Genomic DNA, 57671 nt, shown 5'->3' with positions numbered 1-57671 from the left:
ACGGGTAGACGTGCGCCCGCACCCAGCGGGCGTCGGCGCGGACGCGCTCGAGGCGGGGCGCGGGCGGCAGGGGCGCCAGCGGGTCGTCCCAGTCGGCGCGGTCCGGGTCCAGGCCGAGGCCGACGAGCGCCGCCTGCGCGACGCGGACGTGCCCGTCGGTCGTGAGGTGGATGCGGTCGTCGGCCCACATGCGCCAGTCCGCCAGGGACCGCATGCCCCACAGGTCGACGACGTGCGCGCCGTGCCGCCGGGCGATCGACCAGATCGTCGTGCTGTAGATCGCCACCCGGCCGCGGGTGGCCCGCACGAGCGGGCTCTCGCGGGTGTCCACGCCCGTGCCGAGCAGGACGTCGGCACCGGCAGCCCGCAGCCGGACGACCGCGTCCTCGAGGCCCCGGGCCAGCGCGCCGACGTCCGCGCCCGGGCGCAGGATGTCGTTGCCGCCGCCGACGAGGCTGACGAGGTCGGCGCCGAGCTCGAGGGCGGCCGGCACCTGCTCGTCGAGGATGCGGCCCAGCAGGCGCCCGCGGACGGCGAGGTTGGCGTAGAGCAGCGGCTCGAGCCCCGCGGCGGTCCGGCGCTGCGACAGGGCGCCGGCCAGGAGGTCCGCCCAGCCGCGGCAGCTGCCGGTGCCCGGCAGCGGCTCGCCCGCGGCGGGTGGGCGCGGGGCCGGGTCCTCGGCCGTCGGGGCCAGGTCCCACAGCCCCTCGGAGAACGAGTCGCCGAGGGCGACGTAGCGCTGCCAGCGGGGGACGGGTCCGGTCGGGCTCACGCCCCCATCATGGCCCGCGGCTCGGTCGGTCGGACCGGCCGCTGGTGGCGGCCCGGTGCGGAGCGCTTCGGTCCGGGCCGTCGGGGACGGCGTGTCGCCCTCGGCACGCCGGTGTCCCGTCGACCCTCCGCACCGGCCCGCCACAGGGGCTCGAGCGAGCGCGGCGGGGTGGGCGCGGCGATGAGTGCGGCGGGGTGCGTGCGACGGGGCGGGTGCCGCGGGACCCGGCAGGAGGCGGGCCCGGTCAGGACGGCAGGGTCCAGTCGACCGGCGGGGCGCCCTGCTCGGCGAGGAGGCGGTTGACCGTCGAGAACGGCCGGGAGCCGAAGAACCCGCGGGAGGCCGAGAGGGGGCTGGGGTGGACGCTGCGCACCTGCGGCACCCCGGCCAGCGCCGGGCCGAGCGCCTGGGCGTCGCGCCCCCACAGCACCGCCACGAGCGGCCCGCCGCGCTCGACGAGCGCGGCGATCGCGCGGTCCGTGACGGCCTCCCACCCGCGGCCGCGGTGCGAGGCGGGCGCGCCCGGTCGGACGGTGAGCACCCTGTTGAGCAGCATGACGCCCTGGTCCGCCCAGGGCGTGAGGTCGCCGGTGGCGGGCGCCGGCACGCCGAGGTCGTCGACGAGCTCACGGAACACGTTGGCGAGCGACCGCGGCAGGGGTCGCACGTCGGGCCGCACGGAGAAGGACAGCCCGACGGCGTGGCCCGGCGTCGGGTACGGGTCCTGGCCGACGACGAGCACCCGCACGTCGGCGAGGGGCCGGTGGAACGCCCGCAGCACGTCCGGGCCCGCGGGCAGGTACGTGCGCCCCGCGGCGAGCTCGGTGCGCAGGAAGCGGCCGGCCGCGTGCACGTGCTCCTCGACGGGGGCGAGGGCGGCGGCCCAGTCGGGTGCGACGAGCGCGTCCAGCTCCACGCCCGGCACGGTAGCCGTCGCGCCCGGGCCGGGCCTGTCGAATGACACCCGTGTGGTTCACTCCTACAGTCGAGCGGGACGACAAGACCGCTGCCACGCGTGGGAGGATCTCCGGCCCGTAGCACGGGAAGAGCGATCCCCCGGCCGGGTCCGCGACCACGACCGCGGCACGCAGGGCACGGCGGACGTGAGGGAGGGCGAGGGATGGACGCGACGCAGGGCACGGACGCCGGCACGGCAGGGGACGCCCCGACGACCGCGGGCGCGACGGCACTGGCCGACGAGCTCGACGGCGGACGGCTGCCGGGGGCGGAGGCGTCGGGCCTGTCGGAGCGCGACCAGCAGGTCCTCGCGTTCGAGCGGCAGTGGTGGAAGTACGCCGGTGCCAAGGAGCAGGCCGTCCGCGAGCTGTTCGACATGTCCTCGACGCGGTACTACCAGGTGCTCAACACCCTGCTCGACGACCCCGCGGCGCTCGCGTACGACCCCATGCTCGTCAAGCGCCTGCGACGGATGCGCTCGTCGCGGCAGCGCGCGCGCACCGCGCGGCGGCTCGGCACCGAGGGCTGACGGGCGCCGCCCCGGGCATCGGACCAGGCGGCGATCTCGGCAGCGACTCGGCAGCGACGGGGGTCGGCCGTACCGGCGGCGCCTGCGCGGGCGGCGGGGGGCGAGCGGTTAGGTTGTCCGCCGTGAGCACGGCCGGCTACCCGTACCCCGAGGACGAGTTCGACGCCGCGCCGGACCCCGACGGCCCCCGCGGCGCCCACCGCGCCCCTCGCCCGGCGCTCGTCCGATGGGCGCCCTTCCTCGTGACGGCCCTCGTGCTCGCGGCGCTGGCGGTCGCGCTCGTGTCCTGGCAGTTCAGCTCCGGCACGCCGACGGCGCTGCCCGGCCTCGTCCCGGGCGTCACTTCGACGGCCGACGAGGGTGCGACCGACGAGGGCGCCACGGGAGGGAGCGCCGACGAGGGCACCGACGGTGCTACCGACGGCGCCGCCGACCCCGCCGCGTCCGAGCCGGCAGCGGACCCCGCGGCCACGCCGACGGAGGCGGTGCCGACGGAGCCGGCGCCCTCGCCGACACCGACGGAGCCGCCCGCGCCGCAGCCCGACCTGTCGACGACCGTGCAGGTCTTCAACGCCACCGGCATCACCGGGCTGGCCGGCCGGCAGGCGGACCGCCTGGAGGACGCGGGCTTCACGGACGTCACCTCGGGCAACCGCTCGCGCGGCGGGCTGTCCGCGAGCACGGTCCTCTACTCCACGGACGACCAGGCGGCGACGGCGGCCCTCGTCGCCTCGACGCTCGGCGTCGACGCGGTGGCGCTCGACGCGGCCACGGCCGGCGGCGACGTCGTCGTGGTGCTGCTGTCCGACCCGTCCTGACGGACGTGACGCAGCCCTCGCCGGGACCCGCTCACGGGGTCCGTCCGGGGTCTGTCGCGCGGGCGATATGTCCCACTACTGTCTGGGCACCGGCGCGGCGGGAGCGTCGGAGGGACGACGCGAGCACGACGCGAGGAGCACGGGCATGGCGCAAGGCACGGTGAAGTGGTTCAACGCCGAGAAGGGGTACGGCTTCATCACCCCGGCCGGCGGGGGGCAGGACCTGTTCGTCCACTACAGCGCCATCCAGGTGGACGGCTACCGGTCGCTCGAGGAGGGCCAGGAGGTCGACTTCGAGGTCGGGCAGGGCACGAAGGGCCCGCAGGCGGAGCAGGTGCGCCCCGTCTGACCCCGGCCGACCTCCGGTCTTCCGGCCGGGACGACGGGCACCCTACGCGTGAGACACGGGCCGCGACCCCACGGGTCGCGGCCCGTGGCGCGTCCGGTGGTGGGTCGGTCGCTTGCACTCGCAGGGGTCGAGTGCTAACCATTGACCTAGCACTCTCCGGTGGAGAGTGACAGAACCACCGGCCGCCAGGTGAGGGCGCCCGGCCGCGGGACGTGACCGCGGGCGGGGGTCCGTCCGTCGCGGGCACCGACCGGCCGACCCAGGAACCCAGCGAAGGATCGATAGCCCCATGGCCAAGATCATTGCCTTCAACGAGGAGGCCCGTCGCGGCATCGAGCGGGGTCTGAACACCCTGGCCGACACCGTGAAGGTCACCCTCGGCCCGAAGGGCCGCAACGTCGTGCTCGACAAGAAGTGGGGCGCGCCGACGATCACCAACGACGGCGTCTCCATCGCCAAGGAGATCGACCTCGAGGACCCGTACGAGAAGATCGGTGCGGAGCTCGTCAAGGAGGTCGCCAAGAAGACGGACGACGTCGCGGGTGACGGCACCACCACCGCCACCGTGCTCGCCCAGGCGCTCGTGCGCGAGGGGCTGCGTAACGTCGCGGCCGGCGCCAACCCCATCGCCCTGAAGAAGGGCATCGAGAAGGCCGTCGAGGCCGTCACGACGCAGCTCCTGGCGCAGGCCAAGGAGGTCGAGACGAAGGAGGAGATCGCCGCCACGGCCGCCATCTCCGCCGGCGACCAGGCGATCGGCGACCTCATCGCCGAGGCCCTCGACAAGGTGGGCAAGGAGGGCGTCATCACGGTCGAGGAGTCCAACGCCCTCGGCCTGGAGCTCGAGCTCACGGAGGGCATGCGCTTCGACAAGGGCTTCCTGTCGGCGTACTTCGTGACCGACCCGGAGCGCCAGGAGGCGGTCCTCGAGGACGCGTACGTCCTGCTCGTCGAGTCCAAGATCTCGAACGTCAAGGACCTGCTGCCGCTGCTGGAGAAGGTCATCCAGGCCGGCAAGCCGCTGTTCATCGTCGCCGAGGACGTCGAGGGCGAGGCCCTGGCCACGCTCGTCGTCAACAAGATCCGCGGCACCTTCAAGTCCGTGTCCGTCAAGGCCCCGGGCTTCGGCGACCGCCGCAAGGCGATGCTGCAGGACATGGCCATCCTCACGGGCGGCCAGGTCGTCTCCGAGACCGTCGGCCTCAAGCTCGACACGGTGGGCCTCGAGGTCCTCGGCACGGCGCGCAAGATCGTCGTGACGAAGGACGAGACGACGATCGTCGAGGGTGCGGGCGACGCGGCGCAGATCGCCGGCCGCGTCAACCAGATCCGTGCCGAGATCGAGAACTCCGACTCGGACTACGACCGCGAGAAGCTGCAGGAGCGCCTCGCCAAGCTCGCCGGCGGCGTGGCCGTCATCAAGGCGGGTGCGGCCACCGAGGTGGAGCTCAAGGAGCGCAAGCACCGCATCGAGGACGCCGTCCGCAACGCGAAGGCCGCCGTCGAGGAGGGCATCGTCGCCGGTGGTGGCGTGGCCCTCATCCAGGCCGGCAAGCTCGCGTTCGAGAAGCTCGAGCTCGAGGGTGACGAGGCCACCGGTGCCGCGATCGTCAAGCTCGGCATCGAGGCGCCGCTCAAGCAGATCGCGATCAACGCCGGGCTCGAGGGCGGCGTCGTGGCGGAGAAGGTCCGCAACCTGCCGACCGGCCACGGCCTCAACGCCGCGACCAACGAGTACGAGGACCTGCTGGCCGCGGGCGTCAACGACCCGGTCAAGGTCACGCGCTCCGCGCTGCAGAACGCGGCCTCGATCGCCGCGCTCTTCCTCACCACCGAGGCCGTCGTGGCCGACAAGCCGGAGAAGGCCGCCCCGGCCGCGCCCGGCGGTGGCGAGGACTTCGGCGGCGGCTTCTGAGCCGACCGGTCCCCGCGGTGACGGGCGCCGGTGGCGGCGCCTGACACCAGCACGACCAGCACGACGGGCCGTCCACCTCCGGGTGGGCGGCCCGTCGTCGTCGGTGGTGGGATGAGGAGGCGGCACCGGTCGGGGGGCGTGGGTCGACGAGCGCGGGACGACGGGCGGGGAGGCCATGGGCGACGGCAGCCGAGCTCCCAGCGGCGGCCCTGTCGGGCGGGCGCTGCGGAGCACCGTGGGACGCGAAAGCACCACCTTCGGCTTCTCGATCCTGGTGACCGTGACGTTCGGCCTGCTGCAGGCCGAGGAGGGCTCGCCGGACACCATCCGGATCGTGCTGTACGCCGTGGGGGCGTCCCTGTCCTTCACGGTGCTCGAGGCCGTGCTCTCCCGCGGCTTCCGGACCGCCATGCCGCAGCACCGCACGCGCGTCCTGGCGCTCGGGACGAGCATGAACGTCCTGTCGGTGCTCGGCGGTCTCGGTGCGGCCTGGCTGCTCGCCCGCGCGACGTCGCACGTCACGGTGTGGCTGGTTGCGCCGTTCGTGGCGGGCATCGTCTACCTGGTGCTCGAGAGCCTGGAGACGGCCTGGGGCGAGCGGGTGGCGCGGGCGCGGGGCGACGACGACGCGACGGAGGTGGAGGGCTAGCGCCCCGACCCGGGACGCTCGAGCGGCCGGCGGTCACGCGCCGGCACGCGCAGGCCGGAGGCCCGCAGGCGCCGCACGAGCTCGCGCGTCCCGACCGGCAGGGCTCCCAACCCGACGAGCTCGTCCCAGCGCTCGGCGGGGACGTCGTAGTGGTCGCGGTCGAAGGCCCGCCGCGGCAGCCCGGCGCGCTCCGCGAAGGCGTGCAGCTCCGCCAGCGACGCGTCGCTGACGACGTGCGACCAGAGCGTGCCGTGCCGCGGCCACAGCGGCGGGTCGACGAGCACGCTCATCCCGGCAGCGTAGGCAGGTCGCCCGCCCGCCGGCGCGCCGATCAGCGGGTGTGCCGGCGCCGCGGTCGGCGGGCGGGTCGACCCGGCCGGCGGACTCGTCAGCCCGCGAAGAGGCGCGCGGCGTAGGCGTCCGCGTCGCCGTAGGTGCGGGCGGCGCTGCCCAGCGCCGCCTCGATCCGTGCCAGGCTGTCCTGCAGCGCCGCGTGCGCCCCGGCCCAGGTGGTGACGGCCTCGGCGCAGGCGGCGGCCGCGGCCCCGCGCCACGACCCCTCCAGCGTCGCCAGCTCCCGCCGCAGCGCCTCGGCCTGCGCGCGCAACCCCTCCGTGATCCCCGCGACCCGCGCCGCCGACGCCGCCAGCGCCTCGCTGTCCACCTCGTACCGGCTCATGCCGTGCTCCGTCCCCTCGTCCGTCGCACGGCCGGGCGGCCGCGCACCGCCGGACGCTAGGCGGGCAGGGCTGCCGTCGGTCGGGACGCCGGGGAACGGGTGTGCGCCGGGCGCCCGGCGCGGGCTGGGGACGGCTCAGGCCTGCGCGGGCTGCGCGAGGAGCGCGTCGAGCTCCTTGCGCAGGCGCTGCTCCTCGGCGGCGAGGTTCTGCCGCGCGGGCTCCTCCCACCCGGCGCCGAGCGGGCTCGCGAACAGGCGCGGCCGCTCGAGCAGCTTGTGCACGATGCGCAGGCGGGCGCGCAGGAAGTCCTCCGTGGGCACGTGGGCGTACTCCGCCCGCAGGGCCTGCACGTACGTCTTGTACCGCTGCGGCTCGGCGGCCAGCATCGCCAGGTCTGCGTCGCACAGCACCGAGCAGTCGACGTCGGCGGGGTCGGGCGCGTGCCGCCACAGCGTCGCCACGAGGTCGTGGACGCGCTGCGCCCGCTTCTCGGGCACGCCGAGCGCGAGCAGCTCCTGCTGCGCCAGCAGCGCGCTGGCGTGCTCGTCCTCGCCGCCGCGGCGCTGCGCGTCGCGCTTCCAGCCCGCGTCGAAGACGGCGCCGTGGTACCAGGCGGCCAGGCGCACGAGGTCGGGCTCGTGCGTCTCCTCCGCCAGCTCGTCGACCCGCATGAGCACGTCGGCCAGGTGGCGCAGGTTGTGGAAGGTGCGCTCCGGGTCGGACCAGCGGGCCAGGAGCTCCTCGCCCCGGCGGCGGACCTCCTCGACCGGGGCGGTGGCTCCGGCCTCCTGGGTGCTGCGGACGAAGGCGGTCAGCAGCCAGGCGGGTGCGTCGTGGACGCCCATGGTGGAGCAACCTCTGCAGGACGGCGGTCGATCTTCGGACGTGCCATCGTAGCCTCAGCCGGCCGCCTCGCCGGGGGGAGGCGTGGGCAGGACCACCCGGACGGTCGTGCCGCCGCCGGGCGTCGGCTGCAGGCCGACCGTGCCACCGTGCGCCTCGACGATCGCGGCGACGATGGCCATCCCGAGCCCCGCCCCGCCCGACGCCCGGCCGCGGGAGGCGTCGACGCGGTAGAACCGCTCGAAGACGCGGGCCGCGTGCTCGGGCGGGATGCCCGGCCCGTGGTCGCGCACCTCGAGCACCCCGGCCCCGGGGAGCGCCGGGTCGGTGCCCACGGCGAGCTCGACCGGGACGCCGGCCGGCGTGTGCTGCACGACGTTCCCGACGAGGTTGGCCAGCACCTGGCGCAGCCGCACCTCGTCGCCCAGCACCACGCAGGGGCCCGACGGGGCGCCCTCCGGCAGCGCGAGGATGCGCACCGGCCGGGCGGGGTCGAGGGCGTGCAGGTCCGCGAGCGCGTCCGCGGCCAGCACCGTGAGGTCCACGGGCGCGCGCGCCAGCTCACGCTGCTCGTCGAGCCGGGCGAGCGACAGCAGGTCCTCCACCAGCGTGCCCATCCGCGTGGCCGACCCCTCGATGCGGCGCATCGTGTCCTCGAGCTGCTCGGGCCGCGTGATGGCGCCCATCCGGTACAGCTCGCCGTAGCCGCGGATCGCGGCCAGCGGGGTGCGCAGCTCGTGGGAGGCGTCGGCGACGAACCGCCGCATCCGGGCCTCGGAGGCCGTCCGGGCGTCGAAGGCGCGCTCGATCTGGCCGAGCATGCCGTTCAGCGCGCCGCCGAGCCGCCCCACCTCGGTGCCCGGGGGCGCGGTCGGCACGCGGCGGGACAGGTCACCCGCGGCGATGGCGGCGGCGGTCGCCTCGATGTCGCGCAGGGGCCGCAGCGACCGTTGGACGGCCCAGCCCCCGACGAGCGCGCCCAGCACGACGATCGACACGCCGCTGAGCAGCACCGCCAGCAGCATCGTGTCGGCCGTCGCCTTGGCCTCCCCGAGCGGCAGGGCGACGACGACCGTGCCGACGTCCGCCCCGCCGGAGACGACGGGGTAGGCCACCGCGCGCCACGTCGACCCGGCGTGGTCCGAGCGGATGGTGAAGGGCTCGCCCGCGCGGGCGGTCGCCTGCTCGGCCGTCAGCGTCGGCAGGTCCGGCGTGCCGTACTCCTCCGCCGACGAGGAGCGGAAGTAGACCGGCAGGTACCCGGGCACCGACACCCACACGCAGTAGTCCGTCGGCAGGCCCGTGCTGCCCCCGATACCCGACGAGCTCGCCACGGCGTTGCGCCAGGCCGTCTCGGCCAGCCGGCCGCCCTCGGACTGCAGCTTGTCGTCGACCTGCCCCGCCAGCGTGCGCGCCAGCAGGAAGGAGCTCACGGCACCGGCCAACGACAGGCCGACCAGCAGCAGGACGACGACGAGCGCCACGAGCCGCACGCGCAGCGGGACCTCGTCCCAGCGCGCGCGCAGCCGGGGGAGGACCTGCGTCACGGCTGCTCGCGCAGCAGGTACCCGACCCCGCGCCGGGTGTGGATGAGCGGCGGGAGCCGGTGGCCGGCGGGGTCGGTCACCTGGTCGATCTTGCGGCGCAGGTAGGAGATGTAGGACTCGACGATGTTGGCGTCCCCGCCCCAGTCGTACTGCCAGACGTGGTCGAGGATCTGCGCCTTGGAGAGCACGCGGCCCGGGTTGAGCATGAGGTACCGCAGCAGCTTGAACTCCGTCGGCGACAGCTCGACGGGCACGCCCGCGCGGCGCACCTCGTGCGAGTCGTCGTCGAGCTCGAGGTCCGCGTAGCGCAGGACGTCCTGGCCCTCGTCGCCCCCGGGGCGCGTGCGGCGCAGGATGGCGCGGATGCGGGCCACGACCTCCTCGAGGCTGAACGGCTTGGTGACGTAGTCGTCGCCGCCCACCGTCAGGCCCTGCACCTTGTCCGCCGTGTCGTCGCGGGCCGTGAGGAACAGGACGGGGACGTGCTGGCCCTTCTCCCGCATGCGCCGGGTGACGGTGAAGCCGTCCATGTCGGGCAGCATGACGTCGAGGACGACGAGGTCCGGCTCGGTCTCGCGCGCCAGGCGCAGCGCGGCGCCGCCGTCGGCCGCCGCGTGCACCTCGAAGCCGGCGAACCGCAGCGACGTCGCCAGCAGCTCGCGGATGTTGGGCTCGTCGTCCACGACGAGGAGACGGGCCTCGGACGGGGCGGCGCTGGTGCTCATGCCCCCAGTGTGCGAGGGGTGTCTGGAAGCCGCCTGGGAGCAGCCTGCGGACGCGCCGCCCGTGCGGGCGGCGCGTCCGCGTCCCTCAGTACTGGGCGCTCAGTACTGCTCGATCTGCGCCGGCTGGGCCGACGGGCCCGCGCCGAGCTGGCCCTGCTTGAGCGCGGCGAGCCGGGCCTCGATCTCGATCTGCTCCGAGGACGTCTCGAGCTCGGCGAACTGCGCGTCCAGCGACGACGCGGCGACCTCGGACTGGCCGAGCGCGAGGGCCTCCTCGCGGCGGACCTTGTCCTCGAAGCGCGCCAGCTCGCTCGTCGGGTCCAGGACGTTGATGGAGGAGATGGCCGTCTGGACGGTCTGCTGGGCCTGGGCGGAGCGCTGCCGGGCGACGAGGGTGTCGCGACGGGTCTTGAGCTGGCCCAGCTTGTCCTTCATCGTGGCCAGGCCGGTCTTGAGCTTGTCCACCGTCTCGCGCTGCGCGGCGATGACGGGCTCGGCCTCGCGGGCCTCGCTCTCGGCGGTGATCTGCTTGCCGAGGGCCACCTTGGCGAGGTTGTCGAACTTGTCGGCGTTGCCGGCGTCGCCCTGAGCGCGGTACTGGTCGGCACGCTGTGAGGCGGCGAGGGCCTTCTGGCCCCACTCGCGCGAGGCCCGCACGTCCTCGGCGTGGTCCTGCTCCGCCAGGCGCAGGTTGCCGATCGTCTGTGCGACCGCCTTCTCGGCCTCCGCGATGGAGTTCGTGAAGTCCCGCACGAGCTGGTCGAGCATCTTCTGCGGGTCCTCGGCCTGGTCGATCAGCGCGTTGATGTTGGCGCGCCCGAGCTGGGCGATGCGCCCGAAGATGCTCTGCTTCTCGGTCATCCCTGCGTCTCCTCCTCGTGCCGTGCGCCCGCGGTCGCGGGTCGCCCGTCGTCGCCGGTCGGTGCCGGCCCGTGCCAGGTGGTGCGTGGTCGTGCCTCGTGGTGCCCGTGCCGGCCGGCGCCGCCGGGTGCTGCCTCATGCTGCGGGCCGCGGGGTCAGAAGCCTCCGCCGACGCCCCCGTCGCCGAAGCCGCCCCCGCCGTCGAATCCGCCGCCGTCGCCGCCGCCCCAGCCGCCCCCGCCTCCGAACCCGCCGCCCCCGCGCAGGATCGAGTCGAGCAGGATGCCGCCGAGGACCATGCCGCCGACGCCGCCGAAGCCCCCGCCACCGCCGTAGCCGCGCCCGCGGCCGCGGGGCCGGCCGTAGCCGCCGTAGCCGCCGCCGTACCCACCACCCATCGCCATCTCGTCCTCGCGCTCCTCCGCGCGGCGCACGTCCTCCTGGGCGAGCGTGGCCGCCTGGTGCACCCGCTCCTCCGCGGCGCGCGCGGCCGACAGGGCGGCGGCGGGGTCCGTGTCCAGGCCGTCCGCGGCGCGCCGGCGCAGGCGCTGGGCCTCCGCGAGGCGGGTGCGCGCCTCGGGCCCGACGACCCCACGGCGGGTCTGCACGTAGTCGCCGACGCCCTGCAGCGCGGCGTCGAGCCGGGTGAGCGTCTCGACGGCCTGCGCCCGGGCGCGGGCGGACGTCTCGCGCGCCTCCCGCCGGGGCGCCAGCGCCTCGTCGAGCGCGGCCTCCGCGTCGGTCAGGCCCTGGAGGGCGGCGATGGGGTCGCCCGACCCGCGCCGCGCGGCCTCCGCGACCTCCACCGCGGCGCGCGCGTCGGCGGCGCGGGCGCCGACCGCGGTGTCGCGCGGACCGGCGAGGCGCTCGGCGTCGGCCAGGTCCGCGCGGATGCTCGCGATGCCCGCCTCGAGGCGCGAGCCGGCCGCGGCGAGGTCGGCGCCCGCCCGGTCGACGGCGTCGAGCAGCGTGGTGACCTGGTCGAGGGCCTCCTCGGCGGCCTGCGCGTACGCCACCGCGGCGGCCCGGTCCTCGCGGGCGACGGCCTCCCGCCCGGAGGCGATCGTCGTCGCCGTCTCGTCGAGCAGCAGGCGCGCCTGGTCCGGGTTGTGCGCCACGGACGCCAGCGCGGTGGCGGGGTGGCGGGCGGACAGGGCCGCCAGGGTCGCGCGGGCCGGGTCGACCCGGCCGTGCAGGGCCCGCACCGTCCGCTCGTGCGCGTCCAGCGCGTCGCCGACGCGGGACTGCACGTCCCGGAGCCGGTCGAAGCCCTCCTTCTGCGCGTCGAGGTCCGCCGCGACGCCGCGGCAGGTCCGCAGGATGGCCAGCGCCCGGCTGCGGACCTCCTCGGGGGTGTCCGGGATGTCGTCGTCCAGCGTCTGCCGCAGGCGGAACGCCTCGGTCACCCGCTCCTTGGCGCGCGCCAGAGTCGTCTCGAACTCCCGCGTCGCGTCGGGGCCGAACTGCGCCTGCGCGAACCCGAGCTCCTGCTCGGAGGTCCGCAGCGCGTCGTCGATCCGGACCAGCGCCGACGACGAGCGCGCGTCGAGGTCCTCCGTCGGCAGGGCGTCCAGCCCGTCGCCGCCCGGGGCGGCCGCAGGGGCCGGCGGCGCACCCGTGCCCGCGCCGGCACCTGCGCCGGCACCCGCGCCGGCACCCGCGCCGGCCCTGCGGCGCGAGCCCAGCCGGGTCACCGCGTAGATCCCGCCGATGACGACGAGGCCGCCGACCAGCAGCCCGCCGAAGCCGAGCCCACCGCCCCCGGCGATGTCCCCCTGCGCCGCCTCGTCGAGCCGCGTGGCGGCGGTGATGACCGCGGCGTCCCAGTCCTCGACCGACAGCTGGTCCTCGACCTGGGCCTGCACGACGTCGATCTCGGCCCGCTCGATCTCGCCCGCCGGCTCCTGCGGGGCCAGCGCGTACCGCCGGGCCTCCGTCGCGACGACGAGCAGGAGGTCGTCCTCGCCCAGGGTCGACAGCGCGGCCGTCTCCTGCGCCCACGCGACGGGGTCGGCCCCGCCGAAGTCGTCGACGAACACGGCGTAGAGCTGGTACGGCGTGTCCGCCTTGAGCTGGTCCAGGGCGTCCTGCACGGCGGCGGGGTCGGCGATCACGCCCGCCTCGTCGGTGAGGTCCGCCGAGACGGCGATCGGGTCCGCGGCCGGGACCGCCGCCGTCGCGGCTGCCGCCGGTCCGAGCAGCGCGAGCGCGCTCGTCGCCAGGAGGAGGAACGGGCGGGACCTGCGACGACGGACGGGCAGCACGGGTCGATCCTTTCTCAGACCGGGCACCCGCACAACGGAAGGGGACGGCCCCCGGTTCCGCCCGCAGCGGACGCGAGCGTGACCGGGCGCCCGCGCTCGACCACCTGAAGGGGTGACGCAGGTCACACCGGAGCGCTACGGTCCGCCCAGGGTCGAGCGGGCGGGGGCGGGCGACATGGGTGTCGGCACGGGTTTCGAGGTCTCCGGGGTCGCGGGCGGGCGCACGCGGAGGGGCGGGGTGACGGACGGGCGGCGCCGCGACGGGGGACCCCGGCGACGCCCGGCGCTCGCCCGGCCTGCTCCGGTCCTCGTCGGCGGGGTCGTCGCCGCCCTCGTCGCGACGCTCGCGCTGACGACCGGCGCCCCGGGCGCGGTCGCGGCCGACCCCCCGGCCGGCCTCCGCTTCGACGCGACGACCCCGCTGCCCGGGACGGGCCGCGTCGGCGAGCCCTACCGCGTGGACCTGGACGCCGCCGGCGCCGCCGACGAGCGCTTCGCGGTGACGGCGGGCTCCCTGCCCGCGGGCCTCGTCCTCGACGCGGCGACCGGCGTGGTCTCGGGCGCGCCGAGGGCCGCGGGGGCCCGGACGGTCACGGTCACGGCCACGTCGGCGGCGGCGGCCGCCCCGGCCGACCTGCGCGTCACGCTGCGCGTGGTGGACGCGGGCCGCGCCCCGGGCGGCGTGGAGCCGGCGGCGGGCCGGATCGGCGGCGGGGCGTCCGTCCTCGTCGACGTCCCCGGCGCCCGCTTCACGCAGGTGTCCCTCGGCGTCGGCACCGGGTACGGCCTCACGGAGGACGGCACGCTGTGGTCCTGGGGGGACGGCAGCCGCGGCGAGCGGGGCGCCGGCGGCACCTGGCGGTTCGGCGACGAGTACCCCTACAACGACATCGTCTCCTCCGAGGGGGTCACGACGACGCCCGGCGTGGTGCCGCTCGCGCTGCCCCCGGGCGTCACGCCGGTCGAGGTGCAGGGCAGCACGGGAGCCGCCCGCGCCGTGGCCACGGACGGCTCCGTCTGGGTCTGGGGCTGGAACGACAGCGGTGCCCTCGTGCCCGACGGCGACCTCATCCTCTTCCGGCCCGTGCGGGTCGACCTGCCGGGCCTGGCGGCCGGCGTGCGGGCGGTGGAGGTCGACGGCGGTCGCACCTCGTCCGTCGTCCGCACGTCCGACGGCGGCCTGTGGACGTGGGGCTACGGCTACGCCGGGGAGACGGGTGTCCCCGGCGACGGCAGGCGACCCGTCCCGGCACCGCTGCCGCTGCCGGGCGGGGTGCGGGTCACGCAGGTCGCGACGACGGAGGACCGCACGGCCGTCCGTGCCGCGGACGGGTCGGTCTGGGCGTGGGGCGGCAGCACGCCGCTCCTGGCCCCGGACGGGACCGTGCTGGACCTGTCCCGCGGGCCCGTGCGCGTGCCGCTGCCCGTGGCCGCGGCCGAGGTCGACCTCCCCCTCGGGTACCGCGACGCCCCGCTGCTCGTCGTGCGCGGCACGGACGGCGCGGTGTGGTCGCTCGGCAGCGCACCGGCGGTCCGGACCGTGCCGGCCCTGCCGCCCGGGGTCGCGCTGACCGCCACCGAGGTGCTCGGCACCGGGGAGGTGCTCGCGCTCTCCTCGGACGGCGCCGTGCGTCGGTGGCGGCCGGGTGGCGACGTGGCGGCCGCGACGCCGGCCCCGGTCCCGCTGCCGGCCGGTGTGGCCGCGGGCGCCGTCGCGGCCGGGTTCGACACCGTGCTCGTCCGCACGCCGGCGGGGGAGGCGTGGGGCTGGGGCGGCAACCGGTCGGGCGCGCTCGGGGACGGGACGACGACGGACCGCGCGACGCCCGTGCGCACCCGGGTACCCGTGGTGCCGGCGGCGGTGGAGCTCGGCGGTGTGCCGGCGACCGGCGTGCGCCCGGTGGACGTCGCGCGCGCCGTCGCCGTGACGCCGGAGCACGCCGCCGGGACGGTCGACGTGGTGCTGCGGACGACCCTGGCCGGCGGCTCCCCGGGCCCGGTGACCCGGCACGCGGGCGCGTACACCTACCGCGGGACGAACCCCGTCTGGACCTCGGGGCAGCCGTCGCTGGTCACGGTCGGGACGCCCTACGCCTGGGTGCCGGCCGTGACCGCGACCGGTGCGCCCGCCTTCGCCGTCGTGGCGGGCGCGCTGCCGCCGGGCCTGGTCCTCGACGCGCGGACCGGCGCGGTCACGGGCACCGCCACCGCCGCGGGCACCAGCACCGCGACGGTGCGCGTCGTCGACGACTGGGGCTCGGCCACCACGACCTGGACGTTCACGGCCGGCGACGTCCCGCGGATCACCTCCGTGCCCGCGTCGGGCACGGTGGGCACGGCCTACCGGCACGCGCTGATGACGAGCGGCCAGGGCGCGACGACGTTCGCGCTGGTCGCCGGGGCCCTGCCGCCCGGCCTGCGGCTGGACACGGCCGCGCGGACGGTGGCGGGGACGCCGACGGGCGCCGGCACGTGGGCGTACACGCTGCGGGTCACCTCGCCGTTCGGCTCCTCGGAGGCCTCCTTCTCGGTCGTCGTCGTGGCCGCCGGGGCCGCTGCCCCGGGGGTGTCGCCCCGCAGCGGCCCGCCGACGGGCGGCACCCGGGTCACGGTCGACGTCCCGGGCGGCGCCTGGCGCACGGTCGTCGCCGGCCCGGACCACACCCTCGCGCTCGCGGGCGACGGCACCGTCTACGCCTGGGGCGACAACCAGTACTGCCAGCTCGGCGACGGCGGCGTCTGGGTGCCGGGCGACGAGCGCTTCGAGATCGGCGCGTGCTCCACGCCCTCGCGGGACGTGCCGCGTCCCGTGCGGCTGGCCCTGCCCGCCGGTGTCCGCGTGACCGCCCTCGAGGCCGGTCCCTACGGGTCGGTGGCGCTCGCGTCGGACGGGACGGTGTGGCGGTGGGGCCTGACCGGCGCGGAACCCGGCTTCGGCACGTCCGTGCTGGACGTCGACGCCGTGCCGACGGCCGTGCCGCTGCCGGGAGGCCGGCGGGCGACGGGGATCAGCGCGGGCTACACCTGGGTGGCGGTGGCCTCGGGCGACGGCAGCCTCTGGGCGTGGGGCACCCAGACGCGATCGCGGCTGGGGTCGGTCGTCGAGTCCGCCACCGTGCGGACGCCCGTCCGGCTGGCGCTCGCCCTGCCCACCGGTGTGCGCATCCGCGACGTGACGGCCGGCACGGACGCCGGCGCGGTCGTCGCCACGGACGGGTCCGTGTGGACCTGGGGCGCCGACGACGTCGGGCAGCTCGGCGACGGCGGCGACGCCGGGGACCAGCCGGTCCCCGTGCGGGTGCGGCCAGCGCTGCCGGCGGGTGTGCGGGCGCTCGCGGTGGAGGCGGGCGACGGCTACACCCTCCTCGTCGCGTCGGACGGGTCCGTGTGGGGCTGGGGGCGCGACGACGGCCGGCTCGGCCGGGACGAGGTGCTGGGGGACAGCACCGTGCCGGACCGGTCCGCCCTGGACCTGCCCGACGGCGTCGGCGTCCGGGTGATCGCGCTGACGACCCCCGTCCCCGGCGGGCGGACGTCCGTGCGGGCCCTCGGCACCGACGGGGTGCTGTGGGCCTGGGGCACGGCCCGACCCGCGCCGATCCGCGAGGTCGTGCCGCCCCGGCTGACGTGGGTCACCGTGGGCGGGCGCGGTGACGGCACGGCGGCCACGGGCGTGACGGCCGACGGGGTCCGCTGGGACTGGCCGCCGGAAGGGCCGCCGGAGGGGGCGATCGGCGGCCCCGTCGAGTTCTCCACCCCGGTCCGGGCCGCGCAGCCCGTCACGGCGACCGGCGTCGTCCTGGGGACGGCGGCGGCCACCGGGCTGACCGCGGCGGGCCCCGCACGGGTGTCCGTGCTGACGCCCGCGCTGCCGGCCGGCACGGTGGACGTCCGGGTGACCACCGACTACGCCGACGGCACCCCGGGCCCGACGAGCCGGTCGCTGCGGGCCTTCACCGTCACCGCCCCCTGACGCAGTCCTCGGCTCGCGTCCTCTGCTCGCGTCCTGCGCTCGCCCTCCGGCTCCCGCGGCGTCGGGCGTGCGGGCCCGGCGCTGAGACGTGCGCCGCGGTTTCACCCGTCCGGGTGTGCTTCTCACCCGCTCGGTCCCTCCCGCTCACCCGTGGGGGCTGCGAGCCTCTCCCCGGTGCCGCAGCGGGGGCCGCGGCCGGGCCGAGGGAGGCGCCGTGCGCGAGGACGGGACGACCACAGCGACGGGCGCGCGGGGCGCGCCGCGCACGGCACGGACCGGTGCGGCGTCGCACCGGCGACGGCGTGCCCTCGTCGGCCCGCTGACCGCGACGGCGCTCGCCGCGGGCCTCCTCGTGACGGGCGCGGGCGCCGCGGGTGCCGCCGCCCCGGCCGCTGCCACGACCGCGGCTGCCGCCACCGCGGCCTCAGCCGCCAGCACCGCCGCCGCCACCGCCGCCGCCACCGCACCCGTCACCGTCACGTCGCAGGCGCCGACGACGGGCACGGTCGGCGTGCCGTACCGCTACGTCCTGGCCGCGAGCGGCACGGGCCCCACGCGCTGGGCCGTCGTCTCGGGCTCCCTGCCGGCCGGCCTCGTGCTCGACGCGTCGGGCGTGCTGTCCGGCACCCCGACGACGGCCGGCACCGCGACGGTCGTCCTGCGGGCCACGAACGCCTCCGGCAGCGCGACCACCGGTTACTCGGTGCCGGTCCGGGCCGCCGCGGGGGCACCCGCGGCGGTGACGCCCTCGTCGGGCCCGGCGGCCGGCGGGACGACCCTGCGGGTGCCGGTGCCGGGTGCCGCGTGGACGCAGGTGCAGGTGGGCGGCGACGCCGTCCTCGGGCTGGCCGACGACGGCTCCGTGTGGACGTGGGGGGCGCGCTGGTCGGGCCTCGGCACGGGGACGAGCGCGTCGACCGTGCCCGTGCGGGTCCCCCTGCCGCTGCCCGCCGGGGTGCGGGTGACGGCCGTGGCCGCCGGCGCCAACCTCAGCCTCGCCGCCGCCTCCGACGGGTCCGTGTGGGTGTGGGGGTACGGCTCGGCCGGCGACGGCCAGGCCCCGCGCGAGCTCGCCGCGCCGACGCGGGCCGGGCTGACGCTGCCGGCCGGGGTGCGGGTCGCCGGGCTCGACGCCGGGCCGTACCACGTGGTCGTCGTCACCACGGACGGCGCGGTGTGGACCTGGGGCGAGAACGCGCTCGGCCAGCTCGGCGACGGCACGGCCACCGCGCGGACGCGTCCCGTGCGCGTCGCCCTGCCCGCGGGCGTCCGGGCGGCGGCGGTGGACGTCGGCACGAACACGACGTTCGTGCTCGGCGCGGACGGCGCCGTCGTCGGCTGGGGCGTGAACGTCGCGGGGGCCCTGGGCGACGGGACCGGCGTCGACCGCCGCTCACCGGTGCGCGTCCCGGTGCCCGTGGCGGCCGGCGCGCGCGTCGTCGCGGTCGCGGCCGGGGCGGGGTACGGCCACGCCCTGTCCTCCGACGGGTCCGCCTACGGCTGGGGCTACAACGTGGCCGGCCAGGTGGGCGACGGCTCGCGGACCGACCGGCTCGCGCCCGTGCGGGTCGCGCTGCCGTCCGGCGTGCGGCTGACCCGGCTCGGCGCCGGGTTCGACCACGCGCTGGGCGTGGACGCCGGTGGGGGCGCGTGGTGGTGGGGACGGATCGACTGCCGGTACGACGGCGCGGACTTCTGCGGCTCCGACGACGAGGGCGGCACGAGCAACCTCGTGCCCGTCCGGCAGCCCGTCGCGCTGACCCCCGGTGCGGCCGCCGTCGCGGTGGACGGCGGGCTGCACCTGTCCCTCGTCGTCGGGGCGGACGGGTCGCTGTCGGGCTGGGGCGCCAACGGTGCCGGCCAGCTCGCGGACGGCACGACGACCTGGCGCGACGAGGCCGTCGCCGCCCGCAGCCCGCTGACGGTCGTCGGGGTGAAGGTCGGGTACACCTACGGCACCGCGCTGACGCGCCTCGCGCCGGCGCTGGTCTCCGTCGTGTCCCCGCCGCGCGCCCCCGGCGTCGTCGACGTCACCGTGCGCACGGTCCAGCCGGACGGCACGCCGGGCCCGTGGACGCGCCTGTCGGGGGCCTGGACCTACACGCGCTGACCGGTCGACCCCTGCTCGAGGTCCTCCGCGTCGACGATCGTGTAGGCGTACCCCTGCTCGGCCAGGAACCGCTGCCGGTGCGCCGCGAAGTCCTGGTCCACCGTGTCGCGCGCGACGACCGTGTAGAAGTGGGCGGTCCGCCCGTCGGCCTTCGGCCGCATGATCCGACCGAGGCGCTGGGCCTCCTCCTGCCGGGACCCGAAGGACCCCGACACCTGGATCGCGACGGCCGCCTCCGGCAGGTCGATGGAGAAGTTCGCCACCTTGGAGACCACCAGCGTCGAGATCTCGCCCGTGCGGAAGGCGTCGAAGAGCCGCTGGCGCTCGCGGACGGGCGTCTCCCCGGTGATGAGGTCCGCCCCCAGGTGCTCCGCCAGCTCGTGCAGCTGGTCGAGGTACTGGCCGATGACGAGCGTCGGCTCGCCCCGGTGGCGCGCCACGAGACTCTCGACGACGCGGTTCTTGCCCGGCGCGGTCGCCGCGAGGCGGTAGCGCTCCTCCGGCTCGGCCGTCGCGTAGGTCATGCGGGCGGTGTCCGGCAGCGTGAGCCGCACCTCGACGCACTCGGCGGGCGCGACGTACCCCTGCGCCTCGATGTCCTTCCACGGCGCGTCGAACCGCTTGGGCCCGATGAGGCTGAAGACCTCGTCCTCGCGGCCGTCCTCGCGCACGAGCGTGGCCGTCAGACCGAGGCGTCGTCGGGCCTGCAGGTCCGCCGTCATGCGGAACACGGGCGCGGGCAGCAGGTGCACCTCGTCGTAGACGACGAGACCCCAGTCGCGCGCGTCCAGCAGCTCCAGGTGCGGGTACATGCCCTTCCGCTTGAGCGTGAGGACCTGGTACGTCGCGATGGTGACCGGCCGGATCTCCTTGCGGGCGCCGGAGTACTCCCCGATCTCGTCCTCGGTCAGCGAGGTCCGCCTGATCAGCTCGTCGCGCCACTGCCGGGCGCTGACGGTGTTGGTCACGAGGATGAGCGTCGTCGTCGAGGACCGCGCCATCGCCCCTGCGCCGACGATCGTCTTGCCGGCGCCGCAGGGCAGCACCACGACGCCCGACCCGCCGTGGAAGAAGCTGTCGACCGCCTGCTCCTGGTACGGCCGCATCGTCCAGCCGTCCTGCGCGAGGGAGATGGCGTGCGCCTCCCCGTCGACGTACCCGGCGAGGTCCTCCGCCGGCCAGCCGAGCTTCACGAGCACCTGCTTGAGGTGCCCGCGCTGGGAGGGGTGCACGACGACGTCCGTGGCGTCGATCCGCTCGCCCAGCAGGCCGGAGGTCCGCTTCGAGCGCAGCACCTCGGCCAGGACGGCGGGGTCCAGCGCGTGCAGCACGAGCCCGTGCACGGGGTGCGCGACGAGCTGCAGCCGGCCGTAGCGCGACATCGTCTCCGCCACGTCGACGAGCAGCGCGTGCGGCACGGGGTAGCGCGAGTACTCCAGCAGCGTGTCGACCACCTGCTCGGCGTCGTGCCCGGCGGCGCGCGCGTTCCACAGACCGAGCGGGGTCAGCCGGTACGTGTGCACGTGCTCCGGCGCGCGCTCGAGCTCGGCGAACGGCGCGATGGCGCGGCGGCACGCCGCCGCCTGCTCGTGGTCGACCTCGAGCAGGAGGGTCTTGTCGCTCTGGACGATGAGGGGGCCGTCAGGCACGCGGGGCTCCAGCGGTGGGAGGGAGTAGCGGTGGGAGGGAGTGGGGGACGGGCGGGCGGGAAGGCAGACCGGGGCGGGCGGGTCACGGGGCGTCGGGCGGGTCGACCGGGCGGACGCCGGCGATGCGGTGCACCGCGATGGTCAGCTCCGCCGCACGGGCCGGGTCGACGGCGCGCAGCCGGCCCGCGTCCACCCGCAGGGGCCGCAGCACCCGCTCCTGCAGCCGCCCGTCGGGCCCGACGAGCTCGACGCGCACGGCGGTCCGGTCGGCCGCCGCCTGCCGCAGGACCAGCAACGCCGACGCCGGGTCGGCTGTTCCCCCCGCGCCGGCGGCACCTGAGGCCCCGCCGCTGACGTCGCCTTTCCCGTCGCGCCCGGCCCGCGGCGACGTGCCCCGGACGGCCCCCGCCGCGCGCTCGACGACGCGCGCGACCGCGTCGCCCGGGCGGTCGGGGCCGCCGTCGCCCGTGGGGACCCCCGCCTGCGGGCCGGTCCCGGCCGTGGCCCCCGCGGCCTCCAGCGCACGCTCGTGCTCGTCCGCGGCGCGCAGGCGGGCGACGAGCGCCTCCACGCGCGCGGGCGGGGCGGGCGGCGGCGGCACGGATGCCCGGGGGCCGCGGCCACGGGCGCGCCGCGTCGCCGGGCCGGCGTGCACGACCTGCCCGTCGGGCCCCTCGGCGACCGGCGCCCGGCCCGCCGCCCGCAGCGCCGCCAGGAGCTCGCCGGCCGTGGCCCGGGCGCCGAGCACGGTCGGGGCCAGCCGGAACAGCCCCAGGGACGCCAGGCGCGGGTCCTCGACGAGCCCGGCCAGCACCGCGGGGTCGTCGGAGCGCAGGTAGCCGTCCGCCGTGCCGGCCCGCAGGCGCCCGTGCTGGCGGGCCACGTCGCGCACGAGGTACTCCAGCGGCTGCGGCACGCGCCCGCCGGGGACGTGCCGGGCCAGCGCGGCCAGCACGTCGTCGGCGGTGCGGCCGGCGTCGAGCCCCTCGCGCACGCTCCCGGCGGTGAACCGGACGGTGAGGGCACCGCCGCGCGACTCGACGACGGACACCGCCTCCAGCAGGTCGGCCAGCTCGTCGGCCGGCCGGCCGGGCACGACGCCGGTGAGGTCGGCCTGGAGCAGCAGCACGTCGACGGGCTCGGGCAGGGCGGCCGCCAGCGCGGCGGCGACCGGGTCCTCGTCGCCGGACGTCACGGGGCCCGTCCGGACCACCTCCGCGAGCAGCGCGCGCCCCGGCGCCCCGAGCGCGCCCGCGCCGAGGACGCCCAGCAGCGCCGCCTCGGCCAGCACCGCGCGGACGGCCGGCTCGGGCGGCACCGACCGGGGGGCGCGGTGCCGCAGCGCGGCCAGGACCCCCTCCGGCGGGGCGACGACCGCGGGCGGCAGCGCCGCGAGCGCGACGAGCACCTCCCGGCGCAGGCGGGGCGCCCACGTGCGCTGGACCGTCGGGTCGAGGGCGGCGCGCGGGCTGCCGTGCTCGTCGCGCGTGCCCACCAGCCATGGTGCCCGCACGGTCCCGACCCACGCGCGGACGAGGGCGGACCACCGCTGCGGCAGGTCGCCCGCCGCCCAGGTGTCCGAGGACGCCGTCGGCAGGAACGCGGGCAGCTCCTCGCCGTCGTCCGCGACGAGCCCCGCGGCCCCCGCGACCTCGACGAGCACGGCGACCTCGTCCTCCGCCACGTCCAGCGCCGCCGCCGTCCGCCGCAGGTCCCGCACGCCGAGCCCGCCGCCGCGCAGCACCCGGGGCGGCGTGCGCTCCCACAGCCGCAGCAGGGCCTCGACGAGGCGCACGGCCCGCTCGGCCCCGGCCGCCGACTCCGTCGCGACGCCGGCGTCGGTGAGCCCCGGGGCGGGGGCGCCGGGCGCGGGCGGCAGGGCCGGCGCGGCGTGGGTCCGCCCGCCCCGCAGTGCCAGCGCGACGCCGCGCGGCAGGACGACGTGCGACCCCGTGCCGGGGGCGAGCAGGCCCGCGCGCAGGAGGGCCGCGACGGCCGCGGCGGCCGGCGTCCGGGGCGCGGGGGCGACCCCGACCGGGGGACCCCAGACGAGCGCGTCGAGCAGCGCCGCGGCACCGGTCGGCGCCTGCCCCAGCAGGGCCGCGACGGCGCCGGCGGGGTCGTCGTCCCCCGGGGCGGTGCCGGGCGGGTCGGGGACGGTCGCGGGCGCGAGGCCGGCGGGGTACGGGCCGAGCGCGTCGGCGAGGCCGGGTGCGGCGCGCAGGACGCGGTCGACGCCCGGGGCGCCGCCCCCGGCGTCCTCACCTCCGGGCCCCTCCAGCACCAGCGCGCGCTCGAGCGCCGCCCCCACCGCGGCGTCGACCGCCGCCCGCGCGACGTCGTCGTCGGCCCCGAGGGCGTCGTGCAGCCGGGCGCGGATCGGCGGCGTGCCGGCGCCGTCGAGCACGACCACGGCCTCGAGCACCTGCAGCGTCGTGGCGTCGAGCTCGGCCAGCGCCCGGTCGGTGCTCGTCCGGCCCGTGGCGCGCACCGCGAGGCTCGCGAGGGTCACGGGGGACGGGCTGGCCAGGTCCGGCCGGGCGCGCAGGAGCGCCGCGAGCGCGTCGTCGTCCCGCGCCCGCAGGTCGTCCAGGAACGTGGCCATCCGCACCACCCTACGAGGGCCGCGCGCCGCACGCCCCGGCGGCGCTTCCTTCAAGCCTCGCCCCCCGCTGCCGAAGGGAGGGGGGTGGCGCGCGTGCGCCGCGGGACGCAGGGACGGGCCGGACGGGGGCGCGCATGGAGCTCGACGTCGCCGCGCTGCCCGTGGGCAGCCAGGTGGTCTGCGTGGCGCGGCAGGCGATCTACGACGCGCACCGCCGCGTGCGCGCGCAGGAGCTGCTCTTCCGCCCCGACCCGCGCGCCGTCGTGGCGGGCGAGGGCGCGGCCTTCGACGACGACGTGGCGACCGCGCGCGTCATCTCCGCCGTGACGACGGAGTTCGACCCGCGCGACCTGGCCGGCGACGTGCCGCTGTTCGTCAACCTGCCGCGCCGCTTCCTCACCCTGGAGCTGCCCGTCCCGCTCGACCCGGCCCAGGTGGTGCTGGAGGTGCTCGAGCGCGTGGAGCCCGACGAGGCCGTGGTGCGGGGGATCGAGGCGCTGCGGGCGGTGGGCTTCCGCATCGCCATCGACGACGTCGTGCCCGGCGACCGCCGGGCGGGGCTGCTGCCGCTGGCGGACTTCGCGAAGGTGGACCTGCGCGACGTGCCGCCGGGCGGGCTGCCCGCGATGGTCGACTGGCTGCGCGCGGGGGCGGGACGGCCCGTCGAGCTCGTCGCCGAGCGGATCGAGACCGAGCAGGACCTGGCCGACGCCGTCGCGGCGGGCTTCGACCTCTTCCAGGGCTACCACCTGCGGCGCCCGTCCGTCGTCGCCCGCACCTCGCTGCACCACAGCGCGACGACCGCGCTGCGCCTGCTGGCCCAGCTCGCGGACCCGCGCGTGTCCTTCCCGCAGATCACCGAGCTCGTCTCGGCCGACCCGGCGCTGGCGCTCAAGGCGCTGCGCGCGTGCAACTCGGTCGCGGGGGCCCGGCACGGCGTGCGCACGCTGCACCAGGCGCTCGTCATGCTCGGGCGCGAGCGGCTGAGCGCCATGCTCGTCCTCGAGCTCGTGGGGTCCAGCGGCCACGCCGACGACGACCTCGCGGTGCGGTGCCTGGCGCGCACGGCGGCCGCGGAGCTGCTGGCCCCGGAGGACCCGCGTGCCGCGGCGACGGAGCAGGTGGTCCGCCTCGTCTCGGAGCTGCTGGGGGAGGACCGCACGGTCGTCGAGGGCTGGTTCGCCTGGTCGACCCCGGAGGCGGACGTCACGGCCGCCTGCGACGCGCTCGACGCCTACCTGCGCGCCGAGGAGGCCGACGAGGTGCCGGACATCGCGCCGCCGCACACGGCCCTGCGCGTCTCGACCGCCTACCTGGCCGGCGTGCGGCGTGCCCGCAGCGTGCTCGGCGCGCTCGGGGACTGACGGCGGAGGGTAACCTCAGGGGTCGGTCGGTGACCGGCGCGACGGCGCGCGCCCGCGGGGCGGGTGCGCGGGCGGGTGCTCGGGCGGGTGCTCGGGCGGGTGCTCGGGCGGGTGCCCAGCCGGCGCGAGGAGATCTGCGGACGCAGGACAGGGGTGTGCGGTGCCCACGGGCAAGGTCAAGTGGTTCGACACCGAGCGCGGCTTCGGGTTCATCGCCAGCGACGACGGCGGCGAGGTGTTCCTGCACGCCTCCGCGCTGCCGGCGGGCGTGACGGCGCCCAAGCCGGGCGCCAAGGTCGACTTCGGGGTCGCGGACGGGCGGCGCGGGCCGTCGGCGCTCTCGGTGACGATGCTGGAGCCGCTGCCGTCCGTCGTGCGGGCGGCGCGCAAGCCCGCGGAGGACATGGCGGTCATCGTCGAGGACCTCATCAAGGTGCTCGACCGCGTCGGCAACGACCTGCGCCGCGGCCGCTACCCCGAGAAGGCGCGCGCCGGCCAGTACGCCACCCTCCTGCGGGCCGTCGCCGACGACCTCGACGAGGCCTGAGCGTGGCGGTCAAGGAGGCGCTGCTCGTCGGCGCGGTCGAGGTGGCCCGGGCCGCCGCGGTCGAGACGGCCGAGGAGCCGGGGCACGTCGGCGAGCACCTGGGCACGGTGGTCGACGCCGAGCGGCTCGTCTCGCACCGGTTCGCCTGCCTGGCGCCCGGGTACCGCGGCTGGGAGTTCACCGTCACGCTCGCGCGCGTCCCGCGCGGCCGGGCCGCCACGGTGTGCGAGTCCGTGCTGCTGCCCGGGCCCGACGCCCTGCTGGGCGCCCCGTGGGTGCCGTGGGCGGAGCGCCTGCGTCCCGGGGACATCGGCCCCGGCGACGTGCTGCCCTTCCGCGCCGACGACCCCCGGCTCGAGCCGGGCTGGACGCCGTCGGGCGACCCCGAGCTCGACGACGTCGCCATCGAGGAGCTCGCGCTGGCCCGGGCCCGCGTCCTGTCGCCGGCCGGCCGCGACGAGGCCGCCACCCGCTGGTACCGCGGCAGCCACGGCCCGACGACGCCGGGCGCCGTCGCGTCGGCGGCGCCGTGCTCGGGCTGTGGCTTCCTCGTGCCGCTGCAGGGCTCGCTCGGCACCGTGTTCGGGGTCTGCGCCAACGAGTGGTCGCCGGACGACGGCCGCGTCGTGAGCCTCGACCACGGGTGCGGCGCGCACTCGGAGACCGACGTCCCGCCCGTGCCGTCCGACTGGCCCGCACCGGACCCGCTCGTCGACGAGACGCGGCTCGAGCTCGTGCGCATCGCCGCCGCCCCGGAGGCCCCGGTCGCCGAGGCCGTCCCTGACGGTCCCGCTGCCGACGAGCCTGCCGCCGACGAGCCCGTTGCCGAGGGACTCGCGGACGCCGCCGAGGAGCCGCCGGTCGCCTGAGCGGTGACGTCCGCGGCAGGACGGTCCCGCTCGGGGACCTCAGCGCGGGGGCAGGCTCCCGTCGACGGGGCCGTCGAGGTCCTCGTCGTGCGGCGCGCCCTGGTGGACACCCTGCCGGCCGACCTGCCCGTCCGGGCCCTGACGACGGGCCCACGCGGCGCCGACGAGCCCGAGCACCACGCCGGCCGCGCAGGTCTCGACCGGGCGCCACGTGATGGACCCCGACGAGGCCAGGACGACGCACACGACGCCGGCGACCGTCCACAGCAGCGCCCCCGCGAGCGCCACGACCCGCAGGTCGATGGCGAGCGGGGGCGGGGCGGTGCGCCGCGGGTGCAGGAGGACCCCGATGAGCGCGCGCACGGCCCGAGCCTAGCGCCCGGCCGACCGGGCCCCGCCGTCAGCCGGGCCAGCCGTCAGCCGGGCCCGGCCGTCGACCCGGCCGTCAGCCGCGGGTGACGACGGCCAGGGCCGAGGCGATGGCGAGCGCCTCCGGCACCGCGGCGAGGAACGCCTGCGCCACGGTGAGCGGCTCCAGGCCCGTCCGCGCGACGGCGTCGGTGTCGTTCTCCTCGTGGCTGATGACGGCCTCGAGCATCGCGCCCCAGGGGCCGGACCGGTCGGTCAGGGCGGCGGCCACCTCGGCGGACACGCCCGTGCGCTGCACGATCTCCGTCACGGCGACCTTCTGCTGCGCCGCGAGCGCGGACAGCAGGCCCACGGTGTAGCCCGCGTCGGACCCGGACAGGCTGTGCATGGTGCGCGCGCGGGTGAGCATCGACCACAGCGGGCCGACGTTCGTCGGGCGGGCGTCGACGAGCGAGGCGGTCGCCAGGGCGGCGAGCTGGTTCGGCCCGACGAGCACGACGGCCTGGTGCACGGAGTCGATCTGCCGGCGCAGGCCGTACGCCGAGGAGTTGATGAGGTGCAGCACCCGGATCGACAGCTCGGGGTCGGCGCTGACGACGCGCACGACGGCCGCGTGGTCGACCTGCGGCGAGGACAGCATCTGCATGAGCTCGAGGCACTGCAGCTGCCCGGCGGTGAACCGGCGCGGCTCGACCGCGGGGTCCCGGTGGAACATCGGCCCCTGCAGCAGCTCGGCGCCGATCTGCGCGGCCAGCTCGAGCCGCGCGGCGGTGTCCGCGCGCTCGGCGACGACGACGGCCTCCGCGTCGTGCGCGCGGTCGGCGAGCGTCCGCACGAGCGAGGGGTCCAGGCCGAGGTCGACCTTCACGTAGTCGACGAGCGGCAGCAGCACCTCCTGCGACGTCGTCCCCGCGAAGTCGCCGAGGGCCAGCGCGTAGCCGGCGGCGCGCAGCGCACCCATCCGCTCGGCCGTGTCGGGCCGCACCGCGAGGGCGTGCGGGACCTCCAGCACCACGCCGTAGGAGCACGGCGGGACGGGGGTGGTCCCGGCCAGGATGCCGGCGGTGGCGCGCAGCACCACGGGCCGGTCCCCGCCGAGGGCGTCGAGGTCGAGCAGGCCGTACTCGTCGTCGCGCACGCGGTCCGCGCGGTCGTCGACGGTGCCGGAGGCGCGCCCCACGACCTTCGCGCGCAGCGCGTAGCCGAAGACGCTGCGGTCCGGGTGCACGACGGGCTGACGCTGGATGGTCGAGCCGACGGCCGGCCGCCCGACGCCGGCGTGCCGACGCGGGTCCACGCTGCCCCCTGCCGGTCGCGGCCGGAGGGCCGCGACGTCTTGCGGTGCCACGGACGGTGCTCCGGGTGCTGCTGACGAGGTCCGGTCCGCGCCGGCGGAGGCGGTGCCCCGCGCGCCGCGCAGCGTGTCGGCCCAGCTCATGCGAGCCGTGCCCGCAGCGGCCAGTCGCCCTCGAGCACCGTCTGCACGGCACGCCCGGAGGCGACGTCCACGACGACCGGTGCCAGCAGGTTGGCGGTCGGCGCCTCGTGGTCCTCGTCGACGGGGTGCACCACGGCGAGGAGCACGGTGGCGCCGCCCGTGCCCGTGCCCGTAGCCGTGCCGGCGCCCTCGTCGAGCAGGCGCACGGCGGCGGCGGTACCCGGCCGGTAGGCGGGGAAGAAGGCGCCCGGGGCGACGAGGAACAGCCGCAGCGGCACCTCCGCGCCCGGCAGGGACCGGGCGGCGAAGAGGGTCGCGGTGTCGTCCAGCGCCTCGAGCGAGAGGACGTCGTAGCCGGGGAGCCCGGGCAGCGGCTCGACGAGCGCGAGCCGGTCCGGGACGGGCACGGTGCGGCCGTCGGGACCGAGGACCGCGACGGTCCCGGGCGCGTCGGCCGGGTCGAGGTCGAGGTCGAGGGGGTGCGGGGTCACGGTCGCCGCGCTCACCGGAGGAAGTCCAGCAGGGAGGGCTGGAGGGTCTTGGCGGTGGCGGCGAGGGCGCTCTTGTACACGATCTCCTGGGCCTGCAGGTCGATGGTCACGGCGGCGAGGTCGATGTCCTGCACCCGGGCGCGCTGGTCCTTGACCGTGAGCGAGGCGGAGGCGAGGTCCGACTGGGCGTTCTGGACGAGGTTCTGGCGGCTGCCGACGGCCGCGTTGGCGGCCTTCAGCGCCTCGAGGCGGCCGTCGACGCCCTGGAGGAGCGGCGTGACGTCGGGGCCGTTGGCGCCGCCGGTGCGCAGCGCCGTCGCGGCGGCGTCGAGGACGGCGAACACCGAGGTGGCGCCGTCGCCGTACGCGGCGGCCCCGTCGGCGTCGACGCGGACGGTCACCGCGTCGCCGACCCGGCGCAGGACCGGGGTCGTGGCGCCCGCGACCGACGCGGTGTGGGTGTAGGTGCGGGCCCCGGACCCGTCGGTGCCGAGGGTCCAGCCCTCGCCCGCGTCGGAGGTGCCGGCGAACACCGTGCGCCCGTTGACGCTCGTGTTGGCCTGCCGCAGCAGGTCGTCACGGATGCCCTCGAGCTCGAGGGCGATCGCCTCGCGCTCGGCCTGCCCGTACCCGCCGTTGCCGGCCTGGACGAGCAGGGTGCGGGCGGCGGTGAGGCTCTTCACCGAGGTCTGCAGGGTCGTGTCGGCCACGTTGAGCCACGTCGTGGCGTCCTGGGCGTTGCGCTCGTACTGCGCGACGCGGGCGGCCTGGCGGTCGAGCAGGAGGATGTCCGACGTCGCCGCCGGGTCGTCCGACGGCTTCTGGACGTTCTTCCCGGAGCTGAGCTTCGCCTGCAGCTCGGCCATCCGCCCCAGGTTCACCTGGAGGTTGGCCAGGCTGGAGCGCTGGACGGTCTGGTGGGTCACGCGGCCGATCACTTCGTCACCTCGCCATGTTCATGAGGGAGTCCAGGACGCTGTCGATGGTCGACAGCACCCGCGCGGCGGCCTGGTAGCCCCGCTGGTACGCCATGAGGTTCACGGTCTCCTCGTCGGTGTCGACGGCCGCGTTCGACGTCTGCTGCCCGGCGGCCGCGGCGCGCGCGTCCTCCGAGACCGTCGCGCGGGCGCTCGCGCTCGCCGACCGGTTGCCCAGCTCGACGACCGCGGAGGTCCACCGGGCCTGGGGGCCCGTCGTGGACGTGCTGAGGGCGGCGACCGCGTCGGCCACCCGGCCGTCGAGCGCCGCGGCCGGGTCGGCGGACCCGGAGGCCGCGAGCAGCGCACCGTCGGTGATCGCCACGCGCAGGCCGAGGGCCGGGGGCTGACCGGCGGCGAACGTGAAGACGTCGCCGCCGGCCGCGCCCGTGCGCGTGAAGCCCGTGCGGTGCACCGCGTTCACCTGGCCCGCGAGCGTGGCGGCCACGGCGTCGAGCCGGGCGGCGGCCTCCGTGAGGACGCCGCCGCCGCCCGCGGGGTCCGGCGGCGCGAGCACGGAGAGCTGCCCGGCGACGGAGCCGCCGGTGACGCCCACGGTCGAGGTCGGGCGGTCGGCCCACACGAGCCGGACGGGGTCGCCGGCCACGGGGGGCACGGCGGCCGCGGCCCCGGTCGCAGCGGCGAAGGAGGTGGCGCCGGCGAGCCGCACGGGCCGCGCCGAGGAGCCCTCGACGATCGCGTTGCCGCCGACGAGCACCGACAGGGTGCCGTTCTGGCCCGTCTGCGCGGTGGCGCCGACGAGGCCCGCGAGCGTCGTGACCGCCTGGTCGCGCTGGTCCATGAGCTCGTTGGCGTTCCCGTCGAGGCTCTGCACGGACAGGATGCGCCGGTTGAGGTCGGCGACGGTCGCCGCGGTGGAGTTCACCTGGTCGACGAGGGCCACGGTCTGGTCGCGCGCCTGCGTCCACTGGGTCCGCACGCCCTGGTACAGCGCGCCGATGCGGTCGACGACGGCGGCGGAGCGGTCGAGGACCGACGTCCGCGTCGCGGCCTGGTCCGTGTGGTTGGACAGGTCGCCCCACGCGGCCCACATGTCGTTCATGCCGGCGGACAGGGAGCTGTCGGTGTCGAGCTCCCCGAGCGACGTCTCGAGGGTGTCGTAGGCGGTCGCGCGGACGGCGTGGAACGCGGCCCCGCTCGTCGTCGAGCGCACCTGCGCGTCGAGGAAGGCGTCGGCCAGGCGGGCCACGCCGGTGACGCGCACGCCGTCGCCCACGCCGGACGCCGTCGAGAACATGGAGGGGTTGATCGCCGTCGGGGACGCGACGAGCGTGGCCCGCTGGCGGGTGTAGCCGACGGTGTTGGCGTTGGCCACGTTCTGGCTCGTCACGTCCAGCGCCTGGCGCTGGGCGACGAGCGAGCTCAGCGCCGTCGAGATCCCGGAGAAGGTGCTCACGGTCCGGTGTCCTCCTGGTGGTGCGTGGCCGGGGCCGCGCGCGGGGCGGGCGGACGGTCGCGGGACGGGTCGTCCCGGCCGTCCGATCGGTCAGATGGAGCGGTCGATGAGGTGCGCCAGCGGCGAGGTCGCCGCCGCGTGGCCCGACCCGTCGTAGGTGCGCACGTCGTCCTGGAGCGCCGCGAGGGTCTCCTGCGTCGCGCGGTGCGACAGGGCCAGCAGCTCCCGGTTGCCGTCCGCCAGGTGCCCGATCTCCGCGGTGAGGGACGCGAAGGCGTCGCGGTGCGCGCGCAGCAGCTCGTCCCACGGGGCCGGCGCGTGCGCGGCGAGGACCGCGAGGCTGGAGCCCGGCACGACGCCGAGCTCGACGGCGACGGCCTCGGCCTCGACCGCGCGGGCCAGCTCGGCCTCGCGGATGGCGTCGAGGGCGTGCTCGACCTCGGCGGTCGCGAGGGCCAGCCAGCGCGTGCGGCCGCTGCTGAGCAGCAGCTGCTCCTCCTCGAGCTTGAAGAGCAGCGTCTCGAGGAGGTGGCGCTCACGCCACAGCACCTCGGAGAGCCGGTTCAGCGCCATGGGGTCCGACCTCGTCCCGCTCGCGGGCGGCGCCGGTCGCGCCGTGCCCTGTCACGCACCTCATCGGCACGGGGTCCGGGCGGGTGAGACGTCTGGTCCGATCGGGTGGTCCCGGTCCGCGCCCCTGGTGCCCGGCGCCGCGACGTCCTCGGTGGCACCGCCGCCGGCGTCCCGGACCGACCGCACGTCACCCGGGGGGACCAGCGCCGGCGGGTGAGGCGCGGCGCGTCACGGTGGTCCGCGCCGGCCGAGCCGCGCCCGTGACGGCGGGCACCCGGCTCGGGGCCGCCGTGGACGGGCTCCCGGGATGCCCGGGTGCGACCGGGACGGCGGTCGCGCGGCTCCCTCCTGGACCGAGCCGGGCCGGACCGGGCCGACCCGGTCGTCGATGCGCGGAATGGGCGCACGGTCGGCAACGGGCGGGCGCTCGGGAGAGGACCGCGCGGTGACGTGCATCACAGCGTCGTGACCGGGCGGGGGTGAGTCGTCCGGTCCGGGCGGTTCGCGCCGCCCGGTGCGCCCGGTTCGCCCGACCCTCGGAGCGGGTCGACGACCGCACGTGCTCACTCACCCGGCGGCACCCCTCAAGGCGGACCCTGCGGAGGCCGACACCCTCTGCGTGAGCGACCTCCCCCAGAGCCCGGACGAGCTGGTCCTGGCCCACCTGCCCCTCGTCGGGTACCACGTCAGCGAGCTGCTGCACCGGGTGCCCCCGACCGTCTCCCGCGACGAGCTGACCTCCGCCGGCCAGCTCGCGCTCGTCCTGGCGTCCCGCGCCTACGACCCCACCACCGGGGTGCCCTTCGCGCGCTACGCGGCGCTGCGGATCCGGGGGGCGCTCGTCGACGAGCTGCGCTCGATGGACTGGGCCACCCGCGGGGCGCGGCACCGCGTCCGCGAGCTCGCGAGCACCTCCGAGCGGCTCACCGCCTCGCTCGGCCGCACGCCCACGCGGCACGAGCTGGCCAGCGCGCTGGGCTCGGACGTGGAGACGGTCGACAAGGCCCGCCAGGACGCCGAGCGCCGGGTGCTGAGCATCGACGCCACCGAGCGCCCGGTCGCCGACATCATGCCGGACGACGCCCCGAACCCCGAGGAGGCCCTCCTCGCCGACGAGCGCCTGCACTGGCTGCGCGCCGCCGTCGACACGCTCCCGGACCGGCTGCGCCTCGTCGTGTCCGGCCTGTTCCTCGAGGACCGGTCCGTCGTCGACCTGGCCGAGGAGCTGGGCGTCACGCAGTCGCGCATCAGCCAGCTGCGCACGGAGGCGCTCACCCTCCTGCGCGACGGCATGAACGCCGCGCTCGACCCGGACCTCGTCCCGGCCGCCGCCCGTCCGGACGGCGTCGCCGAGCGCCGCCGCCAGCAGTACTTCGCCTCCGTCGCGGCCCGCGCCGCGATGGCCCCCGCCGGCGTGCTGCCCTCGCCGCGCACCTCGGGCGTCACCCTGTACGACGAGGGTGCCGGCCTGGCCAGCGTCTCCGCCTGACCGCGGCACCACGCGCCGCTCACGCACCGCTCACCCGCACGACCCAGCTCACCGCACGGCCCCGGGGCTCACGCCCCGGGGCCGTCGTGCGTCCCGCGCAGGGTGGCCCAGGGCGGCGCAGGGTGGCGCAGGGTGGGACGAGCCGGGGACGACGTCGTCCTCGGCCCACGCACGCGCGGACCGGGGACGACGCGGAGGACCGCTCAGCGCGCGACGGGGGTGCGGCGACCGAGCGCGGGCAGGTCGACGCCGGGGTCGTCGGTGCTCCACGCGGTCATCGCGCGCAGGGCCGGCAGCTCGTCGGGACCGGCCGGGACCAGGAGGATCTCGGGGACCTCGTGCTCGGGCAGGCAGGCTGCGGCGATGCGCGCCCGCACGTCCTCGACGGCCTCGGCCACGGCCGCGGGGTCGGGCGCGACGGGCAGCACGAGGCAGATGTCGTCGCCGGCGCGGTAGGTCGCCAGGTAGGTGACGAGGGCGTCGGTCGCCTGGGCGCCGGCCGAGCGCTGGGTCACGAGGCCCCCGCCGGGTCGTCCCGGCTCGTGCTGGCCCGGCACGTGCAGCACGGTCCGACGCGACCGGGTGGCCAGTGCCGGCACCGGACGCTCCGCGAGCGGCACGACGTGCGCCAGCTCCGCGAGCCGGTCCGCGACCGCCCGGGCGGTGGCCCGCCAGGTGAACCCCTCCGCGATGCGGCGGCGCGCGGCGGCCCCACGGCGGACGCGCTCGTCGGGCCGGTCGACGACCTCGCGGAGGAGGGCTCCCAGCGCGGCCGCGTCGGGCTCGGCCCAGAAGTACTTCGCGGCCCCGGGGCCGAACGTGTGCGTCCGCAGCCGGCGGACCTCGGCGGGCACGAGCCAGCCCGTCGCCTCGTCGCAGAAGTCCGCGGTCGCGCCGACGGCGGTGACCACCACGGGCAGCCCGCACGCCATCGCCTCGGCGACCGGCAGGGCGAACCCCTCGCCGCGGTACGGGTGCACCAGGGCGTCGCACGCGCGGTACAGCGCGGCCAGCCCGGCGGTGGTGAGGTCCTCGTCGATGACCTCCACGGCCGGCGCCCCGGGCAGCGCCGCGCGCTCGAGCAGCTCGTCGAGGTGGTCCCGGCTGCCCGGGTAGGTGGTGCGGGTGCCGTGCGCCTTCACCACCAGGCAGACGTCGTCGTCCGCGGTGAAGGCGTCGAGGTACGCGGCGACGAGGACGTCGATGCCCTTGCGGGGCAGCGGCCCGCCGCAGTACAGCAGCCGGGTGCCCTTCGTCGTCGCCAGCGGGTGCCGGTCGCCGTCGGGGGAGAACACGTCGGTGTCGACACCCAGAGGGACGACGCGCAGCTTCTCGGCCGGGACGCCGGACAGCTCGTAGCAGTCGCGCACCCACGTGGAGTAGCACCAGATCTCGTCCGCGAGCCGGGCGCCGTCGGCCCACTCCTGCGGCAGGCCGCCGAACTCCCACGGCTGCACGAGGACGTACGCGCCACGCGCCGGCGGGGTCCAGTCCGGCGGCCACTGGTGGCGCACGGTCACCTGGGGCACGTCGTGCACGGGGGCCGTCGCACCGAGCAGCGCGTCGGGGCTCCCGGCGACGAGGTCCGGCACCGGGTCGACCTCACGCGTCGCCACCTCGAGGGCCACGCGCGGGTCGGCGACGAGCTCGCGGCAGATGCCGCGGTTGACGTGCGCGAGGCTGTGGGTGCTGTACTGCTCGCCCTCCCAGCGCACGCGCACGGCGTCCGGCGCGGCGGGGCGGCGGCGCACCCGGCGGCCGATCGCCTCGAGGCGCGCGGCGGCCGCCGCGACGCCGACGGACCAGTCCCACGCCCGCACGGCATGCTCCCTGGCGGCGGCACCGACGGCCGCCATCGCCGCCCGGTCGTCGACCACGCGGTGGAGCTGCGCGACCAGGGAGGGGACGGACGGCTGCGCCCAGCGCTGGCCCGCGTAGACGGGGCCCATCTCGTCGGGCCTGATCTCGACGAGGCGCTCGACGTCGACCGGGAGCGCGACGCCCTCGTCGAGGAGGTCGCCCAGCCCGCTCCAGTCCGTGGCCACCAATGGCACGCCGCACGCCATCGCCTCGAGCGCCGGCAGACCGTAGCCCTCGCCGCGGCTGGGCATGACGACGGCGTCGGCCGCGGCGTAGAGGGCGGGCATGAGGGCCTCGGGCACCAGGTCGGGGAGCACCACCACCGGGGCGACGTCGGAGCGGTTGCGGCCGAGCGCGGCGAGGGTCGCGTCGACCCAGCGCTCCGTGCGTGCGCGGACCCGCTCGACGCGCGCGGCGACCTCGCCGACGCCCCAGGCGTCGGGCGAGCCCGTGTCCGCACCGTCGACCTTGAGGACGAGACGGACGTCGTCGCCGGGCTCGAAGGCCAGCGCCCAGGCGGTGAGCAGCACGTCCCAGCCCTTGCGTCGGTTGGCCGCGTCCGCGGCGACGGCGAGGAAGGTCGTGCCGGGGCCGTCCGCGAGGGCCGGCAGCGGCGCGGCGCCCGGGGCGAAGAGGGCGGTGTCGACGCCGCCCGGGACGACGTGCACGGGCACGTCGAGGCCGGCGGCGGGGAACGTGCGGGCGTTGAAGGCGGTCGGGACCCAGACCTCGTCGACCTGCCGGAGCTGGGCCAGCCATGCCGGGTTCAGGCCGTCCGACTCGAACATCGTCCGGGCCACCTGGTACCCGCCCTGGGCGCGCCGGCCCACGAGGTTCGGCACGACGTTCTGCACGACGACGTCCTCGTCACCGGGCTCGCGGGCCAGGAGCTCCGCGAGCAGCGCGCGGTCCCCGGCCGGGAGCGCCGCCTCGAAGCCGGGCACGTCCTGGACCGTGCGGACGACGACCTCCCACCCCGCCCGCGCGAGGCCGAGGGCGAGGTGGCGCCCCTCGTGCCCGTAGCCCGAGGGGTTGCGCAGGTACCCCTCCCAGCGCACGCGCAGCGGCGCGTCGGGCGCGAGGCCGAGGTGCAGGCGGGCGGCGGGGTCGGCGAACCACATGCCTGAGGGATCGGCGGCGAGGTCACCCGTCTGAGGCGTCGCGTTCGCCGCAACGGCTCAGCGCGCGCCCCGGCCGGACGATCGTGCCACAGGAGGGCCCGGACCACCGGGCCGGGACCTGGAGGAACGATGGCAACGCGCGCACGGCTCAGCATCGCGGCCGTCCTCATCGTCAAGGACGAGGAGGACGTGCTGCGGCCCTGCCTGGAGTCCGTCGGCTGGGCCGACGAGGTCGTCGTCTACGACACCGGCTCGACGGACGCGACGGTCGAGGTCGCGCGGGCGTGCGGCGCGCGCGTCGTCGAGGGGTACTGGGACGACGACTTCGGCGCGGCGCGCAACCGCGCGCTGGAGCACGTGACCGCCGACTGGGTGCTCAGCATCGACGCCGACGAGGTGTTCGAGGGCGACCCGCACCAGCTCCGCAGGCGCCTGGGCGCCGGTGGCGCGCCGGTGCACTCGGTCCTGCAGGTCAGCACGGCGGCGCCGGGAGAGCACCCCGTGGGCGCCTCCGTCATCCGCGTGCACCGCCGGGGTGACGTGCACTGGGTCGGCGAGCTCCACGAGCAGCTCGTGCTCGACGGCGGCGGGCCCCTGCTGGTGCGCGCGCTGCCGGACGTCGTCCTGCGGCACTCCGGCTACGACACCGACCGGTTCGCCGAGCGGGACAAGGCCCGCCGCAACGCCGAGATCGCGGAGAATGACCTCGAGGCGGCCCGCGCCGAGGGGCGTCCGGCGGTCGAGGTCGCCACGCGTGAGGCGAACCTCGCCCGGTCCTGGGTGCTGGTCGGCCGGGCGCAGGAGGCGCTCGACCTCGCCGAGCGGCTCGTCGCCGAGGGCCACATGACGCGCCGGACGACCACGACGCTGGCCCGGGCGATGGTCGGGGCCGCCGACGAGGCGAGCCGGCCGGACCTGCGCGAGCGCTGGCTCGAGCGGTGGGAGGAGACGGGGTCCAACCCCGCCGAGCCCTGGGCGGTCCGGGCCACGCTCGCCGCGGCGGCCGGGGACGCCCCCGCGACCCTCGAGGCCCTCGAGCACGTGCCGACCACCTCCGTGGACGAGGACCTCGTGCGGCTCGACCGCCGGTCCCTCGCCGCGGCCGAGGTGTGGGCGCTGGCGACGGTCGGGAAGACGGCCCGGGCGCGCAGGGTGGCGGTCGACGCCGCGGCCCGCGGCTTCGCCCCCGGGCCGCCGATGGTGCTGCTCGCGCTGCTCGGCGAGGAGGCCCTGGCCGAGGTCGCGGGGGCGATGCCCGCGCCGCTGTGGCCGCCCTTCGTCGCCCGCTGCCTCACGGAGCCCGGCACGCAGGCCCTGCGGGTCCTCGACGTGCTCGTGGCCGTGCGGCCCGACAGCGGTGCGGCGCTCCTGGCGGCGTCCCGGCTGCACCCCGTCATGGACCTGGAGGAGACGGCCCGGTGGGCCGCGCGCCTGCGTGGCGCCGGCCTGGAGCAGGACTGCACGCTCGTGGCGGTGGCGTGCGACGAGGCGCGCGAGCCGCGCGACCGTGCGATCGCCGCGGCACTGGCCTACGACGTGTGGCGGGACGTGCGGGGCGCAGACGCGCTCGAGGACGTGCTCGAGCTCGTCGCGCCGCACGAGGAGGACGCGCTGCTGTCCGAGCTGTCGGTCGTCGCGCCCGGCCTCGTCAGCCGCGCGGCGAGCGCCTGAAGAAAAGACCTCCCGAACACCTCAAGGGGTGGGCGGGGAACCCGATAGACAGGGTGTGCCCACGGATGGGCCGCCCGACCCGAATCAAGGAGGACGAGAACCATGGGTCTCTCTGTCAACACGAACGTCGCCGCCCTCAACGCCTACGGCAACCTCAACGCGACCAACAAGTCGCTGAGCTCCTCGCTCGAGAAGCTGTCGTCGGGCCTGCGGATCAACCGCGCGGCGGACGACGCGGCCGGCCTCGCGATCTCGCAGGGCTTCCAGTCGCAGATCAACGGCACGAACCAGGCCGTCCGCAACGCCCAGGACGGCATCTCCGTCGTCCAGACCGCGGAGGGCGCGCTCACCGAGACGCACTCCATCCTGCAGCGCATGCGCACGCTGTCGGTGCAGGCCGCGAACGACGGTGGCCTCTCCGCCGCCGCCAAGGGCAACATCCAGGACGAGATCGGGCAGCTCACGACCGAGCTGGACCGCATCTCCTCCACCACGGAGTTCAACGGCAAGAAGCTGCTCGACGGCTCCTACAACGGCACCTTCCAGGTGGGCGCGAACGCCGGCACGACGAACCAGATCACCGTCACGCTGGGCACCACGGCCAGCGCGTCGGGCCTGAGCGTCGCCTCGGTCAACGTCACCACGCTGGCCGGCGCCACCGCCGCCATCTCCGCGATCGACACGGCCATCTCCACGGTCTCGAGCGTCCGCTCCAAGCTCGGTGCCGTGCAGAACCGCTTCGACCACACCATCAACAACCTGAACGTCGCGGCCGAGAACCTGGCCGCCTCGAACAGCCGCATCCAGGACACCGACATGGCTCTCGAGATGGTGAACTTCACCCGCTCGCAGATCCTGCAGCAGGCCGGCACCTCCATGCTGGCGCAGGCCAAGTCGCTCCCGCAGGGCGTCCTCTCGCTCCTGCAGGGCTGATCCCCGCGGGCGGCCGGCGATCCCGGCCGCCCGTGACAGCACCCCTCACCGGCGGTGGGCGGACACCCGTCCGTCCACCGCCGGTGGCATGTCCGCACCACGACCGCCGGCCCGTCCGCCGGCCCGTCCGCGACGGAGGGCGACCACCCCATGAGCACCGTGTCCGGCACCAGCGGCTCCACCCTCGCCATCTCCGGCCTCGTCTCGGGGCTGGACACCGACGGCCTCATCAACAGCCTGGTCTCGCTCGACGCCCGGCAGCAGACGCTGCTCACCCGCAAGCAGTCGGCGGCCACGGCGCTGTCCACGGCGCTGAAGTCGCTCAACGCGAAGAACCTCTCCCTGCAGGGCGCGGCGGAGGCGGCGGCGAAGCCCGAGTCCTGGACCTCGACGAAGGCGACGAGCTCGGCCACCTCCGTGACGGCCAGCGCCTCCCGCGCGGTGCCGGCCTCGGTCACGTTCTCGGTCACCGGCCTGGCCTCGGCGCAGTCGTCCCTGGCGGCGCCGCCGACCGACATGTCGGCCACCCCCTCCTTCACCATCACGCGCGCGGACGGCACCTCGAGCACCGTGACCGCGGTGAGCTCCGACGTCCTGGACGTCGTCGACGCGCTGAACGACCCCGCCTCGGGCGTCCGCGCCTCCGCCGTCAACGTGGGCACCGCGAGCGCGCCGTCCTACCGGCTGCAGCTCACCGGGTCGACGACCGGGGCGCAGTCGTCCTTCTCCGTGTCCTACACGACGGGTGCCGGCACGAGCGCCGCCCTCGCGCTCCAGCCCATCCGCGCCGCGGGCGACGCGACGATCACGCTGTTCCCGGGCACGGGCGCGCAGCAGACGCTGACCCAGGCGTCCAACACCTTCACCGGGCTCATGTCCGGCGTCGACGTGACCATCAGCGCGGTCGAGGAGAAGCCGGTGACGGTCTCGGTCGCCCCCGACACCGACGCCCGCAAGAAGCTCGCCACGAACCTCGTGTCCAACCTCAACCTCGTCATGGGCGAGATCACGAGCCAGACGGCCGTGAAGTCGACCACGGGCACCGACGGTGCGACGAAGGTGACGGGCGGCGTCCTGTCGGGCAACACGGCCGTGCGTGCGCTGCAGCAGTCGCTGCTGGGCACCGCCTCGGGCACGTACGGCGGCGCGTCGATCGCCCGCATCGGGCTGACCCTGGGCCGGGACGGCACGTTCACGCTCGACGAGAACGCCCTCACCGCAGCCCTCGCCGCCGAGCCGGACACCGTGCAGACGGTGCTGTCGGGCCTCGCCACGGCCGTGGCCGGGGTGACGAAGGCCGCCGGCGACAGCGTGAGCGGGACGCTCTCCTCCGAGGTGAAGGGGCAGGACGCGCTCGTCCGGGACCTCGGCCAGCGCATCGCCGACTGGGACGACCGGCTCGCGACCCGCCGGGCCGCCCTGCAGAAGCAGTACGCGGCGCTCGAGGTCGCCCTGCAGAAGACCTCCTCGCAGTCGAGCTGGCTCAGCGCCCAGCTCGCCTCGATGAGCAGCACGAACGGCTGACGACCGGCTGACCACCGTCTGACGGCCGGGTGACCACCTGGCCGGCGCGGCCAGGACGGCGCGCGCCCCGACCCGTCGGCGCACCTGCACCACCAGCACCCCCGAGAGGCGGCACCCATGTACGACCCGCGGTCGCGGTACCTCGCCGACGCCGTCAGCACCGCCGGACCGGCGAAGCTGCTGACGATGCTCTACGACCGTCTGCTGCTCGACCTCGACCGGGGGGAGGCCGCGCTGCGGCTCGCCGACCGGGGCGCCGCCTCGCGCCACCTGTGCCACGCGCAGGACATCGTCACCGAGCTCATGGGCTCGCTGGACACCCGTGAGTGGGAGGGCGGCGCCCAGCTCATGTCGGTGTACGCCTTCGTCGTCGACGAGCTGGTGCAGGCCAACGTGCGCGCCGACGCCGACCGGGTGCGGCGCACCCGCGCCGTCGTGGCGCCGCTGGCGGCCGCGTGGCATGAGGCCGCGGCCATCATCGCGCGGGGGTCCGTCCCCGCCCAGCGGCCGGCGGCCGCGTCCGAGAGCACGCCGGACCGCGCGCCCAGCTCCGGTCTGCTCGGCGTCGGCTGACGTGGCCGCGCCGGGGAGCCCCGCCGACGGCGGCGGTGTCGAGGACCTCTGGCGGCAGCGCTGGGAGGCGGTGCTGGGCGAGCTCGAGACCGACGTGGAGACGGCCGAGCGGATCCTCGCGGAGGCGCACGCGGCACCGGCCGTCGTGCCCGGCGGCACACCGTCCGCAGGGCCCGCCGTGCCGACCGTCCACCAGGGCGCGAGCGCGTCCTGGGTGCCCCCGACGGGGCTGGGCCCCGTGCCCGCCAGCCTGCAGGTCCGCGCGCGGGCGCTGCTGGACCGCCAGCTCGACGTCGCCCGGCGCACCGCGGAGTCCATCGCGAGCGGACGTCGGCACGCCGCCGCCGCGGACGCGATGCGCGTGAGATCCGCGGCCGTTCCTGTCTACATCGACTCCGAGACCTGACGATAGGGATCCCCGACGGGCGCGTTCCGCCATCCGGGTGAACGCGTCCCCCGTCGGAGGGTGGGTGACGATGATCCGCGCGGTCGTCTTCGACATGGACGGCGTCCTCATCGACGCCAAGGAGTGGCACTACGAGGCGCTGAACCTCGCGCTCGCCGGGTTCGGCCTGAGCATCGGCCGCGAGGAGCACCTCGCGCACTACGACGGCCTGCCCACACGGACGAAGCTCGAGCGCCTCACGCGGTGCGCCGGGCTCCCGCGCTCCGCGCACGACGAGGTCGCCCGCCTCAAGCAGCTCCACACGGTCGAGCTGGTCCGCGCCCGCTGCGCGCCGCGCGCCGACCACCTGGCCCTCGTCACCGGCCTCGCGGCGCTCGGCTACCCGACGGCCGTGGCGTCCAACTCCGTCCGCGAGTCGGTCGACCTCATGCTCGGCCTGGCGGGGCTGCTGCCGCACCTCGCGTTCACCCTGTCGAGCTCCGACGTGGTCGCGCCCAAGCCCCACCCCGCCGTCTACCTCGAGGCCGTCCGCCGCCTCGCCCTGCGGCCCCAGGAGGTCCTGGTGGTGGAGGACAACGAGAACGGCATCGCCGCGGCCCGGGCCGCCGGCACCCACGTCCTCGTCGTCCGCACGGTCGACGACGTGAACCTGCCCGCGGTGCTCAGCCGGATCGCGCTGCTCGACGGCAGCGGCAGGTCCTCCAGGGCGCTGCCGGCGCTGCCGACCCAGCGCCCGCACGGCGCCGCCCGCACCAGCCCGTCCGTCCCCGGGCCGGCCGTCGCGGCCGCCCTCCCCTCCGAGAGGACCCCCGTCCGTGCCTGAGACCCCTCGCACCGTCGCCACGGCGGCCACCGCCGGTCGGCGCACCGTGCTCGACATCGGCGCCAACGTCGGCGACTTCGGCATCGAGCTCGCCCGCCGCAACCCCGACCACCTCGTCCTGTGCGTCGAGCCCGTGCCGGCGCTGGCGCGGCGCATCGTCGCGCGCGCCGCCCAGGAGGGGCTGACGAACGTCGTCGTCGAGCAGGTCGCGCTCGCCTCCGCGCCCGGCGACGACGTCGTCCTGCACGTGGCCGAGCAGGGCGACTGGGGCATCTCGAGCCTCCTCGAGCTCGACGCCGGCCGGATCGCCGCGGACGAGTACTGGGCCGGCCGGCCCGACCTGCGGTACACCTCCGAGGTCCGCGTGCGCGTCGAGCGGCTCGAGACGGTCCTGGAGCGGCACGGCGTCGGCGTCGTGGACTTCGTCAAGATCGACGTGCAGGGCCTGGACCTGGACGTGCTGGCCTCGGCCGGGGCGCGCGTGGCCGACCTGCGCGCCGGCATGCTCGAGGTGCCGACCGTGCCGGACCGCGGCGTGTACGCCGGCGAGGCGCAGGACCTGGGCCGGGCGCACCGGGTGCTCGACGAGCTCGGCCTGCGCGTGGCCGCCGTCAAGGCCAACGACGAGGCGATGAACGAGGTCAACGTCTACTTCACCGCCCCGGACGTCGACCTGGCCGAGGTCGAGCGCACCCTGGGGCTGCGCGGCGTGCACATGTACGACGGCAAGCACTTCTGGGCGGTCCCGTGCGCCAACGCCGAGGAGGCGCGGTCCGCGCAGCACCTCCTCGCCACCGCGGCGCACCTCGGGGAGCAGGTGCAGGGCGTGGTCGCCGAGCGTGACCGGCTCCGGGAGGGCCGCGCCGTCCTGCTCGACGAGATGCGGACCGTCGTCGCGGCGCTGCGCCGCGAGCTGGAGACCGCGCTTCGCACGGCCCGTGCCGAGCGCGCGCGGGCCGACGCCGCCGAGTCCGACCACGCGCTCCTCGTCGAGCAGCAGGTCTCGCTGCAGCGGCAGCGCCTGGACGTCGACCGGGGGCGCGAGGAGGCACTGGCGGCGTACGGCCGGCTCGAGCAGCAGGCCGAGGAGATGCTCGCCCTCGCGCAGCGGATGCGCACCGAGCGGGACACGGCGGTCGCGGAGCGTGACAGGGCGGTCGCGGAGCGTGACGCGGCCGTGGCGGAGCGGGACGCGGCGGTCGCCGTGCGGGACGCGGCGGTCGTCGAGCCGGTCCCGGCTGCCACTGCCGTCCCGGCTCCTCGCCGCCGGGCGACCACGCGCAGCGCGGGGACGGTGCCGGCATGACCGCGCTCGTGGGGGACCTCGTCGCCGACCTGCCCGACCTGCCCGGCGTCCCGGACCTGCCCGGCGTCCCGGACCTGCCCGCCCTGCCCGGCGGCGTGCCGGGCCACGTGCTCGCGGCCGCCCTGGCCGCGTGCCCGGCGGCGGAGCGGGTGCTGTGGGTCGGGCACGTGGCCCCCGGCGGCCTCGACGCCGACGCGGGCCCGCTGGACCCCGCCCGCGACCGCCGGCTCGACCCCGCCCGCCACCGGGGCTACGACGTCGCCGTGCTGCTCGAGGAGGACCTGGCGGCCGCGGGCTCGTGCTGGCCCCTCGTCGTCGACGAGCTGCTGCGCGCGCTGCGGCCGGACGGTGCGCTCGTGCTGCGGCTCTCGCGGGGACTCGTCGTGCACCGGCACGAGCTGGCGGGGATGCTGCACGCCCGCACGGGCGGACGCGTCCGCAGCCTCCTGCGCCAGCCGGTCCCCGGCCTCGGGGCCGAGGTGGACGTCCTGTCCGTCCCGCAGACGCCGGTCGAGGTGCCGCCCCTGGCCGTGAGCTTCGCGGTCATCACCGACGGGCGGCAGCCCGAGCGGGTCCGGGCGTTCGTCGAGAGCGTGCGCGCCGCGGAGGGCATGAGCACCGTCCCGTACGAGGTCCTCGTGTGCGGCCCGGCGGGCTGCGTCGACCACGTCACCAGCGAGGTGCTGGGCGACGTGCGCCTCGTCGAGCAGCCCGCGGAGCACACGGACCGCGGCTGGATCACCCGCAAGAAGAACCTCCTCGTGCAGGTCGCGCAGCACCCCCTCGTGCTCGTCGCCCACGACCGCTACACCGTCGCGCCGACGTTCCTGGCCGGCCTGGCCGCGTACGGCACGGACCTCGACCTCGTCGTGCCGCGGCAGACGACGACGGACGGCACGCGGTACCCCGACTGGACGGCCATCGGCTCGGACACGACGCTCTTCCCGAACGTCGAGATGCCGTACGACGGCTACTCCGCGCAGGTGTACGCCAACGGCGGGGTCGTGCTGGGCCGGACGGACGCGCTGCGCGCGACGCCGTGGAACGAGGCGCTGTTCTGGGACGAGGCGGAGGACGTCGAGCTCACGCGGCGGTTCCAGGCCCGGGGCCTCGTGCCGCGGCTGGCCCGCGCGGTGCAGGCGACGACCGTGGTGACGCGGCCGGCGCAGGTGGCCGCCTTCGAGCGGCGGCCGGCGGGGACCGAGGTCGACCTGCGTCCCGCGCCGCGCGCGCCGCTGGGGGAGGCCGTGCCCGTCCGGGCCGACGGCTCGGGGCTGCTCGTCGCACCCCCGGCCGTCCGCGGCCGGACCCGCGGGGGCGCGGTCGCGCTGGCGCAGCTCCTCACGGAGGTCAGCCTCACCCTGCCGGGCGAGGTGGCCGGGCTGCCGGGCCTGGAGCTGCTGCTGCGCCTGGGACCGGCGGCGGGCGCGGACTGCGTGGTCGCGGTCACCGTCAACACGGTCGACGTCCCCGTCCGCGACCTGTTCGTCTGGGACGACGTGCTGACCGTGCGGCTCACGCTGGGGCCGGACCTCGCGCAGGCGCACCACACCCTGCGCGTACGGATCCGCTCGACGGAGCCGCTCGTCGCCGACGAGCTCGAGGTCGTGCTGCTGCCCGGGGGCTGATCGCACGGGCAGTCGGGCGGCGGGCCCGGCGCGCGTCACGGTCGACCTGGCCGTGACGGGCGCCGGGCCCGCGCCGTTGCCGGGCCCGCGCCGTGTCCGGGCCCGCGCCGTCCCCGCGGCTGCGCCAGGTGCGTCCCCGGCGCCCGGTCGTGCGCCGGTCCGCGCTGGGCCGGACGGGTGGTGCGGGGCCCGCCGAGGACAGGTCACCCGAATGCCTAACCCTCCCGGGTGCGCGCGCCGATAGGGCACGTGAGCGAAGGATCGCTCGCAGCAGCACAGGCCATGGACCGGCCGAGATCCACCGCACCGACCCGTCGATGAGGGGTACTCCCGGCCATGGGCTTGTTCGACTCCGTCAGCTCCGTCGCGCTCGACAGCGCGCTGGACGGCCTGGCGCTCCGCCAGCGCGTCATCGCGGACAACATCGCGAACGTGCAGACCCCGGGCTACCACGCCCGCCGGGTGGCGTTCGAGGCCAGCCTCCGCACCGCCGTTGCCCACGGCTCGGGTGCCGTCACCGCCTCGGTGGCGCGCTCCCTGGAGCCCACGCGCGAGGACGGCAACAACGTCAACCTCGACACCGAGACGGTGTCGAACATCGACACGCAGCTGCGCTACCAGCTCGCGACCCAGGCCGCCGGCGGGCAGTTCACCGCCATCCGTGCCGCCATGCGGACCTCCTGATGGGCATCTTCGCGGCGATCGGCGTCGCCGGCACCGGCCTCACGGTGCACCGCAAGTGGCTCGACGCCGTGTCGGACAACATCGCCAACATCAACACCGTCACGGCGACGTCCGAGGAGGCGTTCCGCGCCCGCTACGTCGTGGCGCAGGAGATCACCTCCGGCGACGGCGGCGTGCAGGTGGCCGGTGCGCGCTTCGGCGACCCGGAGGGCCGGCTCGTGTACGAGCCCGACAACCCCCTCGCCGACGAGGGCGGGTACGTCCGCTACCCCGACATCGACCTCTCCAGCCAGATGACCCAGCTCATCATGGCCCAGCGCGGCTACCAGGCCAGCGCCGCCGTGATCGACCGGGCCAAGGAGCAGTACCAGGCAGCCCTGCAGATCGGACGCAGCTGATGAGCACGCCCCTGTCCGCGATCGGCGCCATCGGGGCCGTCGCCCCGGTCGCCCCCACCGGCTACCTCGACGGCCCGGACGTGACCGGCGCCGCCGGCGCGGCCGGCGTCCCCTCGACGAGCGGGGCCGGCTTCGCCTCCGTGCTCGGCTCCGTGGAGAGCCTGCAGGGCCTGCAGGCGACGTCGAACGACCTGGCCGTCAAGGCCGTCACCGGTGACCTCTCCGACGTGCACGACTACACGATCGCCTCGGCCCGCGCGGCCACCGCGCTCGAGCTCACCGCGGCCGTGCGCAACAAGGCCGTCGAGGCGTTCACCGAGATCCTGCGGATGCAGGCCTGATGGCCGCCGTGAAGTCCGTCCTCGGCCGCATGGGCGGGGCGGTGTCCCAGTTCTCGCTGGCCCAGCGCACGCTGGCGATCATCGGCGTCGCCGTGCTCGCGCTCGGCGGGTTCGCCGTCTACGGCTGGCTGTCCACGCCGACGATGGGGCCGCTGTTCAGCGGCGTCACGCCCGCGGACGCCAGCGCGATCACCGACCAGCTCACCGCCGACGGCGTGACCTACGAGCTGGCCGACGGCGGCACGACGATCCTCGTCCCCACCGACAAGATCTACGCGGAGCGCATCAAGGTCGCCGCGGCGGGCCTGCCCGCGGAGAGCGGCGGCGACGGGTACTCGCTCCTCGAGAGCATGCCCATGACGTCCTCGGACTTCCAGCAGAAGACGACGTACCAGCGCGCGCTGCAGGGCGAGCTCGCCAAGACGATCGAGGCCATGTCCGGCGTGGAGACGGCGTCCGTGAAGCTCGCCATCCCCGAGGAGACGGTGTTCGCCTCGACGAAGGCCGACCCGACGGCGTCCGTCTTCGTCCGCACCCGCGCCGGCGCGGAGCTGACCGACGACCAGGTGCAGGCGATCGTCCACCTCGTCTCCGCCGGCATCGAGGGCATGGAGCCGACGGACGTCGCGGTCGTCGACGCGGGCGGCAAGGTGCTCTCGGCGATCGGCACGGGCGTGACGGGCTCGTCGTCGGACCAGGCGTCGGACTACGAGACGAAGGTCGCCGCGAACCTGCAGTCCCTGCTCGACCAGGTGCTCGGCGCCGGCAAGTCGGCGGTGACCGTCACGGCCGAGGTCGACTCCTCGAACTCGGAGACCACGACGGAGACCTTCACCCAGACGCCGGACGTGGGGCCGCTGGCCTCGTCGACGACGAACGAGACCTACACGGGCACGGGCGGCGCCGGCGCCACGGGCGTCCTGGGGCCGGACAACATCGCGGTCCCGGGCGGCGACGGCACGACCGGCACCGGCGACTACTCCAACGTCACGGAGGACGTCCAGAACGCCATCAACAAGACGACGGAGACCACCTCGACGCCCGCCGGCGCCGTGGCGCGGCAGTCCGTCGCGGTGGCGGTCGACTCCACGGTCGCGGCCGGGATCGACATGGCCCAGCTCCAGACGACGCTGGCCGCCGCGGCGGGCATCGACGCGGCCCGCGGGGACACCCTCGCGGTGCAGCAGCTGCCCTTCGACACCACGGCCGCCGCCGCCGCGCAGGAGGCGCTGGCCGCCGCCGACGAGGCCGCCGCCGCGGAGGCGCAGAAGACCCTCATCACGCAGGCCGCCGCCGGCGGGCTCGTGCTCCTGCTCGTCATCGGCTTCGTCATCGCCGGCGCGCGCCGCTCGAAGAAGGCCCGCCGCGAGGCGCTGGACCTCGGCGAGCTCGCCGCCCGCCAGGACGCCGAGCGCGCCGCGCTCGAGGCCCTGGACGCCAGCGAGGTCCGCGCCATCGGCAGCGGCGCGGACGACGAGGACGACCCCGCGCGCCGCCGCCGCGAGGAGATCAGCGCCATGGCCGACGAGAACCCGGCCGAGATGGCCGAGCTCCTCCGCGGCTGGCTGTCCGAGCCGGGGGCCCGGCGATGAGCGCGGTGGCGACCCTGACCGGTCCGCAGAAGGCCGCGATGCTCCTGCTGCAGCTCGGCAAGGAGCGCGCCGGCAAGGTCATGGCGCGGATGGAGCTCGCGGAGATCGAGGAGCTGACGGCGGAGATCCTGCGCCTGCAGCACGTCGACCAGGCGCTCGCGGACCAGGTGCTCGAGGAGTTCTACGACGTCACCGCCGCCGGCCCGGGCATCGGCGGCGGCGTGGGCCTCGCGCAGCACCTGCTCGAGGCGTCCCTCGGCCGGGACCAGGCCGCGGACGTGCTCCAGCGCCTGCAGGCCACGCTCGCGCCGCAGCCGTTCGAGTTCCTCCAGCAGGCCGACGCCCGTCAGGTGCTGTCCCTGCTCGACGGGGAGCACCCGCAGACGGTCGCGCTCGTGCTCGCGCACCTGCGCCCGGAGATGGCCTCGGGCGTGCTGGGCGCGCTCGACGCCGACATGCAGGCGGAGGTGGCGCACCGCATCGCGCTCATGGAACGGGCGATGCCGGACGTCGTCGCGACGATCGCCGAGGTGCTGCAGCGCAAGGCATCGGCCGTGCTCACGCCCAAGGAGATGGCGGCGGTCGGCGGCGTGCAGCCCCTCGTCGAGATCATCAACCGGGCCGGGCCCAGCGCCGAGAAGATCATCCTCGAGGGCCTGCGCAACCGCGACGAGGGCCTGGCCGAGCAGGTGCGCAGCCTCATGTTCGTCTTCGCGGACATCACGCTGCTCGACGACCGCGCCATGCAGCTCGTGCTGCGGCAGGTCGAGACGTCCTCGCTGTCCGTCGCCCTCAAGGGCACGTCGGACGAGGTGCGGGACAAGGTCCTGCGCAACCTGTCCGAGCGGGCGCGCGAGAACCTGCTGGAGGAGATCGAGCTGCTCGGCCCGACGCGCCTGTCGCAGGTCGAGGAGGCCCGGGCCGGCGTGGTCCAGGCCATCCGAGGCCTGGAGGAGAGCGGGCAGATCGTGATCAGCCGCGAGGGGGACGACGAGTATGTCTGACCGACCGTTCGTCGCGACGGTGCCGGTGCCCGCGCCCGCCGGGGCGTCCACCGTCCCGCAGCAGGCCGGTGCACCGGAGCCGGAGCGGGCCGGGGGAGCGGCGGGGACTTTCGGGACGCCCGTCGCCGAGGCCGCCGCGGTCGCCACCGCCGGCGCAGCCCCCGGCGCCGCGCCGGCGAAGCCCTTCCGGCACGTGCCCGTCACCCCGGTCGCGCCCGTCGACGCCGGCTCCCGGGCCGAGGGCTTCGCGGCGGGGTACGCGGCCGGGGCCCGCGAGGCGGCGCGCGTCGCCGCGTCGGAGACCGAGCTGGCCCGTGCGCGGGCGGCGCAGCGCGAGGCGCTGCGCGACGAGGCCGTGCAGGCGGCGCTGGCCGTCCTGCACCGCGCCGCTGCTGCCGCGCAGGGGGCGGCCGCACCGGTGCTGGCGTCGGCGGAGGACGGGCTCCTCGGCGCCGCCGTCGAGCTCGCGCAGGCCGTGCTCGGCCGTGAGCTCGACGACGCGGAGCACTCCGCCCGGGCCGCGCTCGCGCGCGTGCTCGACCACCCGCAGCGGCCGGCCGAGGTGCTCGTGCGCCTGCACCCGCGGGACGTCGCGGCGCTGGAGGCCGTCGGGGCCGTGCCGGCGGACGCCGGGGTGACGGTCGTCGCGGACCCCTCGCTGCAGCCCGGCGACGCCGTCGGCCAGCACGCCGACGGGCTGCTGGACGCGCGCATCGAGCAGGGCCTCGCGCGGGCGCTGGCCGCGCTGCGCGGGGAGGACCTGTCGTGACCCCGGTCGTCCCGGGGCCGCTGGCCGAGCTCGTGGCCGCGGCGCAGGCGGCGGCCCCGGCCGCCCGCGTGCCCGCCGCGCCCGGCGTCCTGCCGACGCCGGCCGGCCCGCTCGCCGGCCTCGCCTCCGGACCGGCCGACGGGGAGCCCGCGGCCGGCGCGGCGCTGCTCGGGACGCTGCCCGCCACCACCCGTCCCGCGGTCGCGCTGCGTCCGCTGCCGCTGCCCCCCGTCGCGACGCGCGCCCGCTGGGCGCGTGCCGTCACCGCCGCCGGCCCCGAGCTGACGGGCACCGTCCGCAGCGCGGTCGGGCTCGGCATCGAGGTGGCCGGGACGGGTGCGGCGGTGGGCGAGGTCGTCGTCGTGGGGGAGGGGACCGACGCCGTGCAGGCCGAGGTCGTCGCCACCACGGGGACCCTCGCGCGCTGCATGCCGCTCGGCACGGTGCACGGCCTGCGCGCCGGCACGCCCGCGCGGGCGACCGGCCGGTCGCTGCGGGCGCCCGTCGGCCCCGGGCTGCTGGGCCGCGTGCTCGACGGGCTCGGCCGGCCGATCGACGGCAAGGGCCCGCTGCGCGCGGAGGCCTGGCTACCCGTGGAGGGCGACGCGCCGCACCCGCTGGAGCGCGCGCGGGTCGACACGCCCCTCGAGCTCGGCGTGCGGGTGCTCGACACCCTCGTCACGGTCGGCCGCGGGCAGCGCCTCGGCCTGTTCGCCGGTTCGGGCGTCGGCAAGTCGTCGCTGCTGTCGATGATCGCGCGCGGCACCGACGCCGAGGTGTCGGTCATCGCCCTCGTCGGCGAGCGCGGGCGCGAGGTCCGCGAGTTCCTCGAGGACGACCTCGGCCCCGAGGGCCTGGCCCGATCGGTCGTCGTCGTCGCCACGTCCGACGAGCCGCCGCTGGTCCGCCTGCGGTCCGCGTTCGTCGCCACCCGCATCGCCGAGTCGCTGCGCGACCAGGGGCGCCACGCGGTGCTCATGATGGACTCGCTCACGCGCGTGGCCATGGCCCAGCGCGAGATCGGGCTGTCCGTCGGCGAGCCGCCGGCGACTCGCGGCTACCCGCCGAGCACGTTCGCCCTGCTGGCGCGGCTGCTCGAGCGCGCCGGCACGGGTGCCACGGGATCCGTCACCGGCCTCTACACGGTCCTCGTCGACGGCGACGACCACAACGAGCCCATCGCCGACGCCGCGCGGTCGATCCTCGACGGGCACGTCGTGCTCGACCGCCGCCTCGCGACCTCCGGGCACTTCCCGAGCGTCGACGCGCTGGGGTCGATCAGCCGCGTCGCGTCCCGCGTGACGACGCCGCAGCAGCGCGAGGTCGCCCGCCGGCTGCGCGCCGTCATGGCCGCCCGGCGCCAGGCGCAGGACCTGCTCGACGTGGGCGCGTACGCCGCGGGGTCGAACCCGCTCGTCGACGCGGCCGTGCAGCACGGCGCCGCGATCGACGCGTTCCTCCAGCAGCGGATGGACGAGCGCGCGCCCGCCGCCGACTCGTGGGGGCGCCTCGGCGCCCTGGCCGCCGCGCTCGGGGAGCTGTGATGGCCGCGCGCACGTTCTCCCTCGCCGGGCTGCTGCGGCTGCGCGGCATGGCCGAGGACCGGGCCGCGGGGCGGCTCGCGCAGACCCGCGCCGTGCGCGGGGCGGCGGCGACGCAGCTCGCGAGGGCCGAGTCCGACCTCGCCGCGTCCGGCATGCCCGACGGCGCCGACGTGCGGCTGTGGCAGGCGGGGGTCGCCGGGCGGGCCGCGCTGGGCGCGCTGCTCGGGGAGCGCCGGGTGCAGCTGGTCGCGGCCGACGACGAGGTCGCCGTCGCCCAGGAGGCATGGACGCTGGCACGCCGCGAGACGCGGGCCGTGGAGCGGCTGGCGGAGCGGCACGCGGAGCAGGTGCGCGCCGAGGACCTGCGCGCGGAGCAGCTCGTGCTCGACGAGATCGCCGGCCGGGCGCCGGCCGGTGGCGGGACCGACCGTGATGACGACAGGAGGACACCGTGAGCAGCACGACCGTGCCCCTCGTGCGCGGCGGCGCACCCGCCGGGGCCACCGCCGATCGCGGCCGTCCCGACGCGGCCGCGTCGGCGCGCGCCGACGTGTTCGCCGACCTGCTGGGCGCCGCTGCGGAGGACCGCGGCACGGTCCGGGGGACCGGTCGCGCCGGCACGGGTCGTCGACCGTCCCCGGTGGACCCGGCGGACGTCGGCGCCGGTCCGCGGCGCGCGTCGACCGCGCGGCTCGACGAGGGCCGCGCGCACCGCGGCCCTGCCGGGACGGACGGGCGCGGCGACGAGGTCCGCGGCCGGGCCGGGCGTCCCGCCGAGCGCTCTGCCGGTCGCAGCACGGACCGCACCACGGAGCGCACCACGGACCGCACCACGGACCGCACCTCCGACCGTGTCTCCGACAGCGCTCCCGACCGCGCTCCCGATCGCGCTCCCGATCGGGTCTCCGACCGGTGTGACCCGGCCGGGCCCGGCACCGGGCAGGACGTGACGACTGCCCCCACCCACCACCGCCCCGCCCACGACCGCCCTGCCCACGACCGCCCCAGCCCCGAGGACCGCCCCTCGGGTCCCGGCTCCGGCGGCACCGGCGGCTCGGCCGGCTCGCCCGGCGCGGGGACCGGTGCTGACGCCGGGGTCGCCGCCGACGGTGCCGCCGGTCGGGGCGGCACGGCGTCCGTCGACCACCCCGTCGACGGCACGGCTGCGGCCGGTGCGCTCGTCGCCGGTGCGGGCGACCCCGCCGGCGCGAGCACGGCCGCCCTCACGACGACCGGCGCGGCGGCCGTCGCCGCAGCGGCCGGTGGTGCCACGGGTGCGACCGGGACGACCGCGCCCGGCGCCGCCGCGTCGGCCACCACGGCGACCACCGCGTCGGCCGTCCTGCCGAGCCCTTCGACCACCGCCTCGACCACCACCTCGACCGCCGGTGCCGGTGCGGCTGCCACGGCGACCGCCGGGGCCTCGGCCGGCGGGGCCGCGGCGACCACGGCGGACACGTCCCCTTCCGGCGTCGCTGCGACCGGCACCGCCGCGGAGGGCACCGCCGCGTCCGGCACCGCGTCCGGCACCGCCTCCGGCACAGCGTCCGGCACAGCGTCCGGCTCGAGCGCCGCCACGGCCACGGCGGGCGGCGTGACCGCCGCCGGGACGGGGACCGACACCGGCCGTGACGACCCGGCCGGTCGCGGCGCCGAGGGCTCGGGCGCCGCAGGGCAGGGGAGCGCCGCCGGCGGTCCCGCCGCGGGCTCCCCGACCGCCACCCACGCCGCCCATGCCGCCGCCGCGACCGCCACGGGCGGACCGGGGACGGGCGTCGTGCCGGCCGGCACCGGCCTCGGCGGGCCCGCCCCCCTCGGCGGCGTGAGCACCGCGGGCGCGGGGCCGACGACCGGACCGGGCACCGGCACGGCCGGCGCGCAGGCAGGTGGCGTCGCCACGGACGCGGGACGTGCGGCCTTCGACCTCGTGGCGCAGGCCGTCGGCGCCGGGGCGGGCGCCCCGGGCACCTCGGGGGCGACCTCCGCCACCACTGCCGCGGCCGCTCCCGCGACCCCCGTGCCGGCCCACCCGGGCGCGGCGGGGACCGCCCTGCCCGTGGCCGAGCAGCTCGGCGCGCGGCTCGCGCACGTCGGCGGGCTGGGCAACGGCACGCACGTGCTGACCGTGCCGCTCGACCCGATCAGCCTCGGGGAGGCGCGCATCGTCGCCCACATCGGACCCGAGGGGGTGCGGATCGAGCTCTTCGGGGCGTCGGACGCGACCCGCGACGCGTTGCGCCAGTCCTTGAACGACCTGCGTCGTGACCTCGGGCAGAGCGGCCTGCGTGCCGATGTGGACCTGGGTGCCGGCAGCGGCCGCACCGGGACCGAGGGCTCGAGCGGCCAGGGGACCGGTGCGGGCGACGGGCGCGGCACCTCCGCGGGTGACCTCGCGGCCGCGCGTGCGGGTCGCGCCGGCCACGGGGGCCGCGCGGTGGACGGCCCGGGCACCGCCGAGGGCCCGACGGGCCGCCGGTCCCTCGTCGGGCCCGGCGGCGGGCTGGAGGTGGACCTGTGAGCGCACGCGTCGCGGTCCGCGACCCCCGTCCCGTCCCGTCCCGCCCGTGCACCCGGCCCGCCGAGAACCCCCTCACCAGGAGGAGCGCATGACCACCGAGATCTCCGTCTCGTCGCTGACGGCCCCGCGCACGGCCGCGGCCGCCGGCCCGACGGGCTCGTCGGGCACGAGCAGGGCCGACAACGGGACGCTGGACAAGCAGGCGTTCCTCGAGCTGCTCGTCGCGCAGCTGAAGAACCAGGACCCGAGCAGCCCCATGGACTCCTCGAACCTCATGACCCAGACCACGCAGCTGTCGAGCATGGAGAGCCTCGAGGCCCTCCGGAAGACCAGCACCGAGCAGTACGCGCTGCAGATGCGCATGGCGGGCGCCTCGCTCGTCGGGCGCCAGGTGAGCTGGACCGCCGCGGACGGCACCACGACGAGCGGGCTGGTCTCCGCCGTCTCCTACAGCGCGGGCACGCCGAAGGTCACCGTCGGCACCGCCACCCTCGGCCTCGACGAGGTCACGACCGTCACCACCGCCACGACGGCCTGACCGCCGCCCGAGCCTGCACCGACCCGGCCGCCGACGCGCACGCCCCGCGCGGCACGGCGGCCACCACCCGAAGGGACCCACCCATGCTCCGCTCGCTCTTCTCCGGCATCTCCGGCCTGCGCGCCCACCAGACGATGCTCGACGTCACCGGCAACAACATCGCCAACGTCAACACGACGGGCTTCAAGTCCTCGCAGACGGCGTTCCAGGACACGCTCAGCCAGATGGTCAAGTCCGGGGCCGCGGCGCAGGACGGCATCGGCGGCTCCAACCCGGCGCAGGTCGGCCTCGGCGTGAAGCTGGCCGGCATCAGCACGAGCTTCACGCAGGGCTCGTCGCAGCTCACCGGCAAGAGCACCGACATGATGATCCAGGGCGACGGGTTCTTCGTCGTCAGCAAGGGCGGCACGGACTTCTTCACGCGCGCCGGCAACTTCGACTTCGACTCGACCGGGCAGATGGTCCTGCCGGGCGAGGGCGCGAAGGTCCAGGGCTGGATGGCCGTGAACGGGGTCGTCGACACCAACGCCCCGCTGTCGGACCTCAAGGTGCCGGTCGGCACGCTCATGCAGGCCAAGGCCACGCAGAACGCGGCGCTGGCCGGCAACCTGCCCGCCGACGCGACCGTGGGGACGCTCATCGAGCGCACCACGAAGGCCTACGACACCGAGGGCAACGAGCGCACGCTGACCCTCGGCTTCACGCGGACCGCGGCCGGCTGGGACCTCGTCGCCAGCGACGGCACCGCGACCTCCCCCACGACGAGCCTGGCGTTCACGGACGGCGAGCTGACGACGACCGCGCCGATCACGCTGGGCTCGACGACGCCCGTGACCGTCGCGGTCACCGGGCTGACGTCGTTCGCGGGTGTCACGTCGGTGGCCGTCGCGAGCCAGGACGGCTACGACGCGGGCGAGCTGCAGGCCTTCAGCCTCGGCGCCGACGGCACGATCACCGGCACCTTCAGCAACAGCCTCAAGCAGGTCATCGGCCGCATGGCGATGAGCAGCTTCACCAACCCGGGCGGCCTCGAGAAGGCCGGCGGCTCGCTGTTCGCCACGACCGCCAACTCCGGCGCCGCGCAGATCGGCACCGCCGGCACCGGCGGCCGCGGCACGCTCACGGGCGGCGCGCTCGAGATGTCGAACGTGGACCTCTCCAGCGAGTTCACCTCGCTCATCGTCGCCCAGCGCGGCTTCCAGGCGAACTCCCGCGTCATCACCACGTCCGACGACGTGCTGCAGGAGCTCATCAACCTCAAGCGGTGACGTCGCGCGCGCGGCCCGCCGCCCGGTGACCCCGGGGGCGGGCCGCGCGGCGTCGAGGGGGGCGCCGTCGTCGGCCCGGGGGTCGACGACGGCGCCTCCGCACCCGCTCGTCCGGCCACGCGCACGACGGCCGGCGGGTGGTCGGGACAGGAGGTCGGCGGCGGACGGTCGGCACACGCGCGCGGGGCACCAGGCGGTCTGGACACGGCACGGCAGGGCACGGCAGAGCACGGCAGAGCACGGCAGGGCACGGCAGGGCACGGGAGGACGGGGCGGCATGAGCGGCATCGAGGCGATCGCGGGGCGGCTGGCGGAGATCCGGTCGTTGATGGCCGCGCCTCCCGTGACGGTGCCGACGGCGGCGACGAGCGCCTCGTCGTGGGGCACCTCGACAGGATCCGCGGCGTTCGCCGGCGAGCTCGCCGCTGCGCTCGGCGGCACGACGAGCGCGTCGTCCGGCGGGTCGACGGGGTCGACGGCCTCCCTCGCGGGTCTCGCCGGGGTCGTGCCCGGCGGCGGCGCCACCACGACGGCCGGCGCGGGGCTGGGCGACATCGCCTGGTCCAGCTCCGTCACCCGCCTCGGGGGCGGCAAGGTGCCGGCGGCGCTGGCGGCGTACGGCAACGGCAAGATCCCGGAGTCGGCGCTGGCGGGCGTCGGCAGCACCGGGCACCGGCTCTGGGCGCCGGCGGCCCAGCGCCTCGAGCAGCTCCTCGCCGCCGCGAAGGCCGACGGCGTGGGCATCGGCATCACCGACTCCTACCGCTCCTACGCCGCGCAGGTCGACGTCGCGAACCGCAAGGGCCTGTACTCGCAGGGCGGCCTCGCCGCCGCGCCGGGCACGAGCGACCACGGGTGGGGCATGGCCGTCGACCTCGACCTGGACGCGAAGGCGCAGGCGTGGATGCAGCAGAACGCGGGCCGGTACGGCTTCGTCGCCGACACCCCGCGCGAGTCGTGGCACTGGTCCTTCCAGCCCTGACGGCGGCTCGCGGCACGGTGCCGGCAGGGTGGTAGCGCTCGGGGTCCTCCGCGTCGTGCTTCCCTCGCGCGTGGAGGCTCTCGCGCCCGTGCTCCCGTTCCTGCCGGTCTCGACGTGCCTGCGGGTCCGACGTCGTCGTCGGCCGTGCTCGCGGTCCTTCCCGTGGACTGCCCGCGAGCCGCGAGCCGCGAGCCCCGAGCCGCGAGCCGCGAGCCGCGAGCCGCGAGCCGCGAGCCGCGAGCCGCGAGCCCCGAGCCGCGCGTCGTCGTCCGGTCGCGCGTCGGTTCCCGCGGCGCTGCCGGGCGCACTCCCGAGCGCGTCGTCGCCCGTGGCGCCGGCGGTCCTTCGTGCTCGTCCGCGTCCGGGGCGGTGCCGATCGTCCGGTCGCTGCCCGCCGCACACCGACGGGCTGGGCGACGCCGCTGACGGCTGGTGCCCTGCTCGGCGTGAGCTCACGTCGACTCCTCCGCGGCCTCTGCGCTCGCGCCCGTCCCGGCCGCGCTGAGCCGGCCAGGCATGGGCAACCGCTCGAGCGACCTCCAGGGCGAGCCCCTGCCATTCTGCGTCGACGTCCAGGCGCGCCTCTTCTGTGGATGAAGGCATAAGAATGAGGGCTGTGGACGGCTCGGCGCATTCTTCCCTCTTTCGGGCGAACTTTTCGACGCATGGCCGCGGGGGGTGAGATACCGGGTCGTGCGATGTGGTGCCCGAGCCGCATCCCCACTGGTCAGCGGCTTGATGGGCGCGCCTTCCCTTGTTCGTCCCGGTCCTGGGCGTTGTTCCCGGCGCGGTGTCGTGTCGGTGGTGCCTGGCATTGTCGTCTTCGTCGTCGAGGGCGGTGGAAATTGTCGGGACGGGGGTGAGTGGGATTGAGCAGGGTGGTGGGGGTGGGGTCGGCGTTGGCGGCTGTGCAGGTGGCGGTCGATGCGGTGGCGGCGGTGTTGGCGGCGGCGGGTCCGGGTGGTCGGCCTGTGGAGGGGCAGGGCGCGGTGGAGGCGGTGGCCGCGGCGTTGCGGTTGGCGGGGCGGTTGGAGGCGGTGGCGGCGGCGTTGTTGCCGGTGGTGGAGGCTGACGGGTTGTGGGCGGTGGGCGGTGCCCGGTCGTTGGCGGGGTGGGTCGGTGAGGTGGGGCGGGTGCCGCATGCGCGGGCGGCGGCGTTGGTGCGTACCGGGCGGGTCTGGCAGGAGGTGGTGCCGGCCACGGGGCGTGCGGCGGTGGCCGGGGACATCGGCGTGGAGGCGGCGCGGGTGATCGCCTCGGCGGCCACGACACCGGCGCGGGTGGCCGCGTTGCAGGAGGCGGGGTCGGTGGCGGGGGAGGGGTTCTTGCTGGCGCAGGCGCGGGTGCAGCCGGTGGGGTCGTTCCGGCGGTTGGTCTCGCGGTGGTCGGCGGCGGCGGACCCGGAGGC

50 protein-coding genes (1 of these 50 running past the window's edge) are annotated in these 57671 nt (G+C 76.9%); 32 read left to right on the top strand and 18 right to left on the bottom strand.

All coding sequences use genetic code 11. The features are described 5' to 3' along the window. Both BM048_RS04335 and BM048_RS04330 read right to left on the bottom strand, forming a co-directional pair. On the bottom strand, nt 1–772 hold the 5' portion of the coding sequence (locus BM048_RS04335; RefSeq protein WP_090031048.1) for an SGNH/GDSL hydrolase family protein. 104 nt of this gene lie to the left of the window's left edge; only the first 772 of its 876 coding nucleotides appear in the window; its start codon is at nt 770–772; the stop codon falls past the left edge of the window. Between the two features lie 244 nt (nt 773–1016). Continuing rightward, nucleotides 1017–1688, bottom strand: a complete 672-nt coding sequence (locus BM048_RS04330) for a uracil-DNA glycosylase (RefSeq protein WP_239078600.1) — start codon at nt 1686–1688, stop codon at nt 1017–1019. A 204-nt stretch (nt 1689–1892) separates the two neighbouring features. On the opposite strand from BM048_RS04330, the gene BM048_RS04325 reads away from it, so the two are divergent. From BM048_RS04325 to BM048_RS04305, 5 genes are all read left to right on the top strand, one after another. Next, complete coding sequence (locus BM048_RS04325) at nt 1893–2258, top strand: DUF3263 domain-containing protein (RefSeq protein WP_239078599.1); 366 nt, start codon at nt 1893–1895, stop codon at nt 2256–2258. Nucleotides 2259–2380: 122 nt separating this feature from the next. Further along, nucleotides 2381–3076, top strand: coding sequence for a LytR C-terminal domain-containing protein (locus tag BM048_RS04320; RefSeq protein ID WP_139224293.1), 696 nt, complete (start codon nt 2381–2383; stop codon nt 3074–3076). Between the two features lie 145 nt (nt 3077–3221). Further along, a complete protein-coding gene (locus BM048_RS04315; protein WP_090031045.1) occupies nt 3222–3425 on the top strand; it encodes a cold-shock protein in 204 nt (67 codons plus the stop codon). Between the two features lie 289 nt (nt 3426–3714). Continuing rightward, nucleotides 3715–5340 carry a chaperonin GroEL gene (groL, locus tag BM048_RS04310; RefSeq protein ID WP_090031044.1) on the top strand — a complete coding sequence of 542 codons (1626 nt, stop codon included), beginning with the start codon at nt 3715–3717 and terminating at the stop codon, nt 5338–5340. A 235-nt stretch (nt 5341–5575) separates the two neighbouring features. Further along, nucleotides 5576–5989: a hypothetical protein gene (locus BM048_RS04305; protein WP_090031043.1), complete on the top strand. Its 414-nt coding sequence runs from the start codon at nt 5576–5578 to the stop codon at nt 5987–5989. On the opposite strand, the gene BM048_RS04300 is transcribed toward BM048_RS04305, so the two are convergent. The 7 genes from BM048_RS04300 to BM048_RS04270 all read right to left on the bottom strand — a co-directional run bounded on the left by BM048_RS04300 (nt 5986) and on the right by BM048_RS04270 (nt 12909). Next, a complete protein-coding gene (locus BM048_RS04300; protein ID WP_090031042.1) occupies nt 5986–6279 on the bottom strand; it encodes a DUF4031 domain-containing protein in 294 nt (97 codons plus the stop codon). The two genes, BM048_RS04305 and BM048_RS04300, sit on opposite strands and share 4 nt — an antisense overlap. Before the next feature lie 98 nt (nt 6280–6377). Continuing rightward, entirely contained in the window at nt 6378–6668 is a 291-nt protein-coding gene (locus BM048_RS04295) for a WXG100 family type VII secretion target (RefSeq protein ID WP_090031041.1), read from the bottom strand. Nucleotides 6669–6803: 135 nt separating this feature from the next. Continuing rightward, nucleotides 6804–7514 (bottom strand): HD domain-containing protein, encoded by a 711-nt coding sequence (locus tag BM048_RS04290; protein ID WP_090031040.1) that lies wholly within the window; start codon nt 7512–7514, stop codon nt 6804–6806. Nucleotides 7515–7568: 54 nt separating this feature from the next. Next, the gene (locus BM048_RS04285) at nt 7569–9059 is read right to left on the bottom strand and encodes a sensor histidine kinase (protein WP_090031039.1); all 1491 of its coding nucleotides are present in this window, start codon (nt 9057–9059) and stop codon (nt 7569–7571) included. Beyond that, nucleotides 9056–9784, bottom strand: a complete 729-nt coding sequence (locus BM048_RS04280) for a response regulator transcription factor (protein ID WP_090031038.1) — start codon at nt 9782–9784, stop codon at nt 9056–9058. The genes BM048_RS04285 and BM048_RS04280 overlap by 4 nt, the downstream gene beginning before the upstream one ends. A gap of 99 nt (nt 9785–9883) precedes the next feature. After that, entirely contained in the window at nt 9884–10645 is a 762-nt protein-coding gene (locus BM048_RS04275; RefSeq protein WP_090031037.1) for a PspA/IM30 family protein, read from the bottom strand. Nucleotides 10646–10800: 155 nt separating this feature from the next. Further along, nucleotides 10801–12909 carry a TPM domain-containing protein gene (locus BM048_RS04270; protein WP_175499265.1) on the bottom strand — a complete coding sequence of 703 codons (2109 nt, stop codon included), beginning with the start codon at nt 12907–12909 and terminating at the stop codon, nt 10801–10803. A gap of 238 nt (nt 12910–13147) precedes the next feature. Here BM048_RS04270 and BM048_RS04265 point away from each other — a divergent pair, with 238 nt between their 5' ends. Continuing rightward, the gene (locus tag BM048_RS04265; RefSeq protein WP_175499263.1) at nt 13148–16882 is read left to right on the top strand and encodes an RCC1 domain-containing protein; all 3735 of its coding nucleotides are present in this window, start codon (nt 13148–13150) and stop codon (nt 16880–16882) included. Nucleotides 16883–17096: 214 nt separating this feature from the next. Beyond that, complete coding sequence (locus tag BM048_RS04260; RefSeq protein WP_090031034.1) at nt 17097–18992, top strand: RCC1 domain-containing protein; 1896 nt, start codon at nt 17097–17099, stop codon at nt 18990–18992. Here BM048_RS04260 and BM048_RS04255 read toward each other — a convergent pair. Both BM048_RS04255 and BM048_RS04250 read right to left on the bottom strand, forming a co-directional pair. Next, nucleotides 18980–20641, bottom strand: coding sequence for a DNA repair helicase XPB (locus tag BM048_RS04255; RefSeq protein WP_090031033.1), 1662 nt, complete (start codon nt 20639–20641; stop codon nt 18980–18982). The genes BM048_RS04260 and BM048_RS04255 overlap by 13 nt on opposite strands. An 82-nt stretch (nt 20642–20723) precedes the next feature. Next, entirely contained in the window at nt 20724–23246 is a 2523-nt protein-coding gene (locus BM048_RS04250; RefSeq protein WP_090031032.1) for a helicase-associated domain-containing protein, read from the bottom strand. 134 nt (nt 23247–23380) lie between these two features. On the opposite strand from BM048_RS04250, the gene BM048_RS04245 reads away from it, so the two are divergent. The 3 genes from BM048_RS04245 to BM048_RS04235 all read left to right on the top strand — a co-directional run bounded on the left by BM048_RS04245 (nt 23381) and on the right by BM048_RS04235 (nt 26026). Further along, nucleotides 23381–24610, top strand: coding sequence for an EAL and HDOD domain-containing protein (locus BM048_RS04245; protein WP_090031031.1), 1230 nt, complete (start codon nt 23381–23383; stop codon nt 24608–24610). Nucleotides 24611–24770: 160 nt separating this feature from the next. Next, nucleotides 24771–25157 (top strand): cold-shock protein, encoded by a 387-nt coding sequence (locus BM048_RS04240; protein WP_090031030.1) that lies wholly within the window; start codon nt 24771–24773, stop codon nt 25155–25157. 2 nt (nt 25158–25159) lie between these two features. Then, complete coding sequence (locus tag BM048_RS04235) at nt 25160–26026, top strand: DUF3027 domain-containing protein (RefSeq protein ID WP_373308382.1); 867 nt, start codon at nt 25160–25162, stop codon at nt 26024–26026. A 39-nt stretch (nt 26027–26065) separates the two neighbouring features. Here BM048_RS04235 and BM048_RS04230 read toward each other — a convergent pair whose 3' ends face one another. The 6 genes from BM048_RS04230 to BM048_RS04205 form a co-directional block, all read right to left on the bottom strand. Next, complete coding sequence (locus BM048_RS04230) at nt 26066–26389, bottom strand: DUF2530 domain-containing protein (protein ID WP_239078598.1); 324 nt, start codon at nt 26387–26389, stop codon at nt 26066–26068. 82 nt (nt 26390–26471) lie between these two features. Beyond that, nucleotides 26472–27692, bottom strand: coding sequence for an EAL and HDOD domain-containing protein (locus BM048_RS04225; RefSeq protein WP_139224291.1), 1221 nt, complete (start codon nt 27690–27692; stop codon nt 26472–26474). 137 nt (nt 27693–27829) lie between these two features. Next, the gene (gene fliW / locus BM048_RS04220) at nt 27830–28339 is read right to left on the bottom strand and encodes a flagellar assembly protein FliW (protein ID WP_239078597.1); all 510 of its coding nucleotides are present in this window, start codon (nt 28337–28339) and stop codon (nt 27830–27832) included. Beyond that, nucleotides 28336–29250: a flagellar hook-associated protein FlgL gene (gene flgL, locus BM048_RS04215; RefSeq protein ID WP_239078596.1), complete on the bottom strand. Its 915-nt coding sequence runs from the start codon at nt 29248–29250 to the stop codon at nt 28336–28338. The genes fliW and flgL overlap by 4 nt, the downstream gene beginning before the upstream one ends. Nucleotides 29251–29266: 16 nt before the next feature. After that, complete coding sequence (flgK, locus tag BM048_RS04210; protein WP_090031027.1) at nt 29267–30718, bottom strand: flagellar hook-associated protein FlgK; 1452 nt, start codon at nt 30716–30718, stop codon at nt 29267–29269. Nucleotides 30719–30808: 90 nt separating this feature from the next. Next, entirely contained in the window at nt 30809–31291 is a 483-nt protein-coding gene (locus tag BM048_RS04205) for a flagellar protein FlgN (RefSeq protein ID WP_090031026.1), read from the bottom strand. Between the two features lie 619 nt (nt 31292–31910). On the opposite strand from BM048_RS04205, the gene BM048_RS04200 reads away from it, so the two are divergent. After that, complete coding sequence (locus tag BM048_RS04200; protein WP_090031272.1) at nt 31911–32780, top strand: sigma-70 family RNA polymerase sigma factor; 870 nt, start codon at nt 31911–31913, stop codon at nt 32778–32780. Nucleotides 32781–32983: 203 nt separating this feature from the next. On the opposite strand, the gene BM048_RS04195 is transcribed toward BM048_RS04200, so the two are convergent. Next, nucleotides 32984–35761: a glycosyltransferase family 4 protein gene (locus tag BM048_RS04195; RefSeq protein WP_090031025.1), complete on the bottom strand. Its 2778-nt coding sequence runs from the start codon at nt 35759–35761 to the stop codon at nt 32984–32986. A 129-nt stretch (nt 35762–35890) separates the two neighbouring features. Between BM048_RS04195 and BM048_RS04190 the strand changes: the two genes are divergently transcribed. From BM048_RS04190 to BM048_RS04090, 21 genes are all read left to right on the top strand, one after another. Then, complete coding sequence (locus tag BM048_RS04190; RefSeq protein WP_090031024.1) at nt 35891–37432, top strand: glycosyltransferase family 2 protein; 1542 nt, start codon at nt 35891–35893, stop codon at nt 37430–37432. Between the two features lie 102 nt (nt 37433–37534). After that, nucleotides 37535–38365 carry a flagellin N-terminal helical domain-containing protein gene (locus BM048_RS04185; protein ID WP_090031023.1) on the top strand — a complete coding sequence of 277 codons (831 nt, stop codon included), beginning with the start codon at nt 37535–37537 and terminating at the stop codon, nt 38363–38365. Between the two features lie 150 nt (nt 38366–38515). After that, the gene (gene fliD, locus BM048_RS04180; RefSeq protein WP_090031271.1) at nt 38516–39889 is read left to right on the top strand and encodes a flagellar filament capping protein FliD; all 1374 of its coding nucleotides are present in this window, start codon (nt 38516–38518) and stop codon (nt 39887–39889) included. Between the two features lie 117 nt (nt 39890–40006). Then, nucleotides 40007–40462, top strand: coding sequence for a flagellar export chaperone FliS (gene fliS / locus BM048_RS04175; RefSeq protein ID WP_090031022.1), 456 nt, complete (start codon nt 40007–40009; stop codon nt 40460–40462). A gap of 1 nt (nt 40463) precedes the next feature. After that, entirely contained in the window at nt 40464–40868 is a 405-nt protein-coding gene (locus BM048_RS04170; RefSeq protein ID WP_090031021.1) for a hypothetical protein, read from the top strand. A 70-nt stretch (nt 40869–40938) separates the two neighbouring features. Then, the gene (locus tag BM048_RS04165) at nt 40939–41691 is read left to right on the top strand and encodes an HAD family hydrolase (RefSeq protein WP_090031269.1); all 753 of its coding nucleotides are present in this window, start codon (nt 40939–40941) and stop codon (nt 41689–41691) included. Continuing rightward, entirely contained in the window at nt 41684–42997 is a 1314-nt protein-coding gene (locus tag BM048_RS04160) for an FkbM family methyltransferase (RefSeq protein ID WP_090031020.1), read from the top strand. Before BM048_RS04165 ends, BM048_RS04160 begins: the two co-directional genes overlap by 8 nt. Next, complete coding sequence (locus tag BM048_RS04155) at nt 42994–44625, top strand: glycosyltransferase family protein (protein WP_090031019.1); 1632 nt, start codon at nt 42994–42996, stop codon at nt 44623–44625. The genes BM048_RS04160 and BM048_RS04155 overlap by 4 nt, the downstream gene beginning before the upstream one ends. Before the next feature lie 342 nt (nt 44626–44967). Next, entirely contained in the window at nt 44968–45309 is a 342-nt protein-coding gene (locus BM048_RS04150; RefSeq protein ID WP_090031267.1) for a flagellar basal body rod protein FlgB, read from the top strand. After that, a complete protein-coding gene (locus BM048_RS04145; RefSeq protein WP_090031018.1) occupies nt 45309–45707 on the top strand; it encodes a flagellar basal body rod protein FlgC in 399 nt (132 codons plus the stop codon). Before BM048_RS04150 ends, BM048_RS04145 begins: the two co-directional genes overlap by 1 nt. Next, entirely contained in the window at nt 45707–46048 is a 342-nt protein-coding gene (gene fliE, locus BM048_RS04140; protein WP_090031017.1) for a flagellar hook-basal body complex protein FliE, read from the top strand. Before BM048_RS04145 ends, fliE begins: the two co-directional genes overlap by 1 nt. Then, nucleotides 46048–47640 carry a flagellar basal-body MS-ring/collar protein FliF gene (gene fliF / locus BM048_RS04135; protein WP_090031016.1) on the top strand — a complete coding sequence of 531 codons (1593 nt, stop codon included), beginning with the start codon at nt 46048–46050 and terminating at the stop codon, nt 47638–47640. Before fliE ends, fliF begins: the two co-directional genes overlap by 1 nt. Next, a complete protein-coding gene (fliG, locus tag BM048_RS04130; RefSeq protein WP_090031015.1) occupies nt 47637–48644 on the top strand; it encodes a flagellar motor switch protein FliG in 1008 nt (335 codons plus the stop codon). The genes fliF and fliG overlap by 4 nt, the downstream gene beginning before the upstream one ends. Continuing rightward, nucleotides 48637–49413 carry a FliH/SctL family protein gene (locus tag BM048_RS04125; RefSeq protein WP_090031014.1) on the top strand — a complete coding sequence of 259 codons (777 nt, stop codon included), beginning with the start codon at nt 48637–48639 and terminating at the stop codon, nt 49411–49413. Before fliG ends, BM048_RS04125 begins: the two co-directional genes overlap by 8 nt. A 221-nt stretch (nt 49414–49634) precedes the next feature. Then, entirely contained in the window at nt 49635–50957 is a 1323-nt protein-coding gene (locus tag BM048_RS04120) for a FliI/YscN family ATPase (protein ID WP_090031266.1), read from the top strand. Beyond that, nucleotides 50957–51412, top strand: coding sequence for a flagellar export protein FliJ (locus tag BM048_RS04115; protein ID WP_090031013.1), 456 nt, complete (start codon nt 50957–50959; stop codon nt 51410–51412). The genes BM048_RS04120 and BM048_RS04115 overlap by 1 nt, the downstream gene beginning before the upstream one ends. After that, entirely contained in the window at nt 51409–53475 is a 2067-nt protein-coding gene (locus tag BM048_RS18050; RefSeq protein WP_090031012.1) for a flagellar hook-length control protein FliK, read from the top strand. The genes BM048_RS04115 and BM048_RS18050 overlap by 4 nt, the downstream gene beginning before the upstream one ends. Before the next feature lie 88 nt (nt 53476–53563). Further along, nucleotides 53564–54013, top strand: coding sequence for a flagellar hook assembly protein FlgD (locus BM048_RS04105; RefSeq protein ID WP_090031011.1), 450 nt, complete (start codon nt 53564–53566; stop codon nt 54011–54013). 83 nt (nt 54014–54096) lie between these two features. Beyond that, nucleotides 54097–55281, top strand: coding sequence for a flagellar hook protein FlgE (locus tag BM048_RS04100; protein ID WP_090031010.1), 1185 nt, complete (start codon nt 54097–54099; stop codon nt 55279–55281). A gap of 277 nt (nt 55282–55558) precedes the next feature. After that, entirely contained in the window at nt 55559–56263 is a 705-nt protein-coding gene (locus BM048_RS04095) for a M15 family metallopeptidase (protein ID WP_090031009.1), read from the top strand. 914 nt (nt 56264–57177) lie between these two features. Further along, nucleotides 57178–57671 (top strand): DUF222 domain-containing protein (locus BM048_RS04090; protein ID WP_175499261.1); only part of this gene is annotated, 494 nt, incomplete at its 3' end.

Source organism: Cellulomonas marina, assembly GCF_900111925.1.
Classification (GTDB): domain Bacteria; phylum Actinomycetota; class Actinomycetes; order Actinomycetales; family Cellulomonadaceae; genus Cellulomonas; species Cellulomonas marina.
Note: the sequence above shows the minus strand (reverse complement) of the source record. Positions and strands in the feature narration are given on the sequence as shown.

Bases quoted from the DNA above. Each gene is read 5' to 3' on its own strand.
- BM048_RS04325 (WP_239078599.1), top strand. From the start codon at position 1,893: ATGGACGCGACGCAGGGCACGGACGCCGGCACGGCAGGGGACGCCCCG.
- BM048_RS04315 (WP_090031045.1), top strand. From the start codon at position 3,222: ATGGCGCAAGGCACGGTGAAGTGGTTCAACGCCGAGAAGGGGTACGGC.
- groL (WP_090031044.1), top strand. From the start codon at position 3,715: ATGGCCAAGATCATTGCCTTCAACGAGGAGGCCCGTCGCGGCATCGAG.
- BM048_RS04300 (WP_090031042.1), bottom strand. From the start codon at position 6,279: ATGAGCGTGCTCGTCGACCCGCCGCTGTGGCCGCGGCACGGCACGCTC.
- BM048_RS04295 (WP_090031041.1), bottom strand. From the start codon at position 6,668: ATGAGCCGGTACGAGGTGGACAGCGAGGCGCTGGCGGCGTCGGCGGCG.
- BM048_RS04290 (WP_090031040.1), bottom strand. From the start codon at position 7,514: ATGGGCGTCCACGACGCACCCGCCTGGCTGCTGACCGCCTTCGTCCGC.
- BM048_RS04280 (WP_090031038.1), bottom strand. From the start codon at position 9,784: ATGAGCACCAGCGCCGCCCCGTCCGAGGCCCGTCTCCTCGTCGTGGAC.
- BM048_RS04275 (WP_090031037.1), bottom strand. From the start codon at position 10,645: ATGACCGAGAAGCAGAGCATCTTCGGGCGCATCGCCCAGCTCGGGCGC.
- BM048_RS04250 (WP_090031032.1), bottom strand. From the start codon at position 23,246: ATGGCCACGTTCCTGGACGACCTGCGGGCGCGGGACGACGACGCGCTC.
- BM048_RS04245 (WP_090031031.1), top strand. From the start codon at position 23,381: ATGGAGCTCGACGTCGCCGCGCTGCCCGTGGGCAGCCAGGTGGTCTGC.
- BM048_RS04205 (WP_090031026.1), bottom strand. From the start codon at position 31,291: ATGGCGCTGAACCGGCTCTCCGAGGTGCTGTGGCGTGAGCGCCACCTC.
- BM048_RS04195 (WP_090031025.1), bottom strand. From the start codon at position 35,761: ATGTGGTTCGCCGACCCCGCCGCCCGCCTGCACCTCGGCCTCGCGCCC.
- BM048_RS04190 (WP_090031024.1), top strand. From the start codon at position 35,891: ATGGCAACGCGCGCACGGCTCAGCATCGCGGCCGTCCTCATCGTCAAG.
- BM048_RS04185 (WP_090031023.1), top strand. From the start codon at position 37,535: ATGGGTCTCTCTGTCAACACGAACGTCGCCGCCCTCAACGCCTACGGC.
- fliD (WP_090031271.1), top strand. From the start codon at position 38,516: ATGAGCACCGTGTCCGGCACCAGCGGCTCCACCCTCGCCATCTCCGGC.
- fliS (WP_090031022.1), top strand. From the start codon at position 40,007: ATGTACGACCCGCGGTCGCGGTACCTCGCCGACGCCGTCAGCACCGCC.
- BM048_RS04165 (WP_090031269.1), top strand. From the start codon at position 40,939: ATGATCCGCGCGGTCGTCTTCGACATGGACGGCGTCCTCATCGACGCC.
- BM048_RS04155 (WP_090031019.1), top strand. From the start codon at position 42,994: ATGACCGCGCTCGTGGGGGACCTCGTCGCCGACCTGCCCGACCTGCCC.
- BM048_RS04145 (WP_090031018.1), top strand. From the start codon at position 45,309: ATGGGCATCTTCGCGGCGATCGGCGTCGCCGGCACCGGCCTCACGGTG.
- fliE (WP_090031017.1), top strand. From the start codon at position 45,707: ATGAGCACGCCCCTGTCCGCGATCGGCGCCATCGGGGCCGTCGCCCCG.
- fliF (WP_090031016.1), top strand. From the start codon at position 46,048: ATGGCCGCCGTGAAGTCCGTCCTCGGCCGCATGGGCGGGGCGGTGTCC.
- fliG (WP_090031015.1), top strand. From the start codon at position 47,637: ATGAGCGCGGTGGCGACCCTGACCGGTCCGCAGAAGGCCGCGATGCTC.
- BM048_RS04125 (WP_090031014.1), top strand. From the start codon at position 48,637: ATGTCTGACCGACCGTTCGTCGCGACGGTGCCGGTGCCCGCGCCCGCC.
- BM048_RS04115 (WP_090031013.1), top strand. From the start codon at position 50,957: ATGGCCGCGCGCACGTTCTCCCTCGCCGGGCTGCTGCGGCTGCGCGGC.
- BM048_RS04105 (WP_090031011.1), top strand. From the start codon at position 53,564: ATGACCACCGAGATCTCCGTCTCGTCGCTGACGGCCCCGCGCACGGCC.
- BM048_RS04100 (WP_090031010.1), top strand. From the start codon at position 54,097: ATGCTCCGCTCGCTCTTCTCCGGCATCTCCGGCCTGCGCGCCCACCAG.
- BM048_RS04095 (WP_090031009.1), top strand. From the start codon at position 55,559: ATGAGCGGCATCGAGGCGATCGCGGGGCGGCTGGCGGAGATCCGGTCG.